General features: G+C 40.8%; 54 protein-coding genes and 2 pseudogenes (1 of these 56 running past the window's edge). 48 read left to right on the forward strand and 8 right to left on the reverse strand.

What is annotated here, in order from left to right; all coding sequences use genetic code 11:
• Positions 1-133 precede the first annotated feature (133 nt).
• From ACYQ21_RS02225 to ACYQ21_RS02450, 46 genes and pseudogenes are all read left to right on the forward strand, one after another.
• Positions 134-1,699, forward strand: a complete 1,566-nt coding sequence (locus tag ACYQ21_RS02225) for a 2-isopropylmalate synthase (protein ID WP_460054694.1) — start codon at positions 134-136, stop codon at positions 1,697-1,699.
• 48 nt (positions 1,700-1,747) lie between these two features.
• Positions 1,748-2,785, forward strand: a complete 1,038-nt coding sequence (leuB, locus tag ACYQ21_RS02230; RefSeq protein WP_460054695.1) for a 3-isopropylmalate dehydrogenase — start codon at positions 1,748-1,750, stop codon at positions 2,783-2,785.
• Positions 2,785-3,057: a DUF1294 domain-containing protein gene (locus ACYQ21_RS02235; RefSeq protein WP_460054821.1), complete on the forward strand. Its 273-nt coding sequence runs from the start codon at positions 2,785-2,787 to the stop codon at positions 3,055-3,057. The genes leuB and ACYQ21_RS02235 overlap by 1 nt, the downstream gene beginning before the upstream one ends.
• Before the next feature lie 149 nt (positions 3,058-3,206).
• Positions 3,207-3,407 carry a hypothetical protein gene (locus ACYQ21_RS02240; RefSeq protein ID WP_460054698.1) on the forward strand — a complete coding sequence of 67 codons (201 nt, stop codon included), beginning with the start codon at positions 3,207-3,209 and terminating at the stop codon, positions 3,405-3,407.
• 37 nt (positions 3,408-3,444) lie between these two features.
• Positions 3,445-4,818 carry a 3-isopropylmalate dehydratase large subunit gene (gene leuC / locus ACYQ21_RS02245; RefSeq protein WP_460054699.1) on the forward strand — a complete coding sequence of 458 codons (1,374 nt, stop codon included), beginning with the start codon at positions 3,445-3,447 and terminating at the stop codon, positions 4,816-4,818.
• Entirely contained in the window at positions 4,818-5,282 is a 465-nt protein-coding gene (locus tag ACYQ21_RS02250) for a hypothetical protein (RefSeq protein WP_460054701.1), read from the forward strand. Before leuC ends, ACYQ21_RS02250 begins: the two co-directional genes overlap by 1 nt.
• Before the next feature lie 45 nt (positions 5,283-5,327).
• Positions 5,328-5,918: a 3-isopropylmalate dehydratase small subunit gene (gene leuD, locus ACYQ21_RS02255; RefSeq protein ID WP_460054704.1), complete on the forward strand. Its 591-nt coding sequence runs from the start codon at positions 5,328-5,330 to the stop codon at positions 5,916-5,918.
• Between the two features lie 412 nt (positions 5,919-6,330).
• Entirely contained in the window at positions 6,331-6,846 is a 516-nt protein-coding gene (locus ACYQ21_RS02260; protein ID WP_460054705.1) for an NADH-quinone oxidoreductase subunit NuoE family protein, read from the forward strand.
• A 64-nt stretch (positions 6,847-6,910) separates the two neighbouring features.
• Positions 6,911-8,785: an NADH-ubiquinone oxidoreductase-F iron-sulfur binding region domain-containing protein gene (locus tag ACYQ21_RS02265; RefSeq protein WP_460054706.1), complete on the forward strand. Its 1,875-nt coding sequence runs from the start codon at positions 6,911-6,913 to the stop codon at positions 8,783-8,785.
• A 14-nt stretch (positions 8,786-8,799) separates the two neighbouring features.
• A complete protein-coding gene (locus ACYQ21_RS02270; protein ID WP_460054709.1) occupies positions 8,800-10,542 on the forward strand; it encodes an NADH-dependent [FeFe] hydrogenase, group A6 in 1,743 nt (580 codons plus the stop codon).
• Between the two features lie 155 nt (positions 10,543-10,697).
• Entirely contained in the window at positions 10,698-11,222 is a 525-nt protein-coding gene (locus ACYQ21_RS02275; protein WP_460054710.1) for a hypothetical protein, read from the forward strand.
• 91 nt (positions 11,223-11,313) lie between these two features.
• A complete protein-coding gene (locus tag ACYQ21_RS02280; RefSeq protein ID WP_460054713.1) occupies positions 11,314-11,448 on the forward strand; it encodes a hypothetical protein in 135 nt (44 codons plus the stop codon).
• 58 nt (positions 11,449-11,506) lie between these two features.
• Positions 11,507-11,581 (forward strand): annotated as a pseudogene (locus ACYQ21_RS02285) (hypothetical protein); the annotation flags it as partial.
• Positions 11,582-11,627: 46 nt separating this feature from the next.
• Positions 11,628-11,762 (forward strand): hypothetical protein, encoded by a 135-nt coding sequence (locus ACYQ21_RS02290; protein WP_460054715.1) that lies wholly within the window; start codon positions 11,628-11,630, stop codon positions 11,760-11,762.
• Positions 11,763-11,944: 182 nt separating this feature from the next.
• Positions 11,945-12,502 carry an ECF transporter S component gene (locus tag ACYQ21_RS02295; RefSeq protein ID WP_460054716.1) on the forward strand — a complete coding sequence of 186 codons (558 nt, stop codon included), beginning with the start codon at positions 11,945-11,947 and terminating at the stop codon, positions 12,500-12,502.
• Positions 12,503-12,554: 52 nt separating this feature from the next.
• Positions 12,555-12,995: a flavodoxin gene (locus ACYQ21_RS02300; protein ID WP_460054717.1), complete on the forward strand. Its 441-nt coding sequence runs from the start codon at positions 12,555-12,557 to the stop codon at positions 12,993-12,995.
• Between the two features lie 44 nt (positions 12,996-13,039).
• The gene (gene nifJ / locus ACYQ21_RS02305) at positions 13,040-16,588 is read left to right on the forward strand and encodes a pyruvate:ferredoxin (flavodoxin) oxidoreductase (protein WP_460054718.1); all 3,549 of its coding nucleotides are present in this window, start codon (positions 13,040-13,042) and stop codon (positions 16,586-16,588) included.
• 100 nt (positions 16,589-16,688) lie between these two features.
• A complete protein-coding gene (locus ACYQ21_RS02310) occupies positions 16,689-18,029 on the forward strand; it encodes a DEAD/DEAH box helicase (protein ID WP_460054721.1) in 1,341 nt (446 codons plus the stop codon).
• 88 nt (positions 18,030-18,117) lie between these two features.
• Entirely contained in the window at positions 18,118-18,930 is an 813-nt protein-coding gene (locus ACYQ21_RS02315) for an AAA family ATPase (RefSeq protein ID WP_460054722.1), read from the forward strand.
• 127 nt (positions 18,931-19,057) lie between these two features.
• The gene (locus ACYQ21_RS02320; RefSeq protein ID WP_460054725.1) at positions 19,058-20,188 is read left to right on the forward strand and encodes an ABC transporter ATP-binding protein; all 1,131 of its coding nucleotides are present in this window, start codon (positions 19,058-19,060) and stop codon (positions 20,186-20,188) included.
• Positions 20,189-20,278: 90 nt separating this feature from the next.
• Positions 20,279-20,647, forward strand: a complete 369-nt coding sequence (locus ACYQ21_RS02325; RefSeq protein ID WP_460054728.1) for a DUF4430 domain-containing protein — start codon at positions 20,279-20,281, stop codon at positions 20,645-20,647.
• Positions 20,648-20,705: 58 nt separating this feature from the next.
• Positions 20,706-21,392, forward strand: a complete 687-nt coding sequence (locus ACYQ21_RS02330) for an amino acid ABC transporter permease (RefSeq protein WP_460054729.1) — start codon at positions 20,706-20,708, stop codon at positions 21,390-21,392.
• The gene (locus tag ACYQ21_RS02335; protein ID WP_460054732.1) at positions 21,389-22,126 is read left to right on the forward strand and encodes an amino acid ABC transporter ATP-binding protein; all 738 of its coding nucleotides are present in this window, start codon (positions 21,389-21,391) and stop codon (positions 22,124-22,126) included. Before ACYQ21_RS02330 ends, ACYQ21_RS02335 begins: the two co-directional genes overlap by 4 nt.
• Before the next feature lie 87 nt (positions 22,127-22,213).
• Positions 22,214-22,915: an adaptor protein MecA gene (locus ACYQ21_RS02340; protein WP_460054735.1), complete on the forward strand. Its 702-nt coding sequence runs from the start codon at positions 22,214-22,216 to the stop codon at positions 22,913-22,915.
• A 211-nt stretch (positions 22,916-23,126) separates the two neighbouring features.
• Positions 23,127-24,299: an MraY family glycosyltransferase gene (locus ACYQ21_RS02345; protein WP_460054737.1), complete on the forward strand. Its 1,173-nt coding sequence runs from the start codon at positions 23,127-23,129 to the stop codon at positions 24,297-24,299.
• Between the two features lie 78 nt (positions 24,300-24,377).
• Positions 24,378-25,148, forward strand: a complete 771-nt coding sequence (gene sufC / locus ACYQ21_RS02350; protein WP_460054740.1) for a Fe-S cluster assembly ATPase SufC — start codon at positions 24,378-24,380, stop codon at positions 25,146-25,148.
• 13 nt (positions 25,149-25,161) lie between these two features.
• Entirely contained in the window at positions 25,162-26,424 is a 1,263-nt protein-coding gene (sufD, locus tag ACYQ21_RS02355) for a Fe-S cluster assembly protein SufD (RefSeq protein WP_460054742.1), read from the forward strand.
• A 48-nt stretch (positions 26,425-26,472) separates the two neighbouring features.
• Positions 26,473-27,696 carry a cysteine desulfurase gene (locus tag ACYQ21_RS02360; protein WP_460054745.1) on the forward strand — a complete coding sequence of 408 codons (1,224 nt, stop codon included), beginning with the start codon at positions 26,473-26,475 and terminating at the stop codon, positions 27,694-27,696.
• 63 nt (positions 27,697-27,759) lie between these two features.
• Positions 27,760-28,233, forward strand: a complete 474-nt coding sequence (gene sufU / locus ACYQ21_RS02365; RefSeq protein WP_460054747.1) for a Fe-S cluster assembly sulfur transfer protein SufU — start codon at positions 27,760-27,762, stop codon at positions 28,231-28,233.
• Positions 28,234-29,532, forward strand: coding sequence for a tRNA guanosine(34) transglycosylase Tgt (gene tgt, locus ACYQ21_RS02370; protein ID WP_460054749.1), 1,299 nt, complete (start codon positions 28,234-28,236; stop codon positions 29,530-29,532).
• 45 nt (positions 29,533-29,577) lie between these two features.
• On the forward strand, positions 29,578-30,996 hold the full coding sequence (sufB, locus tag ACYQ21_RS02375; RefSeq protein WP_460054751.1) for a Fe-S cluster assembly protein SufB: 1,419 nt from the start codon (positions 29,578-29,580) through the stop codon (positions 30,994-30,996).
• 700 nt (positions 30,997-31,696) lie between these two features.
• A complete protein-coding gene (locus tag ACYQ21_RS02380; protein WP_460054754.1) occupies positions 31,697-34,534 on the forward strand; it encodes a mucin-binding protein in 2,838 nt (945 codons plus the stop codon).
• A 234-nt stretch (positions 34,535-34,768) separates the two neighbouring features.
• Positions 34,769-35,299: a hypothetical protein gene (locus ACYQ21_RS02385; protein ID WP_460054756.1), complete on the forward strand. Its 531-nt coding sequence runs from the start codon at positions 34,769-34,771 to the stop codon at positions 35,297-35,299.
• 48 nt (positions 35,300-35,347) lie between these two features.
• Positions 35,348-35,953, forward strand: coding sequence for a hypothetical protein (locus ACYQ21_RS02390; protein ID WP_460054757.1), 606 nt, complete (start codon positions 35,348-35,350; stop codon positions 35,951-35,953).
• Positions 35,954-35,986: 33 nt separating this feature from the next.
• Positions 35,987-36,259 carry a hypothetical protein gene (locus ACYQ21_RS02395; protein ID WP_460054758.1) on the forward strand — a complete coding sequence of 91 codons (273 nt, stop codon included), beginning with the start codon at positions 35,987-35,989 and terminating at the stop codon, positions 36,257-36,259.
• A gap of 665 nt (positions 36,260-36,924) precedes the next feature.
• The gene (locus ACYQ21_RS02400) at positions 36,925-37,578 is read left to right on the forward strand and encodes a helix-turn-helix transcriptional regulator (RefSeq protein WP_460054760.1); all 654 of its coding nucleotides are present in this window, start codon (positions 36,925-36,927) and stop codon (positions 37,576-37,578) included.
• A gap of 292 nt (positions 37,579-37,870) precedes the next feature.
• Complete coding sequence (locus ACYQ21_RS02405; protein WP_460054761.1) at positions 37,871-39,037, forward strand: CHAP domain-containing protein; 1,167 nt, start codon at positions 37,871-37,873, stop codon at positions 39,035-39,037.
• A 223-nt stretch (positions 39,038-39,260) separates the two neighbouring features.
• Complete coding sequence (locus tag ACYQ21_RS02410) at positions 39,261-41,423, forward strand: Tex family protein (RefSeq protein WP_460054764.1); 2,163 nt, start codon at positions 39,261-39,263, stop codon at positions 41,421-41,423.
• Positions 41,407-41,871 (forward strand): SprT family protein, encoded by a 465-nt coding sequence (locus ACYQ21_RS02415; protein ID WP_460054765.1) that lies wholly within the window; start codon positions 41,407-41,409, stop codon positions 41,869-41,871. Before ACYQ21_RS02410 ends, ACYQ21_RS02415 begins: the two co-directional genes overlap by 17 nt.
• Positions 41,858-42,676 (forward strand): DNA/RNA non-specific endonuclease, encoded by an 819-nt coding sequence (locus ACYQ21_RS02420; protein ID WP_460054767.1) that lies wholly within the window; start codon positions 41,858-41,860, stop codon positions 42,674-42,676. The genes ACYQ21_RS02415 and ACYQ21_RS02420 overlap by 14 nt, the downstream gene beginning before the upstream one ends.
• Positions 42,677-42,696: 20 nt before the next feature.
• A pseudogene (add, locus tag ACYQ21_RS02425) lies at positions 42,697-43,697 on the forward strand (adenosine deaminase).
• Between the two features lie 288 nt (positions 43,698-43,985).
• Positions 43,986-44,621, forward strand: coding sequence for a uracil phosphoribosyltransferase (gene upp / locus ACYQ21_RS02430; protein ID WP_460054769.1), 636 nt, complete (start codon positions 43,986-43,988; stop codon positions 44,619-44,621).
• Positions 44,596-44,952: a hypothetical protein gene (locus tag ACYQ21_RS02435; protein WP_460054770.1), complete on the forward strand. Its 357-nt coding sequence runs from the start codon at positions 44,596-44,598 to the stop codon at positions 44,950-44,952. Before upp ends, ACYQ21_RS02435 begins: the two co-directional genes overlap by 26 nt.
• A 203-nt stretch (positions 44,953-45,155) precedes the next feature.
• Positions 45,156-47,000 carry an APC family permease gene (locus tag ACYQ21_RS02440; protein ID WP_460054772.1) on the forward strand — a complete coding sequence of 615 codons (1,845 nt, stop codon included), beginning with the start codon at positions 45,156-45,158 and terminating at the stop codon, positions 46,998-47,000.
• 73 nt (positions 47,001-47,073) lie between these two features.
• Positions 47,074-48,129 carry a hypothetical protein gene (locus ACYQ21_RS02445; RefSeq protein ID WP_460054773.1) on the forward strand — a complete coding sequence of 352 codons (1,056 nt, stop codon included), beginning with the start codon at positions 47,074-47,076 and terminating at the stop codon, positions 48,127-48,129.
• Positions 48,130-48,474: 345 nt separating this feature from the next.
• On the forward strand, positions 48,475-48,939 hold the full coding sequence (locus tag ACYQ21_RS02450; RefSeq protein ID WP_460054775.1) for a hypothetical protein: 465 nt from the start codon (positions 48,475-48,477) through the stop codon (positions 48,937-48,939).
• Positions 48,940-49,065: 126 nt separating this feature from the next.
• Here ACYQ21_RS02450 and zwf read toward each other — a convergent pair whose 3' ends face one another.
• Genes zwf through ACYQ21_RS02470 form a run of 4 tightly spaced genes read right to left on the reverse strand, consistent with a single transcriptional unit; the run spans position 49,066 to position 52,498 of the window.
• Positions 49,066-50,550 (reverse strand): glucose-6-phosphate dehydrogenase, encoded by a 1,485-nt coding sequence (gene zwf / locus ACYQ21_RS02455; RefSeq protein ID WP_460054777.1) that lies wholly within the window; start codon positions 50,548-50,550, stop codon positions 49,066-49,068.
• Positions 50,551-50,608: 58 nt separating this feature from the next.
• Positions 50,609-51,415 carry a TIGR03943 family putative permease subunit gene (locus ACYQ21_RS02460; RefSeq protein WP_460054780.1) on the reverse strand — a complete coding sequence of 269 codons (807 nt, stop codon included), beginning with the start codon at positions 51,413-51,415 and terminating at the stop codon, positions 50,609-50,611.
• Positions 51,412-52,311, reverse strand: coding sequence for a permease (locus ACYQ21_RS02465; protein WP_460054781.1), 900 nt, complete (start codon positions 52,309-52,311; stop codon positions 51,412-51,414). The genes ACYQ21_RS02460 and ACYQ21_RS02465 overlap by 4 nt, the downstream gene beginning before the upstream one ends.
• Complete coding sequence (locus ACYQ21_RS02470; protein ID WP_460054783.1) at positions 52,304-52,498, reverse strand: SPJ_0845 family protein; 195 nt, start codon at positions 52,496-52,498, stop codon at positions 52,304-52,306. Before ACYQ21_RS02470 ends, ACYQ21_RS02465 begins: the two co-directional genes overlap by 8 nt.
• A 214-nt stretch (positions 52,499-52,712) precedes the next feature.
• On the opposite strand from ACYQ21_RS02470, the gene tuf reads away from it, so the two are divergent.
• Positions 52,713-53,909, forward strand: a complete 1,197-nt coding sequence (gene tuf, locus ACYQ21_RS02475) for an elongation factor Tu (protein ID WP_460054785.1) — start codon at positions 52,713-52,715, stop codon at positions 53,907-53,909.
• Positions 53,910-54,063: 154 nt separating this feature from the next.
• On the opposite strand, the gene ACYQ21_RS02480 is transcribed toward tuf, so the two are convergent.
• The 4 genes from ACYQ21_RS02480 to ACYQ21_RS02495 form a co-directional block, all read right to left on the reverse strand.
• Positions 54,064-54,711, reverse strand: a complete 648-nt coding sequence (locus tag ACYQ21_RS02480; protein ID WP_460054787.1) for a LemA family protein — start codon at positions 54,709-54,711, stop codon at positions 54,064-54,066.
• An 18-nt stretch (positions 54,712-54,729) separates the two neighbouring features.
• Complete coding sequence (locus tag ACYQ21_RS02485; protein WP_460054789.1) at positions 54,730-55,071, reverse strand: DUF1831 domain-containing protein; 342 nt, start codon at positions 55,069-55,071, stop codon at positions 54,730-54,732.
• A 66-nt stretch (positions 55,072-55,137) separates the two neighbouring features.
• On the reverse strand, positions 55,138-56,259 hold the full coding sequence (locus ACYQ21_RS02490) for a cysteine desulfurase family protein (RefSeq protein ID WP_460054790.1): 1,122 nt from the start codon (positions 56,257-56,259) through the stop codon (positions 55,138-55,140).
• A 66-nt stretch (positions 56,260-56,325) separates the two neighbouring features.
• On the reverse strand, positions 56,326-57,291 hold the full coding sequence (locus tag ACYQ21_RS02495) for a ribose-phosphate diphosphokinase (RefSeq protein WP_460054793.1): 966 nt from the start codon (positions 57,289-57,291) through the stop codon (positions 56,326-56,328).
• A 378-nt stretch (positions 57,292-57,669) separates the two neighbouring features.
• Here ACYQ21_RS02495 and ACYQ21_RS02500 point away from each other — a divergent pair, with 378 nt between their 5' ends.
• On the forward strand, positions 57,670-57,671 hold a 2-nt sliver of the coding sequence (locus ACYQ21_RS02500; protein WP_460054795.1) for a hypothetical protein. The gene runs 1,123 nt beyond the window's last position; a 2-nt sliver of its 1,125-nt coding sequence is all that appears in the window; only part of the start codon is in view: it crosses the right edge, with 2 bases visible at positions 57,670-57,671; the stop codon falls past the right edge of the window.

Consider the following 57,671-nt stretch of genomic DNA (forward strand, 5'->3'; position numbering starts at 1 on the left):
GCAAAATCCGTGAGTCCATTCCAGAACTATTATCTCTGAGAAACGGCTCAGTAGTCAAGTGAAAATTAATATCAATTAGGTAAAAATCGTAGTGGTTAATCACTACTAGAATATATTATACGAGGAGATTATCATGCGTAAAATAGAATTTCTGGACACTAGCCTTCGGGATGGCGAACAGACACCAGGTGTCAATTTTTCAATCAAAGAAAAAGTTGCCATTGCCAAACAACTTGAAAAATGGGGAATTTCAGCCATTGAAGCAGGCTTTCCTGCGGCTAGTCCGGATTCATTTGAGGCGGTCAAACAGATTGCGGCAACTTTAACTCAAACTGCGGTCACAGGGCTTGCACGAGCTGTCAAATCAGATATTGATGCTGCTTATGAGGCGCTGAAAGATGCGGCATATCCACAGATTCATGTCTTTATCGCAACCAGTCCAGTCCACATGAAATACAAGCTCAAAAAGACACCAGATGAAGTCATCGCCTCAATTACTGAGCATGTGACCTATGCCAGAAGTTTATTTGATATTGTTGAATTTTCACCGGAAGATGCGACGCGGACAGAAAAAGATTTCTTGCTCAAAGCGGTTCAAGCAGCGGTGGATGCGGGGGCAACCTACATCAATATTCCTGATACGGTCGGTTTCACAACGCCGACTGAATATTATGAGATTTTCAATTTTTTGATCGATTATGTGACATCTGACCGAGACATCATCTTCAGCCCCCATTGTCATGATGACCTTGGGATGGCGACTGCCAATACATTAGCGGCGATTAAAGCTGGTGCGGGGCGTGTCGAAGGGACGGTTAATGGTATCGGTGAGCGAGCAGGTAATGTCGCACTAGAAGAAGTCGCAGTTGCCCTCAAAATTCGTGAGACTTACTATCAAGCCACATCAGATATTGTCCTCAATGAAACCTTTGCAACCTCTGAAATGGTCTCACGTTTCTCAGGCATTCCAGTTCCTAAAAACAAGGCAGTGATTGGTGGTAACGCCTTTGCGCATGAGTCTGGGATTCATCAGGATGGTGTGCTAAAAAATCCTGAAACTTATGAAATTATCACACCAGAACTGGTCGGCGTTAAGAAGAATTCTCTGCCACTTGGTAAACTATCGGGTCGCCACGCTTTTGTTACGAAACTCCAAGAACTTGGCTTTGATGAGGTGACAGATGCTGAGATTAAGGAACTCTTCTCTAAATTTAAGGTGCTGGCTAATAAGAAACACGATATCACAGATGCGGATGTTCGGGCGCTAGTCGCAGGTACAACGGTTGAAAATCCAGAAGGTTTCCAATTTGATAATCTTGCGATTACTTCTAATGACGATGGTACACAAACGGTTACGATTAGCTTGAAAAATGAAGGTCACGAGATTATCGAAACAACTGCCAATGGTAGTGGCTCGGTAGAAGCAACCTTTAATGCTATCGACCAGTTCTTCAATCAATCGGTTAAACTTGATAGCTATAACATTATCGCTATAACGGAAGGGATTGATGCACAGGCAGAAGTTCATGTTACAGTTGAAAATAATGATACAGGTAGCATTTTCAATGCTAATGGTCTTGACTTCGATGTCTTACGTGCCAGTGCGATTGCTTATGCCAATGCTAATACTTTGGTGCAACGTGAAAATGCAGGGATTATTACCAAGAAAATTTCAGAAAAAGCAAATCCAGAAGAATGAGATGATGTAAACCGAACAGGTAACTCAAAAGTAGAAGGAATAAAAAACATGATGAAAAAAATTGTAGCCTTAGCAGGTGATGGCATTGGTCCAGAAATTATGGCTGCGGGTCTTGAAGTTTTAGCAGCTGTTGCACCGAAAATTAATTTTGATTATACAATAGATGCGTACCCCTTTGGCGGAGCAGCTATTGATGCTGGAGGGCATCCACTACCAGAAGTGACATTAGCAGCCACTAAAAGTGCTGATGCGATTCTCTTGGCGGCTATCGGCGGTCCGCAATACAACGATGCTACTATTCGCCCAGAGCAGGGCTTGCTCGCCTTGCGTCAAGAACTAGGTCTGTTTGCCAATATCCGACCTGTGCAAATTTTTGATGCGCTCAAACACTTGTCACCTCTGAAACCAGAGATTATCGAAGGCGTTGACTTTGTGGTCGTTCGTGAATTGACAGGTGGTATCTATTTCGGCGAGCATACCTTGAAAGAACGCAGTGCGCGTGATATTAATGACTACACATATGAAGAAATTGAGCGGATTATCACAGTTGCCTTTGACATTGCGCGTGGTCGTGGCAAAAAAGTAACCTCGGTTGATAAGCAAAACGTGCTGGCAACCTCTAAACTTTGGCGCATCGTCGCTGAAGATGTTGCGAAAAATTATCCAGATGTGATTTTAGAGCATGCCCTTGTTGATAGCCTCGCTATGAAAATGATTACCAATCCGAGCGACTTTGATGTGATTGTCACCGAAAACCTCTTTGGCGATATCTTATCAGATGAATCAAGTGTCTTACCCGGTACTTTAGGTGTCATGCCTTCTGCCTCTCATGCGGCTGATGGTCCCAGTCTTTATGAACCAATCCACGGCTCAGCGCCTGATATAGCTGGGTTAGGCATTGCTAATCCAATCTCTATGATTTTGTCAGTGGCTATGATGTTACGTGAAAGCTTTGAAGCAATAGCTGGGGCTCAGTATATTGAAAATGCAGTCAATAAAACATTACTAGAAGGTATCCTGACAAAAGATTTGGGCGGCACAGCTAGTTTGTCAGAGATGACAGCAGCTATTGTTGCTAACTTATGATGATAAAAGATGTTTTAATTGGTTTGCTTATTCTTTGGAATCTGGTGGTTTTCGTACTCTATGCCGAAGACAAACGGCGTGCCAAACGTGGACTCTGGCGAATTAGCGAAAAGACTTTATTACTAACATCGCTTTTATTTGGCGGTGTCGGTGCGCTTGTTTCAGCACATATTTTTCACCATAAAACGAGAAAAATCGAATTTCAACTTAGCTGGTGGCTAGGCGCTGAGATAGACATTGTTACCATCTTTGTCATCTTAAAAAAGAATTGATAGGATAGATAGGAGCTAATGTGGTTAAAAAGAAGAAAGTCATCATTATCATTCTGTTATTGCTAACGAGCGTCAGTTTTTTGGTCTACAACTTTTTGTTGCCAAAAACGAATACGGGTGATACAATCATACCAGTTCTAACATCGACAATGACAGGAGAACTAGAAGAAGTTTCTAGTGGTTGGTTATGTTTGAGAAACAAAGACGGACTGTACGATTTGGGTATTGTTCAAGAAGAGATTGATAGTAAAAAATATGTTGCTGGAGAAAAGCTTAAAGTATACTACAGTGGTCTTATTCAGGAAACTTATCCATCTAGAATTTCAAAAATTTATAAAATAAAAAAATAAAATAATTTTTAAAGTATGAATATAGAAAGAAGTAAAAATGGGACAAACAATATTTGATAAACTGTGGGAACGCCACGTGATTATGGGTGAAGTTGGCGAGCCACAGCTCCTTTATGTGGATTTTCACATGATTCATGAGGTAACAAGCCCGCAAGCTTTTCAAGGTTTACGTGAAGTTGGACGGAAAGTTCGTCGCCCAGATTTGACTTTCGGGACGACTGACCACAATGTACCGACGGTTGATATTTTTAACATTTCAGATTTGATTTCGAAAAATCAGATTGATACCCTAGCGCGCAATGTTCAAGAATTCGGAATTGATGCGGCAACGCATGGCTCCGATCGTCAAGGGATTGTTCACATGGTGGGACCTGAGACAGGTCATTCACAGCCCGGTAAGGTTATCGTTTGTGGGGATTCTCATACGGCAACAAACGGCGCTTTTGGTGCGATTGCTTTTGGGATTGGCACAAGTGAAGTTGAACACGTTTTTGCGACACAAACACTTTGGCAAGTCAAACCTAAGCAAATGAAAGTTGAGTTTATTGGCAAGCCTGCTAAAGGGGTATATGCCAAAGACTTTATCCTAGCTCTTATTGCTAAATATGGCGTTGATGCGGGGGTGGGCTATGCGGTTGAATTTACAGGTGAAGCGATTGCGGCACTTGAGATGGAAGAACGCATGACGATTTGTAACATGGCTATTGAATTTGGCTCGAAAATGGGTCTCATGAACCCAGATCAAAAAACCTATGATTATGTGACGGGTCGTGAGTTTGCACCGAAAGATATGGCAGCAGCGATTGCGGATTGGGAAACCTTGCCGTCGGATGCTGATGCGACTTATGATAAAGTGATTACAATCGATGTGTCAAAACTTGCGCCGATGGTGACTTGGGGCACTAATCCAGAAATGGGGATTGAGTTTACAGAAAAATTCCCAGAAATCAAAGATTTCAATGACGAGCGAGCTTACCAATACATGGATTTAACACCGGGTGGTAAGCCAAGTGATATCGATCTAGGGTATGTTTTTATCGGGTCATGCACCAATGCGCGTTTAAGTGATTTACAGCTGGCAGCTGAGATTGTCAAAGGTCACAAAATTTCTGATAAACTGACGGCGATTGTTGTGCCGGGCAGTCGTCCAGTAAAAAAAGCAGCGGAAGCACTCGGTCTAGATAAAATCTTTACCGATGCTGGCTTTGAATGGCGTGAACCGGGTTGTTCCATGTGTCTCGGTATGAACCCTGACCATGTGCCTGAGGGAGTTCACTGCGCATCAACTTCCAACCGTAACTTTGAGGGACGTCAAGGTCATGGCGCGCGGACACACCTTTGTAGTCCAGTTATGGCGGCATTGGCAGCCATCAATGGCAAATTTGTAGATGCACGGGAGGTGCTGGTTTAATGCCGAAATATCATGGTGATGAGGAATATATTAATCGTTTTAAAAAATCTTTAGGGTATGCAAAAGATAGTAGAAATATTAGAATTAGTATAACAGGACGTAGTAGCGCAGGTATTTTTGGTTTAATTCCATTTGTGACTCTTATTTCAGAAATGAAGAACGCTTGCATCTTCAATCTTAGCCTTGAAGAGGATGGCTTTCTGATTATACAGGCTAAGAAGTTGAGTGGCGAACTTCTAAATCAAACATTGTTTATTGCACATCATGAGTTAGCTGAAACTAGAATTATCAAAGGTTCATTAGAACATCAGTTGATTTTTACTTTGAAAACTGGCGAAACTTTGAATTTTAATTTGGGTACTAAAATTATTGGTATTCCTTATCAAAATGAAAATGCTACTTATTTAATAGAGATGATTGAACAAAAAAATAAATCAAATCAAAAAAATGATATCTTCATCTGATTAGTCAGAACAATCGACACTTTGAAAAGATAAGGAAAATAAAATATGGAGAAATTGACAGTTTATAAAGGCACAACCGTGCCGCTGATGAATGATAATATTGATACCGACCAAATCATTCCCAAACAGTTTTTAAAAGCGACGGATAAAACAGGTTTTGGCAAAAATATGTTTTTTGAATGGCGCTATCTGAGCGACGGTGAGGCTGAAAATCCTGACTTTATCCTCAACCATCCAGAATATCGTCAAGCTACGATTTTGATTTCAGGGGACAATTTTGGCTCTGGATCGTCTCGTGAACATGCGGCTTGGGCAATTAAAGATTATGGCTTTCGTGCGGTGATTGCAGGGTCATTTTCAGATATTCACTACAATAATGAACTGAAAAATGGGATTCTACCCATTGTGCAACCCTTAGAAAATCGTGAAATTCTGGCAGCTTTATCGCCAGATGAAACGATTGAGATTGATTTACCTCATCAAGTTATCAAAACCTCAAAAGGCGACTTTACTTTTGAGATTGATGCAGAATGGAAACGTAAACTTGTGAATGGTCTTGACGATATCGGGATTACCTTGCAATATGAAGACCTCATCACGGCTTATGAAAAAAAACGGCCAACTTATTGGCAATAAGAATTAGTAAGTATGTAAGTATCGTTGATGAAAATGACTTAGATTTTGATGAGAGGGATAAAACTAAGGCAGTGAACGGGAATTGATTTTAAGGCATTTTTCTCAATGTCTGAGTGATGAACAAAACTACTGATTTGTCATCAGTAATCTTGATTAATTGTATTGAATAATAAATATCTAACGAATTAAAAAAAAATAGTCGATTTATTGGCTTAATTTTGTTTCAAAAAAATGAAAAATGTAAAACTTATTGGACAGAAACCTTGATTTAAAGCATCTCCGATAGAGTTATGCGTTTTTTTTGTAGACAAAAAATGTTATAATGAAACTGTAGTATTGTAAACGCTTACTTGGTGTTTTTAATGCTGAGATAAGCTATTTTTGATAAAGTAAAGTTGAGAGGAGTTAAATTGTGAGCGAAAAAAAGACGGTTCAGTTTGATTTTGTAGAAACAGAAAGTCAACGAAAAGAATTTGAACTAGCACTAGCACGATTGAAAATTCAGCGAGGTGCGCAGATGCCACTATTGCAAGAAACGCAACGTATTTATGGCTATCTACCAAAAGAATTGCTAGAACGAATAGCAAAAGCTTTAGATGTACCATTAGAAGAACTCTATAGTACGGCAACGTTTTATTCTCAATTCTCTTTTGTACCTAAAGGGGATTATACGATTAGTATCTGTATGGGGACGGCTTGCTATGTCAAAGGTGCAGGTGATATTCTGGACGGACTATCCACTTTGTTAGCAATCAAATCAGGTGAAACGACAGAGGATAAAAAATTTACTTTGGAATCTTGTCGTTGCATCGGTGCTTGTGGCTTAGCCCCTGTATTGAAGGTCAATGAAGAAGTCTATGGTCGGTTGAACAAAAAGAAAAGTGAAAAAGTTCTTGCGACCTACCAAAAAGAAGCATCGGGTGTTTAAAGTTCAGTTTCAGGTTAAGTTTCAAGATTTCACGAAGTGGAATCGCAGAAAGGAGTGAGTAGGTTTGATCAAAAATTGGAAGCAATTAACTGATTTACGAAATGTCAATCGGCAATCTGTCGCTATGCGGATGGAAGAAGCGGGTGAACACCCTTTTGATTTTGAAATCATGGTGTGTGCAGGGACGGGCTGTCTTTCTTCAAAAAGTGATGATTTTGTCACAGCTGTAAAAGAAGAGCTAGCTAAAAATGACATGATGGACAGGGTCAATGTTGTTCGAACGGGGTGTTTTGGACTCTGTGCGCAAGGGCCGATTGTTATCGTCTATCCAGATGGTGTCTTCTATCATCAAGTTAAACCAAAAGATGCGAAAAAAATTGTCAGTCAGCATTTGATAAAAGGCGAGTATGTTGAAAAACTCTTGTATCATGACCATAAAACAAAAGAAGTTGTCAATAAGCTAATGGATACGCCGTTTTATCATAAACAAAAACGGGTAGCGCTTGATAACTGTGGACGCATTGATCCAGAAAAAATTTCAGATTATATCGCCTTTGATGGCTATCAAGCCTTGGCTAAAGTTGTCAACGATTATACGGCAGACGATGTTATCAAAATTTTAGAAACTTCAGGATTGCGTGGCCGTGGTGGCGGTGGTTTTCCGACTTTTCGAAAATGGGCATTTGCTAAGGCAAGCATCTCAGATCAGAAATATGTTATTTGTAATGCTGACGAAGGCGATCCGGGAGCATTTATGGATCGTTCTGTCTTAGAAGGCAACCCGCATGCTGTTCTTGAAGCCATGGCGATTGCAGGCTACACGATAGGTGCCAATCAAGGCTATATCTATGTGCGTGCCGAATATCCCACCGCTGTTGAACGCTTAGAGATTGCAATTGAACAAGCTCGGGCATTAGGTCTACTTGGTCAAAATATATTTGGCTCAGGCTTTGATTTTGATATTGATTTGCGTTTAGGCGCAGGCGCCTTTGTCTGTGGTGAAGAAACAGCCCTTCTTGAAAGTATCGAAGGACGTCGCGGCGAACCTAGACCGAAGCCACCGTTTCCAGCGGTAAAAGGTTTGTTTGGTCAACCGACGATTGTCAATAATGTCGAAACTTATGCTAATATTCCAAAAATCATTCTTGAGGGTCCGGAATGGTTTGCAAGTATGGGGACTGAAAAATCCAAGGGAACCAAAGTTTTTGCACTGGGTGGCAAAATTGAAAATACAGGCTTGGTTGAAATTCCATTAGGTACCACACTAAGAGAAATTGTTGAAGATATCGGCGGCGGTATTCCAGATGAGAAGCAATTCAAGGCAGCACAAACAGGTGGTCCATCTGGTGGTTGTATTCCGATGCAACATTACGATATTCCAATTGACTATGATAATCTAATTGAAATCGGCTCGATGATGGGCTCAGGTGGTTTGATTGTCATGGATGAAGGCAACTGTATGGTTGATATCGCCAAATTCTTCCTTGAATTTACAGTTGAGGAAAGCTGTGGCAAATGTGTGCCTTGTCGTATTGGTACCAAACGCTTACTAGAAATACTTGACAAGATTACCATGGGGAAAGCGACGCTAGAAGATTTGGATAAAATGGAAGAGCTTTGTGACCATATCAAAGGTAATTCCTTGTGTGGTTTAGGACAAACCGCACCAAATCCAGTCCTGTCAACCCTCCGTTATTTCCGTGATGAGTATGTCGCACACGTTGTGGACAAAAGCTGTCCAGCTGGTGTCTGTAAAAATCTTATTCGCTATGAAATTCAGCCAGATAAATGTACAGGCTGTACAGCTTGCGCTAGAAATTGTCCGGTAGCGGCGATAAATGGCGAAGTCAAAAAAGTGCATGAAATTGACCAAGAAATCTGTATTAAATGTGGCGTATGTTATGACACGTGTCGCTTTGATGCGATTAACATTGTCTAGAAGGAGGTGTGTCAGTGAAAGAAGTAACGATTAAAATCAATGGTAAAACTTACACGGCGCCAGAAGGCTCAACGATTCTTGAGGCTGCGCGCCTGAATAATATTGATATCCCGACACTCTGTTTTTTAAAGGAAATCAATGAAATCGGAGCTTGTCGAATCTGTCTAACAGAAGTTGAAGGGGTGAACAACCTCGTGACCTCTTGTGTGTATCCGATTACTGAGGGGATGTCGATTAAGACCAACTCTGATCGTGTTTTCAAATCAAGAAAAACAAATCTTGAACTCATCTTATCGACACATGAACGTAAGTGTTTATCATGTATCCGAAATGGCAACTGTGAACTTCAAAAACTCTGTAAAGAGTTCAACGTTGATGACGAAGACTTTTACAATGGCGAAAATTGTGAATATGAATTTGATGATAGCTCAGTTCATATGTATCGAAATAACAATAAATGTATTTTATGTCGCCGTTGTGTCTCTGTTTGTAAAAAATTACAAGCAGTTGGCGTCATCGGTGCTAATGATCGTGGGTTCAACACGCATATCGGTAGTGCTTATGAGCAAGACCTAGGCGATGTCGATTGTATCTCTTGCGGACAGTGTATTGTCGTCTGTCCGACGGGGGCGATTGCTGAAAAAGATCAGACCCAAGAAGTCTGGGCAGCGCTGCAAGACCCAACTAAACACGTCGTCGTTCAAACCGCACCGAGTGTGCGTGTGACCCTAGGTGAAGCCTTCCAATTGCCTGTTGGCACAAATGTCGAAGGAAAAATGGTTGCAGCTTTGCGTCGCATTGGTTTTGATAGAGTCTTTGACACCAACGTTGCGGCCGACTTCACCATTATGGAAGAAGCAACAGAATTCTTGCAACGTGTCGAAAATAACGGCCCATTTCCAATGTTTACATCCTGCTCACCCGGTTGGGTCAAATACTGTGAAGCCTACCATCCAGAGCTTATTCCCAACCTATCAAGCTGTAAATCACCGCAACAAATGTTTGGTGCTTTGATTAAAACATGGTATGCGCAAAAAAATAATATCGATCCTAAAGATATTTTTGTCGTTGGTATCATGCCATGTACTGCGAAGAAATTTGAAGTCACACGTAAAAACCAAGCGACAGTAGGCTTCACAGATGTGGATATCGCCTTGACAACCCGAGAATTGGCACGGATGATTGATAAAGTCGGTATTCGATTTAATGACCTGCCAGATGAAACATTTGACCAGCCACTAGGCGATGCGACAGGTGCCGGTTATATCTTTGGCGCCACTGGTGGCGTGATGGAAGCAGCCTTGCGGACAGCTAGTGAAACGCTAGCAGGTCATGCGCTTGAAGCCGTTGATTTTACAGAAGTACGTGGCACACAAGGCATCAAAGAAGCCACCTATGAGATGAGCGGACAAACCGTCAAAGTTGCCGTCGCATCTGGTATCAATAATGCGAAACGCTTGATTGAACAAATCGAAAAAGGCGAAGCCTTCTATCACTTTGTTGAAATCATGGCCTGTCCTGGTGGTTGTGTCAATGGTGGTGGACAACCGGTGCAGCCGGGTTCTGTTCGAAACTTCGTGGATTTGAAATCTAAGCGTGCACAAGCACTCTATGCTGAGGATCGTGGCAAAGGCTTGCGGCGTTCGCACGAAAACCCAGTGCTCCAACATATTTATCAAGAATTTCTTGAAGCACCGGGTAGTCACAAAGCCCATCATATCTTGCATACGAGCTTTCAAAATCCTATAGAGGAGTAAAGCAGGTAAGACAATGATGATTTAATGAATGGAGGAAAACACAAGATGAAAAAAGAATAATTTACCAGTATTGATAGTTGTGACAAGTTTACTGGGTGTTGGAGGAGCAACAGTAATTCAATTTGTCATTAAAAGTGTATGCTTATGGTAATAAAATGAAAGCGACAACACCTACTTCAAAAGATAAAGAAGGCGCTAAAATTGGTATTAATAAAAGAATCTTATTGCCTCTTATTTTCTCTTTCTTGCTTTTGGTATCATGTAGCAATCGGGATAATCAAAATTCTGAAGTATTCATTTCATTAAACGAGGCAATCAAATCTTCTAATTTGATTGTTGAAACTAAGTTAAATCATGATAAAAAATTATCTGAAACAAAGTTTCTTGTCGGAAATAAACTCCCAAGTAAATTGAAAATTCCGAATAATATACTATTGCCAACAGGTCAAAGTAAATATATTTTATTGATTGAAAAAAATAGAGTTTTGAAAGCATTCATGATTAGTGAAGATAAGTTTGCAATTTCGTTGACAGCTGGAGAAGAATTTAAATCTAATGTGACAAAAATTGATTCGAAAACAGATGATTTAATTCAAAAAATTAGCGAAGCAAGAGGGATTGAGAAGCGTAATTTCCAGATTTTGACTTTACAAGAATTAAAGACAAAAATATTGAAATGAAATCAAGAAGTGCAATAAAATTCATTAAAAAAAGAGAAAGGTTTTATGTTGGTGGGAATTGCTCGCTAATATAAATGTTATAAGAAAAAATATGTCAGATTTTGAAAAAACACTAGCTTTAATCAAAAACGGAGAATTGACAAAAGTAGAATTGCAGGAATTAAGCATGGCAATTCAGTCAAGAATCTTAAGCAAACCATCTGTGCAAGCAGATATTAGTGTCTAAGCATTACCAAATAAAAAGAGGCAAATGGTAGTTTCGGTAACACATAAGCTAACAAGAATTTCTTGAAAAACTAGGTAGCAACAAAGTTCATCATATCTTGCATACGAGCTTTCAAAGTCCTATAGAGGAGTAACGCAAGCGTGTCAGACAATGATGATTTAATAAATGGAGGAAAACACATGTCAGATTTTGAAAAAACACTAGCTTTAATCAAAAACGGAGAATTGACAAAAGTAGAATTGCAGGAATTAAGCACGGCAATTCAGTCAAGAATTTTAAGCAAACCATCTGTGCAAGCAGATATTAGTGTCTAATTCTATTTTTAAGTACACGGTTGAGCTTCGACTTCCTAGGTCTAGGAAAATAGATAAAGAGTTCGCAGATAATATGCTGTCTTTACACCTTTTCCTATTTTTCTACCTACCAAAGCGTTGCCTCAACATCTCAAAAAGGAGGTAAATGGTAGTTTCCACGGCACGTGAGCTATCAAGCATTTATGAGCAAAAAAGCCTTAACGCTTACCCAAACAGCCGTTTTATTAGCTCTGATTGCCGTCATTGAATATTTAATGGTTGGCCCTCAGTATATCCTAATTAAAGGGTCAATTGTCAATTTGATTTTAGTGGTTGCAACCCTTTTGGTGGGTTTGCCGGCGGGGATCGTGATTAGTATTTTTACCCCGCTTTTGGCAGTCGTAACGGGACATTTGGCCATGCCAGTCTTAGCGCCTGTTGTGGCAGTTGGTAATCTTGTTTTTGTCTTCATATGGTGGCTTATTGTGCGCTATGTCAAGGAAACAAAATCTGTGATGAGCTATATTATTGCGACGGTCATTTCGTCACTTGTGAAATTTGCCGTTCTCTATTTGGCAGTAGCTTGGTATATCTTACCAGTCGTGCTAAAAGGGATTGTCGCAAAAAAAACACCACTCAAAGTGGCCTTACTGGCACAATTTGGTATGCCTCAGTTAATCACAGCAGTGATTGGTGGTGTGATTGCCATGCTCATCTTACCACGTTTAGCTAAGGCTATCCAATCAATAGCAAAAAATTAGTCAAGTTTAAATTTAAAACATATATTGTAAGAAAAGAAAGGTCGTAAAACACATGACAGTAGTAAAAATCGTATTTTCAAGCACAACAGGGAACACAGAGGGAATTTCAGAAATTTTAGAAGAAGAGTTCGTGGCACTAGGCGCTGATGTTGAGGTCATTGATGCTGATGATGATGTTGACGAGGATGTCTTTGAAGAGGCTGAGGTTTGTGTCATCGCAACTTATACTGATGGAGATGGGGAAATCCCATTCAACCTGCAAGAATTTTATGAAGAACTGCCAGAGATTGATTTATCAGGTAAAGTATTTGGCGTTGTAGGTAGCGGTGATAGTGAACTTTACCCAGAGGCTTTCTGTCAAGCAGCGATTGATTTTGAGACGGCTTTTGCGGCAACAGGTGCTAAAAAAGGAGCAGATACAGTTAAGATAGAAAATGCTGCTGAGGATGATGATATTGTGGCATTAAAAGCATTTGTTGCGGCTTTGCTCTAAACGATTAAGTTGAATAACTCAGCGCTTAAAAGAGGTGAAAATAAATGAAGAAAACCAAAACAATGGATGGGAATGCTGCAGCGGCGTATATTTCTTATGCGTTTACAGAAGTTGCAGCGATTTATCCGATTACGCCAAGCTCGACAATGGCGGAATATGTGGATGAATGGGCTGAACAAGGTCAAAAAAATATCTTTGGGGAAACCGTTCGCGTTGTTGAGATGCAAAGTGAGGGTGGTGCAGCCGGAACCGTTCACGGGTCATTGAAAACGGGTGCTTTGACAACAACCTACACGGCAAGTCAAGGGCTACTCTTGATGATTCCCAATATGTTTAAAATTGCAGGGGAGTTATTGCCGAGCGTTTTTCATGTGGCAGCGCGTGCGGTGACGACCAATGCCCTCAGTATTTTCGGTGACCATAGTGATGTCATGGCAGCGCGCCAAACAGGCTTTTGTATGTTGGCGGAGGCTAGCGTTCAGGAAGTTATGGATTTATCAGCTGTGGCACATTTGGCTAGTATTGAAGGCAAATTGCCTTTCATGAATTTCTTTGATGGCTTTAGAACCAGTCATGAGTTGCAAAAAATCGAAGTCTTAGACTACGATGATTTGAAAGCTATGGTTGACTGGGAGGCACTCGCAGATTTCCGAGCGCAAGGGATGAATCCCAACCATCCAAATGTTTCAGGGACGGCACAAAATCCAGATATCTATTTCCAACAACGTGAAACGGTCAATCAGTTCTATGATCGGATGCCTGCCATCGTCCAAAAATACATGCAAGAAATCAATGCTTTGCGTGGCACATCCTATGACTTAACGGACTATTATGGTGACCCAGAAGCGACAGAAGTTATCATTTCGATGGGTTCAGTGTCGCCGACGATTCAACAAACGGTTGATTATTTGAATAAGCAAGGTCGCAAGGTTGGGCATATTAATATCCATTTGTATCGCCCATTCCCTGCTGAAAACTTGTTGGACAAATTACCCAAAACTGTTAAAACTGTTGCTGTTTTGGATCGGACGAAAGAACCGGGGTCAGATGGCGAGCCACTCTTGCTAGATGTACAAAGTGTTCTTTACCGTCATGAGAACCGTCCGACGGTTATTGGTGGTCGTTACGGTATCGCCTCGAAAGAAATCACACCAGATCAAATTGTGGCTGTTTATGACCATATGCTTGTGCCAGCGGATCAAATGAAAGGTCGCTTCACGGTAGGGATTATAGATGATGTGACAAATCTGTCATTGCCAATGGGAGAAGTGCTTGACTTAACACCAGATAGCACTTTCCAAGCAAAATTCTGGGGATTAGGCTCAGATGGTACCGTTGGTGCCAATAAACAAGCCATTAAAATCATCGGCAATCACACGGATTACTATGCCCAAGCTTATTTTGCTTATGATTCTAAAAAATCAGGTGGCTTGACCATTTCTCATATTCGCTTTGGTCAGGAACCGATTTTATCAACTTATAATGTCGATCGAAGTGACTTTATCGGCTGTCATAATAGTGCCTATCTGCATAAATATGATTTGATTAAAGGGTTGAAAGATGGGGGAACTTTCCTCTTAAATACCATTTGGGATGAAGAAAAGGTTAAACAACATCTGCCGAAACGTCTCAAACGTTATTTGGCAGAGCACAATATCAAGTTTTATACGATCAATGCCGCAGGGATTGCACAAAGATTAGGTTTACATGGTCGGATTAATACGATTATGTCAGCAGCTTTCTTTGAACTGTCGACGATTATGGACAGAGAGACTTTCTTGCCACTGATGCGAGATGAAATCAAGGCTGCTTACGGCAAAAAATCAATGAAAATTGTTGAGATTAACTGGCAAGCCATTGATGCAACATTTGATGCCCTGACTCAGGTTGAAGTACCCGCTGAATGGGCGACACTTGAGGTAGCAGAAGAAAAATGTCACTGTGAAACAGCAGGTAAGCCGAGCTATATCACGAATATCTTGGAGCCAATTAACCGTCAAGAAGGTAACGATTTATCGGTTGGTGATTTGATTGACAACGGTATGTTAGGTGGCTTTATGCCAATGGGAACTGCTGCTTATGAAAAACGTGGTGTTGCCTTAGAAGTCCCTGAATGGTCAGTTGATAAATGTACTATGTGTAACGAATGTGCCTTTATCTGTCCCCATGCAGCGATTCGACCTTTCTTGGCTGATGATGAAGAGCTTAAGGAAGCACCAGAAGGCTTTATCACACGTGAAATGCGTGGTGCGGATGGCTTGCAATATCGGATTCAGGTGTCACTTGAGGACTGTACAGGTTGTGGACTCTGTGTTGAAGTGTGTCCAGCTAAAGAAAAAGCCTTAGCCTTGAAGCCTTACGATGCGCAAAAAGAAGAAGCTGTCAATTGGGCTTTCGCCATGACCTTAAGTCAAAAAGTCAATCCTGTCAAGAAATATTCGGTTAAGGGGTCTCAGTTTGAAAAGCCTTTACTTGAATTCTCAGGAGCTTGTAGTGGCTGTGGGGAAACGCCTTATGTTAAGCTCTTGACACAACTTTATGGGGATCGGATGATGATCGCTAATACCACAGGTTGTTCATCAATTTGGGGTGGTTCTTCACCAGCGACACCTTATACGACTAATGATGCAGGTCAAGGACCGGCTTGGAGTAATTCGCTCTTTGAAGATAACGCAGAATACGGCTTAGGCATGCATATTGCCAATCAAATGAAGCGGGATCGCTTGGTCAATAAAGTGACAGCAGCCCTTGCAGCTGAGGTAGGTTCTGATGATACCAAAGCCTTGTTAGTGGATTGGTTAGCTAACAAAGATGAGGGTGAAGGTAGCCGTCAACGTGCCACTAAAGTTGCGGCAGCCTTGCAAACTGAAACAAATGAGGACTTGCAAGCTATTTTAGCTGATGAAGATATGTTGGTGAAACCAAGTCAATGGATTATCGGTGGTGATGGTTGGGCCTATGACATTGGGTATGCAGGGATTGACCATTTGCTTGCGACGAATGAAGATGTCAATATCCTAGTCATGGATAACGAACTTTATGCCAATACTGGTGGTCAAATGTCTAAAGCGACACCAACATCAGCGATTGCTAAGTTTGCGGCTGGTGGTAAGAAGACTAAGAAAAAAGATTTGGGCATGATGGCGATTGCTTACAATGATGTTTATGTGGCGCAAATAGCCATTGAAGCGAATCCAACGCAAGCCATCAAAGCTATTCAGGAAGCAGAAAACTATCCTGGTCCATCTTTGATTATCGGCTACACACCTTGTATCAATCACGGTTTGCGTGGTGGTATGAGTCAAACCATCAAGGAATCAAAAGAAGCGGTTGAGTCTGGCTACTGGCAACTCTATCGTTATGATCCACGTCTTGCTGCTAAAGGTAAAGATCCGATGCGGATTGATTATAAGAAAGCTGACTTTAGTAAAATGGCAGACTTCCTTGAAAAACAAACCCGTTTCTCTGCCCTTCGTAGCGTTAAGAAAGATGAGCAAGAAGTTCAAGATATGTTGCATCATACAGTAGAAGTGATGACAGAACGCAGTGAAAATTATAATCGCTTAGCGACTTATAAAAAGAATAAAGACTGATACCTGTCAATCGTTTAATGATTGATAATCGAAAATCGCCGAATTTGGCGATTTTTTTGTGGTATAATAAAAGCACGACTACTAGAAAAACGAGAAAAATATGGAATTCACAGATTTTAATTTTAAACCCTTTATTAACGACACTTTAGAAAGCATTCGCTTCAAAACGGCGACACCAGTCCAAGAAAAGTTGATGCCGATTGCGCTTGAAGGCCGTGATATCGTTGGCGAATCTAAAACAGGTTCTGGTAAAACCCATACTTTTTTACTACCGATTTTCCAAAAACTAGACACTGCCATTGATGGCGTTCAAGCTGTGATTACTACACCGTCACGCGAACTTGCGACGCAGATTTATAACGCTGCGCAAGAGTTTACCAAGTTTGATGATAGTATCCGTATCTCAAATTTTGTCGGCGGGACGGATAAAAAACGTCAGATTGAAAAACTATCTGGTAATCAGCCTCATATCGTCATCGGGACACCCGGTCGTATCTTAGACTTGATTAATGCCCAAGCCTTGAAAACTTATACGGCCAATATTTTCGTTATCGATGAAGCAGACATGACTTTGGACATGGGATTTTTAAACGAAGTGGATCAAATCGCAGGTACCTTTGACAAAAAGGTGCAGATGCTGGTGTTCTCAGCAACCATTCCGCAAAAACTCCAACCTTTCCTCAAGAAATATCTCAACAATCCCGTCATGGAGAAAATCGCGACGAAAACGGTCATTAGCGATACTATTGACAACTGGTTGATTTCGACCAAGGGTCGCGGGAATAACAGCGCCATTCTGGAAGTGCTGCAGACGCTTAATCCGTATCTAGCTATGATTTTTGCCAATACGAAAGACAGAGCCGATGAGATTCACAGCTTTTTGGCGAATAATGGCTTTAAAGTCGCTAAGATTCATGGGGGGGTGCCACCACGTGAGCGTAAGCGGATTATGAAGGTCGTGCAAAACCTCGACTATCAATATGTCGTGGCGACAGACTTGGCGGCGCGTGGGATTGACATTGAAGGTGTAAGCCATATTATCAACGACGGAATTCCTCGTGATTTAGAATTCTTCGTCCATCGTGTCGGTCGGACGGGTCGAAATGGGATGACTGGGACAGCGATTACGCTCTATCAACCGTCTGATGATGCTGTCATTCATGAACTTGAGAAAACAGGTATCAAATTCACACCAAAAGTCATTAAAAATGGTGAAATCACAGATTCTTATGATCGCGACCGTCGTGAAAAACGTGAGAAATCAAAAGAAGCACTTGATATCACCATGATTGGGCTTGTGAAGAAGAAAAAGAAAAAAATCAAACCTGCCTACAAGAAAAAAATCGGCTGGGAAATTGATAAGCAAAAGAAAGCTACGAAACGAATTGAAGGTCGTGCGCAAGGCCGTGCGGAACGGAAATCTAAGCGGCAGAGTTTTTAAGGAAGCCTTCATGAACTAGATTTGTCATTCTTGATAAGTCTATTTTTGTATCAGATTAATCCGTTTATTTGGAAAGGAAGGAGTAGACATGCGCTATATCAGAAATTTACAATTATCTGGACATCGTTATCCCAATACTAATATCTATCCTTACCGTATTTTACACAAAAAAGCAGGTGCTTTGCTCACATTTGATCGCATCACGATTTTTTATGGCGATAATGGGAGTGGTAAGTCTACTTTGCTAAATATTATCGCAAATCTGTTACAGATTTCTGGCGGTGAGCCACCGACTAAATGGGGGATAAAAGATTATTACAGCGAGTATTTGTCGGAATGTCACTTAGTTTTAGAAGATGATGATGAGGGGCGGATTCGACGTAGAATCCCTGACAATAGTCGTTATCTTAAGAGTGAGGATATCTTGTATGAAATCAAGAAAATTCAGCAAGAAAGTGTTTTAGAAGAAGGTTATATTTATGAACGGCGTCAACTTGGGATGACGAAAGAAGAAATTGCCATGAAAAAAGGGTCTTATAAGTGGCAACAACAGCTTGAACGCCTGCAATTTGCGCAAGAAAAATATTCTAATGGTGAGACGGCAATGCAGATTTTTGAAGACTATCTAAAACCAGATGCCTTGTATCTTCTTGATGAACCAGAAGCCTCTTTGTCGCCAGAAAATCAGTTAAAACTTGCGACGACGATTAATGATTTAGCACACTATCTTGATTGCCAGTTTGTGATTGCAACGCATTCTCCCATCTTGCTAGGAATGCTTGAAGCGACAATTTATAATCTTGATTTGTCTGATTTTCAAACACAAAAATGGTCAGAACTTGAAAATGTTAGGCAGTTTGCAAAATTTTTCTTTGACCGCCAAGGTGATTTCAAACTTTAGATTGTTTTTATTGTTTAGGTGGGATTTTATGAGCGTTTTGTACATAAATAATAGGCAGTTTGTCAACTACAATATGTAAACGTTTACGCTATAATAAGTTTATCAAATAAAAAATGAGGTAGACATAATGACAACCCTTAAATTAGAACACGTAGACAAAGTTTATCCTAACGCGAAAATCAAATCCGTAGAAGATTTCAACTTGGATGTGAAAGATAAAGAATTTATCGTTTTCGTAGGGCCTTCAGGTTGTGGTAAATCAACAACACTCCGCATGATTGCAGGTCTTGAAGATATTACAAGTGGTGAATTCACGATTGACGGTGTACGGATGAATGATGTGGCACCTAAAGACCGTGATATTGCCATGGTTTTCCAAAACTACGCTCTCTATCCACACATGACAGTGTTTGACAACATGGCATTTGGTCTGAAATTGCGCAAATACAAAAAAGATGAAATCAAAAAACGTGTTGAAGAAGCGGCTGCTATTCTTGGTTTGACTGAGCTTCTAGACCGTAGACCAGCTGATATGTCTGGTGGTCAACGCCAACGTGTGGCCATGGGACGTGCCATTGTCCGTGATGCTAAAGTCTTCCTGATGGATGAACCTTTGTCAAACTTGGATGCTAAACTTCGGGTGTCAATGCGTGCAGAAATTGCCAAAATTCACCGTCGTATCGGAGCAACAACTATCTATGTTACCCATGACCAAACAGAAGCGATGACACTTGCGGACCGAATTGTTATCATGAGTGCGTCTAAAAGTGCGGATGGCACAACTGGTCGTATTGAACAAATCGGTGCACCAAAAGATCTTTATAATGAACCTGCTAATAAATTCGTAGCCGGATTTATCGGTAGCCCAGCTATGAACTTTTTTGAAGTAACGGTTGATGGGACTTGCATGACAAATGGTGCAGGTCTTGATATCGCCATTCCTGAAGGCCAACAAAAAGTTCTTAAAAATGCCGGCTATGACAAGAAAAAAGTTTGGTTTGGTATTCGTCCAGAAGATATCTCAGCTGATGGGATTGTGCAAGAAGTCTTCCCTAACCAAAATGTTAAAGCTGAAGTTGTGGTTTCTGAGTTGCTCGGTGCTGAAACAATGCTTTATTCTAAAATCGGTGACACTGAATTTGTCTCAAAAGTGGACGCACGTGACTTCCGTCAACCAGGTGATGAAGTTGACTTGACATTCAATGTCAATAAAGGTCATTTCTTTGACTTTGATACTGAGCAACGCATTGTCGGTTAAATCTAACTATTGAAAACGTCATTGACGTTTTTTTTAGGCTATGATTTCTATCGTTGGCAGTCAACCCTATTTTTTTGATAAAATGGACTTATGAAAAAAATTTTAGTCAGTTTCTTTTGTATCCTATCCGTTATTGTCCTATCGTCTTGTCACAAAGCTAGTAGATCTGAACAGCATGGTACAGCAACCTTAATCATCAAATTTGACAACTCAACCGTCAAAACCTATCAAAATGTGCCAATCAGAATTGATGAAACTGTCTTAGATTTGCTAGAATCCAAGACAAAAGTAACGCTAAAATCAGGTATCATCACGGGAATTGACGACATTTCTCAAATTGAGTCAAGCAATCTCTACTGGCTTTTTAAGGTTGATGGTAGACTTGCGGATAAGGGGGTGACAGAAACTAAGGTGAAAACAGGCAATCAAATTGAATTTTATCTGGGAGAATTTAGATAAAGGACTAGTAGTTTGTGATATAATAAGAGATATTACGATTTTCAGAAAGTAGAGTTTTATGAGTTTTAATTTTATCGATAAATTCCTGCCTTATTTTAATGACGGCTTGATTGTTACCTTGATGATTTCAGCCTTTGTCGTGGCAATCGGTACGCTGCTTGGGACGATGATTGCCCTAGCTAAATTATCAAAAGTCCGTGTTTTGCGTTGGCTGGCCAATGTGTACATTGAAATTTTTCGTGGCACACCGATGTTAGTACAGATTATGATTGGTTTTCAAATTCTTGGCAAAATGCCTTTACCAGAATTTCAACTCGGTATCCTGACAGAAGATTTATCGCGCTTGGTGCCAGGGATTATTGTTTTGTCGATGAACTCAGGTGCTTATGTCGCCGAAATCGTTCGGAGTGGGATTAATGCTGTGCCTAAAGGACAGACTGAGGCTGCCTACTCACTCGGTATCCGACCTCATCAAACGATGATAAAAGTTATCCTACCGCAAGCAATTCGCAATATCTTGCCTGCTTTAGGTAATGAGTTTGTGACCATTATCAAAGACAGTTCGCTATTGGCAACGATTGGCGTTATGGAGCTTTATAACGGTGCTCAGACGACCAGTTCAACGACCTATCAAAGTTTATCGCCTTGGCTACTCGTCGCTGTTTATTATTTCGTGGTGACCTTTATCACAAGTCGACTCATCAATCTCCTTGAGAAAAAACTTGGGAAAGGCTATGCAAAATGACCACAGAAAATTTGATTGACATTAAAGGTTTACATAAATATTTTGGCAAAAATGAAGTGTTGAAAGGTTTGGATATCCAGATTAAACGTGGCGAAGTTGTGGTCATGATTGGTCCTTCTGGGTCTGGTAAATCAACTTTTCTCCGGACTATGAATTTACTTGAAACGCCAACTAAGGGTGATGTTTATTTTGAAGGCACAAATATTGCAGACAAGTCAGTGGATGTCTTTAAACATCGCGAAAAAATGGGCATGGTTTTCCAGCAGTTTAACCTTTTTCCAAATATGACGGTGCTTGATAATCTGACTTTGGCACCGATGACAACTGGTAAACTCTCAAAAGAAGAGGCGGTTGAAGTTGCGATTGAGTTATTAGCTAAAGTTGGTTTGTCTGAAAAAGCTGAGGCCTATCCACAAAGTTTATCAGGTGGCCAACAACAACGTGTCGCCATTGCCAGAGCGCTTGCGATGAATCCTGATGTCATGCTGTTTGATGAGCCGACATCTGCTCTTGATCCTGAAATGGTTGGTGATGTTCTAAATGTCATGCAAAATTTAGCAAAAGATGGGATGACCATGGTCATCGTGACGCATGAGATGGGCTTTGCTAAGGAAGTGGCGGATCGCGTGATCTTTATGGCGGATGGCAAAATCGTCGAGAGTGGCACACCAAATGAACTGTTTGATCATCCTAAAGAACAACGGACGCAAGATTTCCTTGCTCAAGTTTTATAAGAGTCAAATGAGCATTGCAATCATTCAAAAGTGCTAATTTTAGCGCTTTTATGATATAATAAGAGTTCAAGGGGGTCTCTGAGATAGATGAGATACTCTGAAACGAAACGTGAGGTTAGTACGATGGAATATAAGCAAATCAATGATAAAACGATAAAAATTTCCCTAACATTTGAAGATTTGAAAGCGCATGACATTAAGATGCGTGACTTTTTGGTCAATCAAAGTATGGTTGAAAAACTCTTCTATGAGTTGGTCAGTGAGCTAGAAATTGAAGATAAGTTTGCCAATACTGGCATGATGACTTTTCAAGTTCGGCCGCATCCACAAGGTGTTGACCTGCTGGTAACGGAGGAGTTAAACATGGATAACATGCAATTTCCTGAAGGCCCAGAAGGCTTGCAGGAAATGATGGATGAAGCTATGGAACAGATGGGTGATATGGCTAGTTTCATGGATAATCTATCAGGAAAAACCAACTTTGATGTGATGGACGAACAGGCAGATTTTGTTTATTTTATTCTCAAATTTGGTAAAATTTCTGAAGCTGTCAAGTTGAGTCAGGCTGTGAGAGATGATGTGGAAGAATCTGAACTTTTCCAATTTCAAGACAACTTTTATCTCACAATCCTAGATAATCAGAAACGTAAAGGTGCAAAAGAAGTCAGTCTTTTACGCGCACGGATGTTAGAGTATGGAGAACCGTCTGATTTTTCACGTGAAGCTTTACTAGAACATGCTAAAACGATTTTCCGAGAAGAAGCACTTGAGAGTTTGCAACAGATTTAAAGTTGATAGCAACAGTTAAATAGCGAGATATCGCTATTTTTTATGGAAAAAATCTGTCTATCTGGTTGAGAGTGTATTTTGAAAGAATAGCTCTAGCACGATATAATCGTTAAATGGTAGCTAGGATAATAGAGGCATTAATGTATTTTTATGCAACCAGAGCATAGCATATTACCTATAAAAACAGAAGAATATGGTATAATAATGGTATATGCATAACTTATCTGAATTTCCTTTTACGGTTAAATATATCATTATTTTATTAGTGACGGCAATGATTGCCTTGATTTTAACACCGATTATGGTGTTAGTGTCTCGAAAAATCGGAGCCGTTGATAATCCAAACGCCCGTCGCATTAATGTGAAACCAATGCCGTCAGCTGGTGGTGTCGCTATTTTTGTGGCGTTTTCAGTTATTACCTTATTGGTCTTGCCACACTTTGTTGCTTTGCCAAATTATCCAGGTGTCACGGAATCCTATCTTAGCTATGTTTGGCCTTTTGTTTTAGGTGGCGGCCTTGTGGCTATAACAGGTTTGGTTGACGATATGATTGAGCTTGGTGCTAAGGGTAAATTAGTAGGCCAAATTGCAGGAGCTTGTATCATCTGGTTTTTCACGACCAGTCATTTTGATAATTTTAAAATTCCCTTTGGCGGACCACTTTTGACATTTCCAGATTGGTTGTCTTTTTTAGCCACGATTTTCTGGATTTTAGCGATTACCAATGCAGTCAATCTCATTGATGGTTTAGACGGTTTAGCTAGTGGTGTGTCGATTATCAGTCTGACAACCATGGGCTTGGTCGCCTATTTCTTCTTGGGGACGACCAATGTCTATCTGCCGATTACGATTTTTGTCTTGGTATTTGCCATTTCTGGCTTTTTCCCCTATAATTTCCCGCCTGCCATTATTTATCTGGGTGACACCGGTGCCTTGTTTTTAGGCTTCATGATTTCAGTCTTATCTTTACAAGGCTTGAAAAATGCGACAGCTGTGGCTGTCGTCACACCGATGTTGATTTTAGGGGTGCCATTGACCGATACTGTCGTAGCCATGATTCGCCGCAAGCTCAACGGTGGTAGTATGGTCGAGGCGGATCGGATGCACTTGCACCATCGTCTTTTGAGTCTTGGTCTGACACAGCATGCGGCCGTTTTAGTGATTTATGGGATTGCAGGGATATTTTCATTTATCGCTTTGATTCTTAATGTGTCGTCACGTTGGGGCGGTACCTTTTTGCTTGTCTTTAGTTTGATAGGGTTAGAAGTGTTGATTGAACTGATTGGCGTGTTAGGTGAAAATCGGACACCGCTTTTAAACATCGTTAAATTCATTGGCAATAGTGATTATCGTCAAGAAGTTAAGAAAAAGCGCAAAATGTAACACTTTTCAGACAAAATGATGTTATTTTGTCTTTTTTTTTGTTAAAATGATGGGAAGAAGATTATTTTGGAGGAAGCTATGTCTACATTAGAAATTAAAGATTTATACGTCCGCGTTGAGGAAAAAGAAATCCTTAAAGGTGTGAACCTGACAATCAATACAAATGAGATTCATGTCATCATGGGACCAAACGGCACAGGGAAATCAACACTTTCTGCTGCCATTATGGGTAACCCTAATTTTGAAGTCACCCAAGGCGAAATTTTGCTTGACGGTATTAATGTCTTAGAACTTGAAGTAGACGAACGTGCGCGTTTAGGTCTTTTCTTGGCCATGCAATATCCAAGTGAAATTGCTGGTATCACAAATGCTGAATTCATGCGTGCTGCCATGAATGCTGGCCGTGAAGAAGATGATAAAATTGGGGTCATGGATTTCTTGAAGAAATTAGACAGCAAAATGGCCTTGCTTAATATGGACGAAGCTATGGCTGAACGCTATCTTAACGAAGGCTTTTCAGGAGGTGAGAAAAAACGTAACGAAATTTTACAGTTACTCATGCTTGAACCTAAATTTGCTATCCTAGATGAAATCGACTCAGGTCTAGATATTGATGCCTTGAAAGTCGTTTCTAAGGGTGTCAATGCCATCCGTGGTGAAAACTTCGGTGCCTTGATCATCACGCACTATCAACGTCTCTTGAACTACATCACACCAGATGTGGTTCACGTGATGATGGAAGGTCGCGTTGTCATGACAGGTGGCCCTGAATTAGCAGCACGCTTGGAAACTGAAGGTTACCATGGCATCGCTAAAGATCTTGGTATCGAGTACAAAGAAGAAGCTTAAGAAGGAGCATAATATGGCGAAAGAAAATATTATTGCTTTTTCACAGGCACATGCGGAGCCAGAATGGTTGCAAGTGCGCCGTCAAACGGCATTTGATAAAATCAGAGACTTGAAACTCCCAGTGATTCAGCGTGTCAAGCTTGACCGTTGGCACTTTGGCAACAACGACATCACTGAATCTCTTGACAGTTCAAACGTGCCAGATTTTACAAACTTAGGTGAAAATCCTAAATTGATTCAAGTCGGCACGACAACTGTTTTCCAACAGTTATCGCCAGATTTGGCGAATCAAGGTGTGATTTTCACAGATTTTTATTCAGCATTAGAAGAAATGCCAGAAATCATCGAACAGTATTTTGGCACAGCCCTACCTTTTGACGAAGACAAATTAACCGCTTACCATACCGCTTACTTTAACTCAGCGGCAGTCTTATATGTGCCAGATAATGTTGAAGTGACTGTACCAATCGAAGGACTTTTCTATCAAAATTCTGACGAAGCCGTGCCTTTCAATAAACACGTGTTGATTATCGCTGGTAAACACTCAAAATTATCTTACTTGGAACGTTTTGAAAGCCTTGGCAAAGATAGCGTTAAAAACACAGCTAATATTGCAGTGGAAGTAATCGCACTTGAAGGCGCACAAGTTAAGTTTTCAGCCATTGACCGTTTAGGTAGCAATTTGACAACCTTCATCAGTCGTCGTGGTCGCTTAAATAAAAATGCATTGATTGACTGGAACCTTGGCGTGATGAACGAAGGTAATGTCGTTGCTGATTTTGATAGCGATTTGGTCGGTGAAGGCAGTCATGCAGAACTGAAAGCGGTGGCAATTTCTTCAGGCAAACAAATTCAAGGTATCGATACACGTGTTACCAACTATGCGCCACATTCGATTGGGCATATTTTGCAACACGGTGTCATTTTAGAAGCCGGAACCTTGACGTTCAACGGCATTGGCCACATTATCCGTGGCGCCAAAGGTGCAGATGCGCAACAAGAATCACGTGTCTTGATGTTGTCTGATAAGGCACGTTCGGATGCTAATCCGATTCTTTTGATCGATGAAAATGATGTGACTGCAGGTCACGCGGCGTCAATCGGTCAAGTTGACCCAGAAGATATGTACTACCTCATGAGTCGTGGTCTTGACCAAGATACTGCTGAGCGCTTGGTCGTTCGTGGGTTCTTGGGTGCTGTTATCGGTGAAATTCCGATTAAGGCCGTGCGTCAAGAAATGATTGATGTGATTGAAAGTAAACTAGATAAACGTTAAGTCTCACAAGTGGTAGAGATGAACAGTTTAATGTAGGAGTGAGACTAGATGACCTTAGAAATCTCAAAAATTCGGAGTGATTTTAAAATTCTGGATCAAATCGTCAACGATGAGCCTTTGGTTTATCTGGATAGTGCGGCAACAACGCAGAAACCTCAACAAGTTTTAGATGCTATTCGGGCTTATTATGAGCGCAATAATGCCAATGTGCACCGTGGGGTGCATACCTTGGCGGAGCGTGCAACGGCTGACTATGAAGCTAGTCGTGATAAGGTGCGTGCTTTTATCAATGCCAGCTCGCGTAAGGAAGTACTGTTCACGCGTGGGACAACGACTGCCTTAAACTGGGTGGCAAAATTTGCTGAGCAGATTTTACAACCTGAAGATGAAATCGTCATCTCAATCATGGAGCACCACTCTAATATTATCCCTTGGCAACAAGCGGCAGCTAAAACAGGTGCAATCCTGAAATTCGTTTACCTTAAAGACGGTGAACTGGATATGGCTGACTTGCGGGATAAGGTCACAAATCAGACAAAATTTGTCAGCATCACACATGTCTCAAATGTCTTAGGTGTGATTAACCCTGTCAAGGAAATTGCTCAAATTGCTCATGAGCATGACGCAATTATGGTTGTAGATGGTGCCCAATCAACACCCCATATGATCGTAGATGTGCAAGACTTAGATTGTGATTTCTTCGCACTTTCTGGTCATAAAATGGCGGGACCTACGGGTATCGGTGTGTTATACGGAAAAGAAGCCTTACTTAATCAGATGCATCCGATTGAGTTTGGTGGCGAAATGATTGACTTTGTCTATGAACAAAGCGCAACCTGGAAAGAATTACCTTGGAAATTTGAAGCGGGAACGCCAAATATCGCAGGTTCTATCGGACTTGGTGCAGCGGTTGATTATCTGACTGAGGTTGGCCTTGACAATATCCATCAACATGAGCAAGACTTGCTGAACTATGTCATGCCTCAGTTGCGTGAGATAGAAGGCTTGACCATTTATGGGCCAGAAGATAATCAACGCCGTGGAGGTGTGATTGCCTTTAATCTAGACGGTCTTCACCCCCATGACGTTGCGACTGCACTTGACATGGAAGGTGTAGCTGTCCGTGCCGGTCATCACTGTGCGCAACCTTTAATTGATTATCTAGGCTTGCCTGCAACGGCTCGCGCTAGCTTTTACATCTATAACACTTTTGCTGACTGTGATAAGTTAGTCGAAGCCATTAAATTAACCAAGGCGTTTTTTGGCGTTTAAGTGTGCAACACTTAAACAGACTATACCAAACAACTTCGCCAGCCTATTATCAAAGGAGTAACCATGGCGCTTTCTAAATTAGATAACCTCTATCGTCAGGTGATTCTTGATCATTCAAGTCACCCGCATCATCACGGTCAGTTACAGGACGGTGAAACGGTAGATTTGAATAACCCTACTTGTGGCGATGTGATGAAACTCTCGCTGAAATTGGATGGGGATACTATTTCAGACATCGCCTTTGATGGCTCAGGCTGTAGCATTTCAACAGCCTCAGCCTCAATGATGACCGATGCTGTCATTGGCAAAAAATCAGATGAAGCTTTTGAGTTGGCTGACATTTTTTCTGAAATGGTTCAAGGCAAAACTGATGATCGTCAGGAAAAATTAGGTGACGGCGCTTTGTTATCTGGCGTTGCCAAGTTTCCGCAACGGATTAAATGCGCAACTTTAGCTTGGAATGCTTTGAAAAAAGCCTTGGAAAATAATATCGGCAGCTCTGAAGTTGCCAACTTATCAGGACACTGTGAGATTTAAATGACGCAAAATAAAGAACCCTTAACGTTTGACATCAAACGTCAAATTCCCAATACCTTGGCGCGTAGTGGCACGATTTCAACGCCACACGGCGACATTCAAACGCCAGCTTATATCGGTGCTGCAACAGCCGCAACCATGAAAACTTTGACAAATGCTGAGATTAATGCCCTTGGGGCGCAGTCAATTTTGTCAAATACCTATCACTTGATGTTACGACCGGGCGCTGATTTACTGGCTAAGGCGGGTGGTATTCACAACTTTATGAACTACCACAAACCCATGTACACCGACTCAGGTGGCTTTCAGGTTTATTCACTCGGCATGGCCTTTAAAAAAGGCTTGGATGCGACTAGTCACACGACCAAGGGGGCAGCTGAGAATGCCGTGATGAGTGCTGACCAACTGACCAAAGTTGAAAAAGAAGGCGTCTGGTTTAAGAGCCATCTCAATGGCGATAAGATTTTCATGACACCGGAATACTCCATGGAGCTCCAACACCAGATCGCCGCCGATATCCACATGGCATTTGATGAGCTAACCTCTCCTTTGGCGGGTCGTGAGCAAATCAAATCTGCGCTTGATACAACCCATGCATGGGCAGAACGTTCCTTGCGCCGCCATGCGGAGCTCAATGTTAGTCACGCTGAAAAAGGAGAATTACAACAAGCCCTCTTTGGTGTCGTCCAAGGTGCTCGTGAAGAAGACTATCGTCGCGAAAGTGCTGGTTTCCTAGGGAATCTCACGCTTGAAAATGGTGAGCAGTTTGACGGTTTCGGGATTGGCGGGACGTTTCAACCAGAGGAATTGCCAGATGTGCTAACTTGGATAAATGAGACCTTACCAGAAGGTAAACCCAGACATTTATTGGGCATGGGGGCACAGCCTGCTGATTTATTCCTCGGTGTTGAATATGGCTGTGACACCTTTGACTGTGTTGCACCAACCCGTCAAGCCAGAAATGGTGCTATCTTTACCTATGATGGTCGGATTAACATCAAGAACAAGAAATTTGAAGACGATTTCACCCCACTTGATAGCGATTGTGATTGCTATACCTGTGAGAACCATACCAAAGCTTATCTCCGCCATTTGTTTAAGGCAAATGAGGTGACAGGCATGGTCCTTGCAAGTATTCACAATGAACGTTTTGTCGTGAGAACAGTAGAAGAGATTCGTCAGAAATTAAACGACTCTGAACATGCCTTCTGGGCTTATAAACGTGACTTTTTAGTTCGTTATTATGGTGAGGAGCGCGCCCGCGATTTCCTTTATACCAGTCCAGCAGAATGGCAATAAATAGACGGTTTACCGTTAATTAAAAAAGGAAAGGCACCAAAAAATATGGCAGAAGATATTATCAAACCCAACATTGAAGAAGTCGACTTAGGTGACTATCAATTTGGTTTTCACGATGACGTAACACCGATTTACTCGACAGGTCGAGGCTTGACTGAAGCAGTCGTTCGTGAAATTTCAGCTGAAAAAGAAGAACCACAATGGATGCTTGATTTCCGTTTGAAAGCGCTAGAAGCTTACCACAAATTACCACTCCCTAAATGGGGGCCAGATTTGTCAGGTGTCAATTTTGATGATATCATTTATTATCAAAAAGCATCAGATAAACCTGCTCGTTCATGGGATGATGTTCCTGAAAAAATCAAAGAAACCTTTGAACGTATCGGGATTCCAGAAGCGGAACGTGCTTATTTGGCAGGGGCTTCAGCTCAGTATGAGTCAGAAGTCGTTTACCATAACATGAAAGATGAATTCAGGAAACTCGGTATCGTCTTTACCGATACGGACTCAGCCTTGAAAGAATATCCTGAAATTTTCAAGAAATACTTTGCAAAATTGGTGCCGCCAACGGATAATAAATTGGCAGCTCTTAACTCAGCAGTTTGGTCAGGTGGCACTTTCATCTATGTCCCCAAAGGCGTTAAAGTTGATATTCCTTTGCAGACTTATTTTCGGATTAACAACGAAAATACTGGTCAGTTTGAACGGACACTCATTGTTGTTGACGAAGGTGCCAGCGTGCATTATGTCGAAGGTTGTACCGCACCGACTTACAACAGTAACTCACTTCACGCAGCAGTTGTAGAAATCTTCGCCCTTGAAGGCGCTTATGTGCGCTATTCAACCATCCAAAACTGGTCAGATAACGTCTACAACTTGGTCACCAAACGTGCGCGTGCTTTGAGTAATGCGACTGTTGAATGGATTGACGGTAACTTGGGTGCAGCGTTGACCATGAAATATCCAGCCGTTTATTTGGACGGCCCCGGCGCACGCGGTACGATGTTATCTATCGCCTTTGCCAATCGGTCACAAATCCAAGATACTGGGGCTAAAATGATTCACAATGCGCCAAATACATCAAGCTCGATTGTGTCTAAGTCCATTGCCAAAGGGGGTGGTGAGGTCAACTACCGTGGTCAGGTGACTTTCAATCCAGCCAGTAAGAAATCAGTCAGCCATATCGAATGTGATACCATCATCATGGATGATATGTCGAAATCTGACACGATTCCCTTTAATGAGATTCACAATTCGCAAGTCGCCCTTGAGCACGAAGCGAAAGTGTCTAAAATCTCTGAAGAACAGCTCTACTACCTTATGAGCCGTGGCTTGACAGAGTCCGAAGCGACAGAAATGATTGTCATGGGATTCGTTGAACCGTTCACGAAAGAATTACCGATGGAATATGCGGTTGAATTGAACCGCTTGATTAGTTATGAGATGGAAGGGTCTGTGGGTTAAGACCGATAAAGTCATGCAAACATCACGTTTGCATGGCTTTTTTTTGCCCTAAAATTTAAAGAAAGAGCAGAAACGAAAAGTTGAAAAGACCAATTTAAACATCAGATGATTCATAGTTTATTGCTAGCTTTCTGAGTGACGGGTATTTTGCTGTCGATTTGATACGTATTTTCTGCGATAGCTTGTGGCCGTGCTGTTATCATGCTTGAAAAAAATTGGGCAAGGATGGTGCGATAGAAGTCTAAAAAAGAGTTAAGGTCAAAAAGGGAAAATAAAAATAAAAAAAACAGATATTTCTAATAAATGTTTTTAATAGAATAAGGGATATAAGGAATTAATAGCTCAGAACTTAAGCAATCATGGAAATGAAGTTGGAAGCATTGTTGAATAAATTAGCTTTTATAATTTTTCTTTTAATTAAAAAAGAACCAAAGTTGTCCTAAAAGTACAAAGTGGATGTCCTAAAAGTACCTGTTTTAAATGACGGATGTTTGTTAAAATTTATTAAGACAAGTGGATGAGATGACCTGTACATCATCGCTTATCTCGCAAATAACCATGGCAGTAAATATGTGGGCAATCCTGTATCGCCAATTGTAGAAAGACGATATATTTTACTCGGATTATCTTAATCATCGATTTAGAAATTAAGCTGAGATAAAATATGATTAACGTTTTAGAATAGGAGGAGTTAGCAATCTTGAATGATTATCAACCTGATACAAAGAAAACCAATCATCGGACATGGAAGTCAGGAAAAAAATGGCTTTATGGAAGTGCTACTTTGATGGCGATAGCGGGTGGTGTTGTACTAGAGTCAACAGGTATTACACCTAAAATTCTGTCTCATATTCAAAAAGGTTTATCCACGGATATTGTTTCAGCGATGTCAACGTCAGCAACGATTTTGTTGCGAGGTGCTGTCTTACAGCCAGATTTTTATGCGAGTGTTGCAGATTTTAGAGTGCCTACAACAGTCGGACAAGATTTTGCTAATAATGCGACAATTGCAGTTAAGGGTGCGATTAATCCTTACTTTAAGGGTTCGGAATTTGTGATTCCTTCTAATGTCGATTCAAATGCGATTGCTGCCTTCAATCAGCCGTTGGATCCTACTAAAAATTTCTCAATATCTGCTGAAATTACGGTACCTGATGCGAGAATTGCTGCAGCAGGTCTCTATATTTCAGATATACCACCAGAGGATATCGTGTCGAAGTTAGGTGTTGACGCGGGGAACTGGCAAGGTTCTTCTGGATCTCTTAAAAATGAGAAACAAGCTTATGATGGGCATTACATGCTTTTCTCAGGTTTTCATAATGACGGTGGATATGCGGCGATCCTAGCGAGTGGTACTGACTATACTCGTGTGACTGGTGGTGGTGGTCCAGATGGTCCTTCGCGATACATGGATGATGACTATGTTGGTTTTTGGTGGGAGAACAAGAATGTTAAAATCTGGGCAACCATTGATTATAGTGCGACGACAGGTATTGCCACGGTTATGTTCCGTCATAATTCAGCCACCACAGCAGCTGCGACAGAAAATATTTATAATGGCTATACGCCACAAAATAAAACAGCAGTGGTGCAATTTAGGATTGATCAATCTTCACCAGTTTACTTAGGTGTCCTCGGAAATGGTGATAAGGGAGATAATAATGGCGATTATACTAGTCGCTCTATCGTGACCTCTGTGACAGGCAGCTATCTCGCGAAAGAAAGACTTGTCGATTTTAAAGATGATGGTGGTAATACCATAGGCTTACAATCTAAAGTGTTGATGCCACTAGGTGGACGTCTGGGGATTGGGAACGGCGATATGACGGCGTCTTACTACTATGAAAAACCAGATATGCCACAAGGTTATACCTATCTTGCGAGCCAAAATCCGAGTGTTGGTAGTGATAAAAATGTTGTTGTCACATATCAACGTGATGTGCAAACAGGTTATGTGGAGCGAATTAATAAATTAACTGGTCAGAAAATCGACCCCAGTCGAAATCATGTGTTTCAAGGCTTGACTAAAAAAGACATGACAGTTAAGGTGCCGGGACTGTCAGGGTATTATTATCTTAATGACATCACAGGTGAAGCGAAACATCCAAGTTATGCTAGTGATGGTTCAACCGTTGACTTTAATATCATGATGGATGACACGGCAAACGGGACAAGTAGAACTGATAGTCAAGAACAGATTATTCAGACTTATATGAAGCCTTCTGTTCAGGAGCGTATCCTAACAGTCATTAAGCCTGACGGCAAAATCTCAGAAGAGAAGCAGATAACAACGACTGACACGGATTTCTCTGCAATTGCTGGTCAGTATGCGCTTCCGGGGTATCGTGCGGTCATTGATGGGACAGCAGTTACTGATGCTGAAGCGAATCAAGGCATCCCTGGAGAGCCAACGGATAGGACAAATAACTTAAAATCTGCTACAGATAGTGTGCCCCAAAAGCACCTGATTACCTATCAAGCTGAGCCACAAAAGGCGAATATTGTTTATAAAGATGCAACGACTGGCACAATTCTTAAAACAGATGTCGTCACGGGTCTGCCTAATAGCTATATCCCGTATGATGTGATGACATGTATTTCGTACTACCTCAAACAAGGCTATATCCTAAAATCAAATAATTATCCTCAGGCTTCTGTGAAATTTGACACAGATTCGAAGGTAGATCAAAATTTTCTGGTTGAATTAGTTCGAGACTCGAAAAGTCAATCTGAAACAAAAGATATCACGCATCAGGTGATTTATCGTGTCAAAAACAATCTAGTTCCTGCGCCTCAAAATGAAGTGACAAAGGCAAAGATTACGCACACCTATTTTGTCGATCAAGTGACAGGAAGTAAAATTACAAGTCAGTTCAGTGATTACGCTGTCAATGGTGTCATCAACGACAGTCCCAAAGCGCCTAAATATACATCTGACCATCCGAAAGTAGGTGTAGATTCGAGTGGCGTTGTGACATTTCCCCCGCCAGTGCCACACAAAGTTCAAGACCATGTGCCAACGATAACGGAAAATAGCACGATTAATTATCACATTGCCAATCCAGTTCATACACTAACAAGTACTGTTTTGTACGTACTAGATGATGCGATTAATGTGACGATACCAACGGATACAATTTTTTATAATAAAACAACAGATGTGATTATAAGAGCACCAGCTTATACGATTAAAAATAATTCAGGTGTTCCTGTAAAAGTAAGCGTTGACGGCTTTACGCCGAGTGTGAAGAATCCAGCGGTGCCAGCGGACTTTGCTTTAAATCTTAATGTTACAGGGAAAAAAGTGACGACACCAAGCACAAAATTGATTGAAAAAGGTTTGAGTCAGACAGCATCTAATGAACTGCTGATTTTGGCAAACTGCCTAGATCAATATGGACAACTTGATCCGACAGTCGTAAGAGGATCGGCAGTTAATAACGTTGCTAAGTTTACCTTTGGTGGCTCAGCGACGGCACTAGGTGTTCGGAAATTAGACTATACGTTAAGCTTGAGATTTGACAAGACACCATTTTAAGGCAGAATTTCTCAAACATCACTTTAGGTTAATGATGCGAGGCATTTGACCTTAGGAGTGAAGAGACAGGATCACAACGATTGTTGTGGTTAGGAACTTACAAAAAAACGATCCCCCCTCGAAAATATATTGTAGTTCTACTCTACGGTGGTCCTGTTTCTTCACTCCTAAGGCTAGATAAATTGCGCATAGGAAGTGACACATCAAATAATTGACTAAAATTAGGAGTTACAGATGACACACGAGAATCGTGAAAAAAACAAATTAAAAAGGATTATAATCCCACTGCTTTGTCTTTTATTAATAGGGTGTGGTTATGGCGCTTATCACTTCTTTTGGCATAAACCAGAAGAAAAAGTATCTGTCATTAGTGGCGATTTTCTGCCAGACGGAAAAGACGCCAAAAAAATGTCTGATAAGGCAATTGCTGATGCGGCTCAAAAAAAAGCTGATGCCAGTCAATTTAACATGGTCATCGGTTCAAAAGCCGAGATTGATGGTCAGACAAAAAAAGGCAGATTGAGTATTAAAAATCCCCAGACAAATGCCTATCCAGTTAATGTTGTCATCACAGATGACGAGACTGGTGATGTGATTTATACGTCTGGTAAGATAGAACCGGGAGAGGAGGTGATAGATGTACAGCTAGAAAAATCATTATCTAAAGGAACCTACCAAGCAACAGCTCGTTTTAGCTTATATGATCCGAAAACTAAGTCTAAAAAAGGCGAAGTTGCTGCGGGGGTCAGTATTATTGTCAGCTAATATCTTTTGATGTTAGTGCGTAACTTATTACCTATATTGGAGGAAACCATGAAAAAATTACTATCTACTTTACTTATCTCAACAGCAGTATTTGCTGGCGCTCAAGCTGTTTCAGCTGACCAAGACATCGTACAACAAACAACTGGAGATATCTCAGTAAACGGGACATTGGGTGTTGATAATACAGACCCAGGCGCGACAATTCCCGAAGGAGATAAAGACTGGATTAACATTACAGTACCAACTGATGCCATCTTCTACAACAAAAATACTGAAAATCAAATCAAATCACCAGTTTATAACATGACAAACAAATCAGGTCGTCCTGTTAAGATTAGTATTGATAAATGGACACCAAATACATTGCAACAACCATTGCCAGCAAACCTTGATTTGAATCTTGAAGTAGCAGGTGGTAAAGTTACAACAGCAAGCACACCACTCTTTATCGGTGCCCAAATTCAAGCACCTACAAATGAATTGTTGACATTGGCAAATGAATTCGACCAATTTGCCAAAACTGATGCACCGGCTGCAGCAGGTACTGCCGTGAATAACCAAGGGACATTCAAGTTCACTGGTAACGCAAATGCTAATACTCTTGTGAAATTGAACTACACATTGGGCTTGAAATTTGAAGCAGTCAAATTCTAATAGCTGATATCTAATCATCAGGGAGGTGATTTCATGAATAATGAAAATTTCATAACTAGTGAAATAACCGTCTCAGGTCAATTAGGAATGGCAGATACAAAGGCACCGATTGAAAAACCGGACCTACCTCGTACAAGTGGTGATCAACCTCGTTATACTGTTCAGCAACAAAGCACCCCTACAGGTTTGTTGCCAACAACAGGAGAATTGCAACGAGTAGGAGGTTTCATGCTTGGTTTGCTTTGTCTGATTCTAGTACTCATGTTCATATCTAGATCAAAATCTAACATTTCAGCTCAAGTTTGAGGAAATTCGCAATCTATTCCTTTGTCAGCTGGGATAGCAGTATAAAAAAGGAGCCTTTCTCTATCGTTATAATAGGGGAGGCTCTTTTTTGAAACTGTGTGTGATGAGATATTGATCGCTTTCTAAAATTATCATATTATTTGTTGATTGCGATAATAATGTGTTAGAATTTTTAATGGAACAGAAGCCATCACGAATAGTCGTATCAAGAAAGATTTAACCAGTTGTCATCGCATGATTCATGGAGAAATCATTTCTAATCGTATAACTTCAAGCTGCTATTACAGATGTATAGAGCTTTTCGAGGCTTTTATTGTAATTTTCATTACGCTAAGCGCAACACATCGGTATCGCTTTTTCAATGATAGAGAGCTATTTGTAGAGTAATTTACAATATCTTGTCAAGTCTTAGGATTGACGGATGAATGAACAGTCAAAAAATGTCTTAAAAATACAAGGAAAAAGTCCTAAAATTATCTGTTTAGTAAGGAATTTAATTGGTAAACTAGGGTAGTCTGGAAAAATCAGATATAAATAACTAGAGTTCGTTATTTTGTTATGTTCAAGCGTAATCTCTGAAGGGAGCCTAAGTATAAATAGGTGAAAACCTTCAAAATAAGAGTTGAGAATTATGAAGCTTAGTATATATTCAGGGAGGTTGGATTTTGAAAGTAGAGGATATTATCAAAAATCTTGAGATACACAATTTAGAATTTTCAGTCGTACACTTTAACAAAAAAGTATTACGTGATAATTTTGATGAGAAAATTAAAAATTGCACCGTTAAATATCTGGAATCAAAAGGCTACAATGTCTATTCAAATAATGAACTACATAAATTAATTTTCTTAAATAACGACCAGCATCGTTTACTACTCATTACTAAAAAAGACAGTGATTCTGATACCATCATTGTCTCAAATGAAGATCTAACACCGCATATGCAGATGGTTAGAATACAAAGCATTCCGAATTGCTATAGAGAAATTCTAGAAAAATTTAAAGATACAGAGCTTTATAGTTGTGTGGAAAGAATTTTATATCACATAGAAAAAAATTACACCTTGTCAGACTTGTCAGCAGAATCTTGTATGACAAGTAGAAATTTTACAAGACAGTTTAAAGCAATCTGTGGTATGTCATTTCTAGAATTTTACAGACCATTTAAAATGGATTTGGCAAAATATATGCTGATTTCGGGGATGAAGGTTAGCGATGTAGCCGAGAAACTAGGATTCAATGAGACAAGTTACTTTAATCGAGTTTTCAAAAAAATAATAGGGATGACGCCGAGCACCTATAAAGAGATTATGAAATAGAATGCTATATGTATTGCTGTACTCTTCTTTGATGGTTGAGCAGTAGCAAAAGAAGAACAGTATTTGTGAAGACAAAAGCACAATTCTGAGTGATGAATTGTGCTTTTGGTGGTGTGCCATCTCAACTCTCATCTGTCAAAAGTATCCTGCCAGATAGCTGAGAATGAAACACTTGAACATGAAAGTCTTCGAATTGAGAGGACAGTTAGAGCAGCAACTTTTGACAAAATGAGCAGAGAGAGAGCTAACTTTAGCAGTACACCGTACTGGCAATAGGTAGAGGGGTGAAGGAGTGACAAACATAAAAAATAGCGTTAGTTTTAGAGGCTTATTTTATTGGCTATTCACCATTGGTTTAGGGATTAAAGTACTTGATATCTATTTAACAGCAAAAGATATGTTTTATCTTGAGCATGTTTTGCAGGGATTTGTCTTAACCATCTTGATGCCGACATTTTTGGTAATCACAATCATGGGGTTTGCATCATTTATTGAAATTAACTGGTTTAGCTATACGGTGACATTTGTCATTGCTTTTGTAGGAAGTAGCTTACTTTTCTTTTCCTCGCTTTGCTATCGGATTGAGAAACACTTTAACTTTTTTCCAGACAAAACGCCCACCGTTAGCGATACCAATTCAGTTAATTTGAATTTGTTCAATCAAATTCAAATTAGAGATATTATTTTTGTTTTTGATTTTATTATTATCGTGCTTATTTTACTCAGTGTCCTTGCTTTAAAGCGCAGGATAAGCATAGGCACTGAAACAAAAAAGCCATTAGATGATGGACAAGAGAGGTTATCATCATTGCAGCCCTCAGTAGAGTTGTGCGAGGAAAACTCAGTGGTGCAAGAGACGTTTCTGATGGCCCCAAAAGATAAGGAGGCACAGTTGACAATTCATAATTCAGTCTTAGCACATGAACCGCTTGCCACCCCAACTGTGACTCATGTCGTTAAAGCTAGGGACACATTATGGGATAATGCCCCTGCGCAAGAAGTTGCCGTTGAAGCTAGTGTCAAACACTCAAAAAAACACAGTTCTGGTGACATCTATGAGGGTCAAGAGTTAACCTTTAAACCGCCTATCAATGCGGGTGTTTTGAGCATATCAGCAGAAACATTAGCCTGCGAAGCGAATTTATGCCTAGAAAATGCGCAAACCGCTATTGATATTGTCACTCTTTTGATGACACAAGAAGATTTCGCACTTGAAGGAGCAGGAGGCGCTAGTCGTGAAGGGTTCAGAGTGGATGACCAACCCATTGCCAAGTCAACAATCGCAGTCTTTATACCAGATAGTGCAGATACTGATGCTACCTACAGGCACATTGCTGTTGTGATTGATGTTTCTGGTGATACTGTTACCGTCAAAGAAATGAACACCGCAGCGGGTCTAGGAAAAACAAGGACACGTGTCATATCTCGATGTAGTGCTTCTTATATCCATATGGCTTAATCAAATGTAACCCGTCATATGGCGCACATCGCCATTATAAGAAGCAAGTCAGCTTTCAGTAGAGCTGTTGAAAGCTGATTTGACAAATTGGCGTAAGACAAAAAGAATTTTAAGGCCATCGGCTTGAAATTCTTTTTGTTTTTAATGGCTTGGGATTAAAGTTTTGTCTATGTTTTTGAGACAGACTCGGGACACAAGGCGCTATTTTTGGTATAATAGACAAATGAAAACTAATGAACAAATCGAGAAAATTTCAACGCTACTTTCAATTTCACCTAAGCAAATCCAGCAGGTTTTAGACCTGACGAGCGAGGGCAATACCATTCCCTTTATCGCCCGTTATCGGAAAGAAGCAACGGGTGACTTGGATGAAGTACAAATCAAGGCAATCGTGGACGAAAACGACCGTGCTATCAAACTAGATGAGCGAAAAACGGCAGTTCTTACGAAAATCGAAGAACTGGGCAAGCTGTCAGATGACCTCAAGAAAAATATCTTGGCAGCTGAAAAATTATCAGAAGTCGAAGAATTTTATTTGCCTTATAAAACTAAACGTCGGACGAAGGCGATGATTGCTAAGGAGCGTGGTTTGTTTGGCTTGGCCAAGGTCATCATGCAAAATGGTGATGTCGCAACAAGTGCTGAGGGCTATCTAAATGAAGAGGTGCCGTCAACTGACGATGCCATTTCAGGTGCCCTTGACATTTTATCTGAGGCCATTTCTGAAGATGTGAAGATGCGGGCTTGGGTGCTGGGTGAAATCAAGCAAAACTCTCGCTTGACGACGACTGAAAAAGATGCCAGTCTGGATGAGAAAAATGTCTTTCAGATTTACTATGATTTTTCGGATAAACTGTCTGAAATTCCGAATTATCGAGTTTTGGCGCTTAATCGAGGTGAAAAACTTGGCATTTTGACGGTCAAGTTTGAGCATAATGTCGATAAGATGACGCTTATGTTTGAGAGCCGTTACAATGCCAAGACCAATGCCTATCTGAAAACAGCTATCAACGAAGCCCTTAAATCGAAGATTATTCCTGCCATGGAGCGTAATGTTCGAGCTGAGCTGAAAGAACGTGCGGAAGACGGTGCGATTGAAACCTTTGGTAAAAACCTGCGGAATCTCCTGCTTGTGGCACCACTGAAAGGAAAGGTCGTCCTTGGTTTTGATCCAGCTTTTAGAACTGGGGCTAAGATTGCCATTGTTGATAAAACTGGCAAAATGCTGATGACGACAGTAATTTATCCTGTCAAACCAGCCTCTGCTAAACAAATCGAACAGGCGAAAGTTGAACTTACCAAGCTGATTAAAGATTATGACGTGGAAATGATTGCCATCGGCAATGGGACAGCATCGCGAGAAAGTGAGCAGTTTGTCGCAGATGTCATCAAAGACAATCACTTATCTGCCAAATACGTCATCGTGTCGGAAAGTGGGGCGTCTGTTTATTCAGCCAGTCCACTCGCGCGAGAAGAATTTCCTGACTTGACTGTTGAAAAACGCTCAGCCATTTCAATCGCCCGTCGCCTACAAGACCCGCTAGCTGAATTAGTGAAAATAGAACCCAAAGCTATCGGTGTTGGTCAGTATCAACATGATGTGTCTGAGAAAAAATTGACAGAAAATCTAGATTTCGTTGTTGAAACAGTGGTCAACCAAGTGGGTGTGAATGTGAATACGGCGAGTGCTAGCTTGCTCTCACACGTTGCAGGTTTGAACGCTACTATTGCTAAAAATATCGTGGCTTACCGAGAAGAAAACGGTGTCATCAAGTCACGTAAGGAAATCAATCAAGTACCACGATTAGGCGCCAAGGCTTTTGAACAGGCAGCAGGTTTCCTCCGCATTCCAAACAGTGCTAATATCCTTGATAATACAGGTGTTCATCCAGAGTCTTATAAGGTTGTCGACCAATTATTCGCAGAATTTGGCATTCAGGAGCTGGATGATGCGGCACGTGCCAAATTAGAAAAAGCTGACCTTAATCAATTAGCCGATAAACTTGAAGTTGGTAAAGCGACATTGAAAGACATCATTTCAGACTTGCTGAAACCAGGTCGTGATTTGCGAGATGATTTTGATGCGCCAATCTTACGCTCAGATGTTTTATCTGTCAAGGATTTGCATGTCGGCCAAAAACTGGAAGGTGTTGTCCGTAACGTGGTCGATTTTGGCGCTTTTGTTGATATCGGTATCAAAGAAGATGGTCTAGTCCATGTTTCACGCATGGCTAAAAAATTCGTGAAAGATCCGTCAAGTGTCGTGGCTGTCGGCCAAATCGTAACCGTGTGGGTCTACCAAATCGACCAAAGTCGTGGTAGCAAAGTCGGCTTGTCAATGGTTGAACCAAAAGATTTACCTGAAACAAATGACAAACAAAAATGATGCGTTACTCGCCTTTGTGAAATGGGTCTCGCTAACGGATTTTGGTAAGCCTTTTGAGCATGAAGTTAAGTTTAATCGTCGTTTGAAATCAACAGGTGGCCGGTTTTTTCCGAAAGATTTGCACCTAGACTTCAATGAAAAGATGTACGATACTTTTTCAGAGGCTATTTTTCGGAAAATCGTCCAGCATGAACTGGTGCATTATCATCTTTACCGTGAAGGTCGTGGCTACAAACATGGCAATCGAGATTTCAAAGCTTTACTAGCACAAGTCGGTGGTCTACGCTTTGCACCGCCCCTACCAGATGTTCAAAGTTTAAGCTATCGCTGTGTGAGCTGTGGTCAAATCTACCTAAGAAAACGACGGATAAACCTGAAAAAATATCTCTGTGGCAAATGTCGCGGGAAATTACAGCTAGAGAGTGGAGAAAGCATTGAAAAAATCTGACCAGAGAAAATTAATCAAATCAGGCGAGAAAGTGTTCAATCGTCTGACGAAAATGCAACAACTCATCGTTTTAGTTGTGCTAGTCATTGGTGCTGCGGGCTACTTTATCTTCACACAGTCAGGCGTTCACACCCCGTTTTCACAAGAAAAAATCATCAAGGCAGGCAATGCGGATGAGTTGCTCAAACTCAAATGGGACGGCTCTGATAACTATTTTGTGAAGTTAAATGGTGGACACTCAACTTTTTCAGCTGAGGAACTGTCACAGGATTCAAATCAGGATGACTGGCTAAAATTTTCTCCTCTTGATAGTTTAGGCAGAGCTAATCAAGCCAATGCACGCCTGAGTTATGATCGATATATGCAAGTCAAAACCATGGTTCGCCCAAGGATTCCCAATAATCCTGCGGGCTGGGCTTACAATGGTCGGTCAAATAATCAGCAGATTGATTTTAATAATGGCAAGTTCACGCTCTATAATCGCAGTCATTTGGTGGCTTGGATGTTTTCGGGCGATGCGGGCAGTCGGGAGAACTTGGTGACAGGCACGCGGGCGATGAATTCACCGGGCATGCAAGACTTCGAGATGCAGATTTCGGATGTTTTACACGACAAGAAATTGCATGTGCGCTATCAGGTCACGCCGATTTATCAGGGCAAAGAGTTGCTACCGCGTGGTGTGCAGATGATGGCGAAATCAATCGAAGATGGCGGCAAAGCCTGTGATATCAATGTCTATGTTTTCAATGTTCAGCCAGATTATCAGATTGATTATCTGACGGGTGTTGGGCAAAAAACGAAGTAAATGAGAGGAGAGCTGCAAGTATGCGGATAACACGACTAGAAATTGAGCAGTTACCTAAAGTGGAATTGCACTGTCATTTGGACGGATCGATTGGCATGTCAACAATTCGGCGCCTAGCGCAACAGGTGGGGATTGAGTTTCCTGTTTCAGATACTGCCTTGCGCCAAAAAATCACAGCGCCCCAAGATGCTGAAAACCTGATGGCGTATCTAGCACCCTTTGATTTCGTCTTGCCCCTGTTGCAAACTGAAACAGCGCTTGAACTGGCGCCTATGACATTCTCGAGCAAGCGCAGAAAGATAATATCCGCTACATGGAAATCCGCTTTGCGCCAACCTTGCACACGGCGGGTGGCTTAACTCTAGCGCAAATCGTTACGGCGGTCACACGAGGTCTAGCTGCGGGCGAACGCGATTTCCAAGTTAAAGCCAACGCCCTACTCTGTGGTATGCGTCATGAGTCAGTCGACAGTATTCTAACAGTCGTCGATTTATTTGCAGACGGTGGCTTGACGCATCTGGCAGGATTTGATTTGGCGGGAGTAGAGGTGGATGGCTTTTCGGAAATCTTCGCACCAGTCCTTGAAAAAGTCAAAGCAAATCACATTCCGCTGACGCTACACGCTGGCGAATGTGGCTGTGCCCAAAACGTTTTAGGGGCTATCAAGGCAGGGGCGAGTCGAATTGGTCATGGTGTGGCGCTAAAAGACGTCCCTGAAAGCTGGTCAGACTTGGTCACAAACAAGATTGCGATAGAAATGGCACCGACCTCTAATTTTCAGACTAAGGCGGTTGATACCTTGGCCAACTATCCCTTTAAAAAACTATTTGATGCCGGTGTCAGGGTAACGATTAATACCGATAACCGCACCGTCTCAGGCACAACCTTGAATGATGAGTACGAAAAAATTGCAGACTGGTATGACTTGAGTGAGGCGGAGTTTCGGAAAATCGGTCGTTATGCCTTTGAGGCAAGTTTTATGTCTCCTGAACAGCGTGAAGCTCTAGCGAAAGAATTTTGAAAAAAAGACTCTGAATAAAAAATCAAAAATCATTAGATTTTAACAGAGTCAAAATAGAAAAACTGTATGAAAGCAACGTTTTCAAACGTTTTTTTTGTATGTACTTGTATGACAGCTTACTTTTCCTTAAGTATCAAACTATTTTTGAAAATCTATTGTCGACTGTTGCTTCAAAAGGAGCGTTGAGTTTGAAATGAAGCGTTGAAAATCTAAAAGCAGCATAGCAAATACGATAGATTTTTGATATAATGTGTAGGAAAGAAACTATCAGAAAGTTGGTTTATAATAATGGGAAAATTTCAAGTCGTAACACATCCGCTGATTCAGCATAAACTCACTATTTTACGTCAAACCTCGACCGGGACAAAAGACTTCCGTGAACTTGTGAATGAAATTGCCATGCTTTTAGGCTATGAAATTTCACGTGAATTGCCACTGGAAGATGTTGAAATTGAAACACCAATCACGAAAACAATCCAAAAAACATTATCAGGTAAAAAATTGGCCATCGTGCCGATTTTGCGTGCAGGTATTGGGATGGTTGATGGTATCTTGTCATTAGTACCAGCCGCAAAAGTTGGGCATATCGGCATGTATCGCGATGAAAAAACGTTACAACCAGTAGAATACCTCGTTAAATTACCAGAAGATATCGACCAACGTCAAATTTTTGTGGTAGATCCCATGTTAGCGACAGGTGGCTCTGCTATTTTGGCGATTGACTCACTTAAAAAACGTGGTGCAGGTGCAGCTAATATTAAATTTGTCTGTCTTGTTGCTGCACCAGAAGGTGTCAAAGCTTTACAAGCAGCACATCCAGATATTGATGTCTTTACCGCAGCCTTGGATGAAAAATTAAACGACCATGGTTACATCGTTCCGGGCTTGGGAGATGCGGGTGACCGTTTATTCGGAACAAAATAATCAGATGACCCAACTTGACTTTATCCTAGCAAATTTTAGTGAGAGCAGAGAATATCTCGAGGATGGCTATTATCGTGTTCAGGACTTTGGTGACGATAGTTATGAGCTTGAATTTTCGACTGCCGGTTATTGTGGGACTTTTGATAGTCATCCAGCTATTAAATTTCAGATGGATGCTGAAACTAAAACTATCACCTTCCTACTTTATCGAGATATGGTCGTGAGCCCGATAAAGTTTTTCAAGCCAGAATCGGAAAAAGAACAAGCCTTCGTTCAAGAGCATTTTGAACAACTGGTAGCAAAATTTTATCAAGCTAAAAAATTAAATTAACACCGCCATTTGGCAGTGTTTTTTTGATAAAAATTAGCAAAAAATACTTTGAATTCCTATCTTTTGGTGTTATAATAATGAGACGAGTCAGCACGATTAAAAGCAACGTGAAATTTAACCTAAACATCAGCTGTCCTAGCTTGATAGTGATAAAAATTTTAGAAGGGCTTTTAAAATATAGGACAGACTCAAATGGAGTAATTTTGAAAAAAGTAAATGTGAAACAGATTTTGGTTGGGAAGCCATTAAAATCAACGGATGATGACAGTCATCTGCTCACAAAATTCCAAGCTTTAGCCATGTTATCTAGTGACGCACTTTCGTCAATTGCTTACGGGACGGAGCAAATTGTCACAGTGCTTTTGACTTTGTCTGCAGCAGCCATCTGGTATAGCTTACCGATTGCGGCACTGGTTCTTGTCTTGCTGGTTGCCCTGACGCTGAGTTATTGTCAGATTATCCACGCCTATCCGCATGGTGGCGGCGCTTATGTCGTATCAACCGAAAACTTGGGAGCCAATGCTGGATTGATTGCAGGCGGTAGCCTACTTGTTGACTATATGCTAACGGTTTCAGTTTCAGTTTCAGCGGGTGCTGATGCGATCACCTCAGCACTCCCAACTCTGCATTCTTATAACCTAGAGATTTCGATGATCTTAGTCTTTTTGTTAATGCTGTTGAACCTCCGTGGTCTTCGTGAATCGGCAGGCTTCTTGTTAGTGCCAGTCTATACTTTTGTGGCGGCGACCGTTTTGCTGTTAATCGTTGGCTTGTTCAAAGTGGTGACGGGTGATTTGACTTATCATGCGACCAGTCATATCGGAGCAACTGTGCCGGGGATTTCGCTTATTCTCTTACTCAAAGCCTTCTCTAGCGGTTCAGCCAGTCTGACAGGTGTCGAAGCGATTTCAAATGCCGTTCCATTTTTCAAAAAACCTAAGGCACGTAATGCGGCAGGAACTTTGGTCTTGATGGCGATGATTCTTGGTTTATTTTTCACAGGTATTACCTTCCTAAACTATTATCTAGGTGTGGTACCTAATGCGCATTCAACCGTACTATCGCAAGTTGCCCATACAATTTTTGATTTTAATGGCATCGGTCGTATTTTCTATTATGTTTTTCAGTTTTCGACTGCGATGATTTTAGCAGTCGCTGCAAATACAGGTTTTTCGGCCTTCCCGATGCTCAGTTACAACCTAGCCAAAAATAAATATATGCCTCACATGTACATGGAAAAAGGCGATAGACTAGGCTACTCAAATGGTATTATTAGTCTTGCTGCAGGTGCTGTGGTGTTACTCATGATTTTTAACGGATCGACTGAGCGTTTGATTCCGCTGTATTCGATTGGCGTTTTTGTGCCCTTTGCGCTTTCGCAAACTGGGATGGTCGTCAAATGGCGTCGGGAATTGGGCAGTAAGTTCTGGCACCATGCCCTATCGAATATCATCGGTGCTGCGATTTCAGCGATTATTGTTCTGATTTTACTGGTTTTCCGTTTAGCGGATATCTGGCCTTTCTTTATCGTCATGCCGATTTTGATTGGAATTTTCTATGCCATAAAACGTCATTACACAGAAGTCGCGCATCAACTCCGTCTTGAAGATAAGGTCGTCGACCATGTCTATTCAGGTAATGTCGTCATTGTCCTTGTCGGTAATGTGACTAATGTTGCTGTCGGTGCCATGAGCTATGCTCAATCCATCGGAACGGAAATCTTAGCGGTTCATGTCTCAACTAAAGAAACTTATCAGAAAGATGAAGAAGTTGAGACTGAGTTTAAGGCTTTGTACCCGAATGTCCGATTTTCGATAGTGGAATCAAGCTATCGCGATATCGTGAAACCGGTTGTTCGCTACGTTGATTTAGTATCAAAATCAGCAGAGAAGAAGAATCATACGGTAACGGTCATCGTCCCTCAGTTTGTGCCCAAACATTCTTGGCAAAACGTGCTCCACAATCAAATGTCAGTCCGTATGCGTTACTATCTCAGCTGGCGTGATAATGTGGTGGTGTCAAGTTATTCTTATCATTTGAAGAAATAAGTGAAAACGTAGATTTTGGGTTCGGCGTTTAAGCCTCTCTTGACTGAAATATTGAAAATTTGTATAATTAAAAATGGAGTTCAAAAGAAAGTTGGATAGGGATGAACGGGAAAATTTTTTACGTCAGTTAAGTCATAAAACTAAGATACTGATTGCGACAGCGATTGTCTTGGTTGGCGGTGGTATCGGAACAGCAGCAACGATTTCAGATCATCAGGAACAAGTCAAGACAGTTAGAAGCGCTCTGCACCAACAAATCGATGATTTGTCAGATTTTCAAAGTAGTGAGTATTTACCACTTACCTATGCTAAGGCGATTGATGCACAAGTTGAAGAATCTGGGAAAAAACATGATACTCTTAAAAAATATTCTGATATAGCGCAGATTAAGTCAGAGACAAAACGTGTCAAGAAAGAAAGTGATAAAGCTAGGGCACTGATTGCGAAAAATGAATCTAATCAGACCTTGCTGGAAAGTAGTTTAGCAACAGCAGAAGCGTATATTCAGGATAAAGATATCTCTTCAGAAAACAAAGAAAAATTATCTGAGTTATTAAAGGTGTGTCGAAAGAATATTACTGATAAAACTTTTGAGACTTTTGAGGCGCAAAATGACTCGTTAAAAACAGCAAGTGAGCAGGTCAAAGTCCAAATTGATCTGACAGGCGCTGATAGTGTTAGAAATTCTCAAGAGATACTTGAGCTTACGAAAACTGCTCAGGATCTTTTGGAAAGTACGTTTACCTCAGAAACAGATAAACAATCCCTCAATTCTGATCTGGCAAACATGACAGCTGCAAAAACAGAAAAAACTGTTAATTCAGCTGTCGTTGCTTTGAAAAAAACGATTACAGCGACTCAAAAACATAATAAACCTGCCGAAGATAAGGCAAAAGCAGCCGCAGAAAAGAAAGCTGCTGAAGAAGCGAAAGTCGCAGCTACAATAGCTGAAGCTGAAAGAAAAGCCGCAGAGGCGGCTCAGGCTACTGAAACAGCAAATGTTAATCAAACAGCCGCTAATAAGTGGGCGATTGAAGATGGCTATACTTGGCAAACGCGTAAAGGTCATAGCACAGTCGTTCCTCCTGGTGGTAGTTTGCCTCCTAATTACCACTGGCAAGTTCCTTAATAAGTACTTAAATTTAAAATATAATAAGGCAGAAAAGTCTTAAAAAGAGATAAACCGCCTGAAATTCGTTTTTTAAAACGTTGATTTCATGTGGTTTATCTCTTTTATCATTACCTAAATTATGCTAATTCTCGATTTGTGTCCTAGCCTCTTTTAAATCATCTCTTGACTATAGACGATAACACCTAGCATAAAACTGCCTACTCACAGTTGTAGTAGCTACTTAGCTCTCACTCCTCAGATAAATGAGATAGTCTTAGCGTTAGGTTGGATATTCTGAACGTTAGGTAAAAAGTGGAAGTGGATTATTTTTTCTGTGTTAGAATAAAATTGGAGGAAATTTTTATGAAAATCAATGTTTTTAAAAAAGTAGGTATGGTAATGTTTGTCGCAACAGTGTTTGTGTCAACAGTTTTTATATCACCTAAAAAAACCGATGCTGCAATTAATATCGGAGCATCTACTCTCAATGTTCGTGTACAGCCGTCTTATTTTGGCTTGAGTGACAGAACCGAGAAGATTGCTGAGATATGTGTGTCAAGAAAAAATTCATTTAAGGACGTGGGGACATTTTCTTTTAGTTCTAAAGGTTGGACAAAAAGAGCAGAAACACCGATAGCTGTTTCCCTTAGAGCAGGTGTAAGAAAGATAACTTTGCCAGTAGTAGTGACAGTTAAATTTGTTTCAGGTCAAACAAAGAGTTTTGAAGACACTTTGTTTTATGAATCTAATCCCAGTCTAAATAAATCTCTTTACTTTGCTATGGAGGGAGTAGGGGAGCTTTTTATCTTAAATGATGGGTTGAGATAAAAGTCTCAAAAATAGAAGAACCGCATGATATTCGTTTTCAAAAACAAATGTCATACGGTTCTTTTATTTTATAATTAGTTAAATTGTGCTAATTTAAGATACGCGTTTGTCAAACCTTAAGGTTCTTTATTGCAATAAGCCACGCTCACGATACCAGTGGTCTGGTTGCCAAACCCAGCTCGTCCCATATTTTTCAAGCAAGTCGAAACTTTCTTGAGGCCCCATTGAGCCAGCTTGATAGGGATAAAGTGGGGATTTATCTGCTTGCCAAGTGCTGACAATTTTATCAATCAAAGTCCAAGAGGCTTTTACTTCTTGCCAATGGCTGAAATTCGTCGCATCGCCATTTAAGACATCGTACATGAGTTTCTCATAGGCTTCAGGCGAGTTACCAAGCGCTGCCGCATCATGCCGAAAGTCCAATTTAACTGGTTCGACTGAAAAACTCTTACCAACTTCTTTTCCGTTCACTTGAAGTGAGAATCCTTCTGTCGGCTGAATGTAGATGGTCAAAATATTTTGCTCAATATCTTGATTGAAAATGTTTGGATCGTTTTTAAAGACGATATTGACCCGCGTGCCTTTTTCTGTCAAACGTTTACCAGTTCTAAAGAAGAAAGGCACATCTTTAAAGCGATCCGTCTCGATGAAAAAGACACCACTGGCAAATGTCTCAGTTTTTGAAGTAGGATCTACAGATGGTTCAGCGACATAGGACGGATAATCCTGTTGATTGATACGGCCTGCTTGATATTGACCGCGAATGAAATTTTTAGCAATCGTTGCTTCATCGGGAATACACAAGTTTTCAAGTACTTTGATTTTTTCAGGCAAGACGTCTGCACTAGAGAAAGAAGCAGGTTTGTCCATGGCCAAGATAGAAAGAACTTGTAGAATATGGTTTTGCACCATATCTTTCAAGGCACCAGACTTATCATAGTAGCCGCCCCGATCCTCGACCCCGATAGATTCCGAGAAGGTAATCTGAATATTGTCAATGAACTCACGATTCCAGACGTGCTCAAATAGCACATTCGCGAATCGGACGGCAAAAATATTTTGAATCATTTCCTTACCTAAGTAATGATCAATCCGGAAGATTTGATTTTCGTTAAAGGTCTCAGATAAAGCTTGATTCAGATTTTTAGCCGTTTCCAAGCTCGTCCCAAAAGGTTTTTCAATGATAAGTCGCTCGAATCCAAGGTCATCAACAATCCCTTCAGATTTGAGGTGGCTGGCAATCGTGCCAAAGAACTCAGGCGCCATAGCTAGGAAAAAGACTTTATTATGCCCCGTCTCATATTTAGCGCACAAATCATCTTGTAGGTTCTTTAAAGTGATATAGTGCCCAGCATCTTCAACATCATGGCTTTGGTAATAGAAATGAGATGCAAATTTTTCAGCTTCTGTTTTAGATGTCGTCAAATCAGAAATGGCATCCAAAACCACACCTTCAAAATAAGCTTTAGTCCAAGCGCGGCGTGCTGTACCGATGACAGCAAAGTGCTCCGATAAGACACCGGATTTATATAAGCGGAACAGAGACGGATAGAGTTTTCGTTTAGCTAAGTCGCCACTCGCACCAAAAATTGTAAATATTACTTGAGTCATATTGTTAGTTCTCCCAAAATTTCATTTGTCGATTATTCTAATTATATCAGAAAAAACCTCAGAAGTTCCGATAAACGTATGGATTTGTCGGTTTTTCGACCTTGTCAATGTGGTCAGGTTTGATAATCGGCAATTCACGTTTAAAAGGTGTGTAATAAGCCGTCTGAATTTGTCCGGTGATGTTTACCCAAGTATTGTCAGGATAAGTGATACCATCCGTTAAAGTCCTCAGGCCGAATACACCAGAATCTGCGATGCAGTGAATAATCCCAAATCGAAAGAGGAACTGAGCGTTGGCATCAGTCGGGTCATGATACACAAAACCAGTGTAGGTGATGGTTTTACCCCCAAAAGTACCAGGAAAATTATAAATCAGCTCCATAATTTCCATGTAATTGTCATCTGTCACCGTAATCTTTGCCAGATTGTCGTATTTGGCTAATTCCTTTTTCATCAGCTTGTCGTAAGCTGATTTAGTAAAATAAATACTGGTATTAGGTTGCAGATATTGGATTTGCGTGCCATCAGAGTTATCGCCAGACCCTTCTGCTAGAGGGAAATTAAATCCTTTAGCAGAAACAATAGTCGCATCCAATGATTTAGACGGAATAAAAACAATCGCCATAAGTGGTGTGGCAAGTAGAACTAGTGCAAACGCTCTCGAAAATTTAGTTTGTAAATGATGTTTGTGTTCCGCATGTCGAATCCAATTGACTAACTGAACGATGGCAAAACCTAGTGAAAGAATGGCAGATAGTACAGCCAAATAGCTATAGTGGGTATTGATATATTGATTGAGCTTACCCGTCAGCTGCAAATACATCATCAGCTCAAAATACCCCGATAAGATAAGAAATCGAATCATAGGAAACTCACCCCCAGACTAATGGATAGAACTAGAACAGAAATGATGACGACATATTGCACGATAAATTTCGGTTTAAAATAAGCACTCATCATCAGCAAATTCTTCATATCAATAACAGGACCGTATAAAAGGAAAGCCAAAATTGGTGCTGGTCCAAAAAGACTGAGCAAGCTAGCTCCGATAAAGGCATCCGCCTCGCTACACAGCGAGAGTAAGAATGCGAAAACCATCATCACGATAATCCCCAAAAATGGTGAATGGGTAACAGTCGTCAGCAGTTTCGTTGGCACGAAAACTTGGATAGATGAGGCGACTAAACTCCCGAAAATGAGGTAACGGCCAGTATCGAAGAATTCATCCACGGCGTGAGAGAGTGCAGACCAGAACTTTTGTCCCCGAGATAGCTTTGTCACGGGGTGACCGTGTTCATCTCTTCCTATTTTGTCAAGTAGGATAGGGTCATCTAATCTATAAGCAAGTAGGAGACCGACGACTAAAGCCATCACCATAGCGCCGCCAAGGCGCAAAAGGGCAAACTTAAACGAATTACCGAAGGCGATAAAGGTCGCCAGTAAAACGACGGGGTTAATCATCGGTGCTGCGATAAGAAAAGGAATCCCCGTATAAGCTGGGACTTTCTTTTCTAGGAAACGGTTGACGATTGGTACGATGCCACACTCGCAGGAGGGAAAAAAGAAACCAGCTACAATGCCTATAATGACACGCAAAAAACGGTTTTTAGGTAGAAATTTGTTGACCAGTTCAGGAGACAGGTAGGTTTCGATGATACCAGAGATGAGACAGCCAAAGAGGACGAAGGGCAGGGCTTCGATAATGATTGATAGAAAGATTGCTGCGAGCTGTGACAGAGCATCTGGTAGATGACTAATCATGGGACGACTTGTCTTTTTTAGCTTGTGAAGCTTCAAATTTTCTCAAAAAATCTTCTGGCGACTTGATTTTTTTATCGGATGTTTTCTCGATTTTATCTGGATCAGTGAATTCGACTTGCGGTGGCAGTGCTGCCAGCTCGTCTAGTACTTTATCTAAGTCATCGCGTTTTTTAAAAGTTAAGGCCATTTTGTTTTTTCTCTTTTCTATTAAGAAGTGATACTTCCATTTTACACCATTTTTCATGAAAATATCTGTTCGTAAACAAAAAACATCTTTTTTACAGTGAAATACTTGCTTTTTTTCAAAAAAGCTTTATAATTAGATAGTAATGATAGATTGTCGTATTGCGCAGTCTGTCTAAAAAAATATATTTTTTATTCTAAAGGAGACATTTTTAAAAATGGCTAAAGAAAAATACGATCGTTCGAAACCACACGTTAATATCGGTACTATCGGACACGTTGACCATGGTAAAACTACACTTACTGCTGCAATCACGACTGTCTTGTCACGTCGTCTGCCTTCATCAGTAAATACACCTAAAGACTACGCTTCAATCGATGCAGCGCCAGAAGAACGCGAACGTGGTATTACAATCAATACTGCTCACGTTGAGTACGAAACTGCAGCACGTCACTATGCCCATATCGATGCTCCAGGTCACGCGGACTACGTTAAAAACATGATCACTGGTGCTGCTCAAATGGATGGCGCTATCTTGGTAGTAGCTGCAACTGACGGTCCTATGCCACAAACTCGGGAGCACATCTTGCTTTCACGTCAGGTTGGTGTTGGTAAATTGATCGTCTTCCTTAACAAAAAAGACCTTGTTGATGATGAAGAATTGATCGAACTCGTTGAAATGGAAGTTCGTGACCTCTTGTCAGAATACGACTTCCCAGGCGATGACACACCAGTTATCGTTGGTTCAGCACTTAAAGCCCTTGAAGGCGATGCTGAATACGAAGATATCATCATGGAATTGATGGATACAGTTGATTCATATATCCCAACGCCAGAACGTGACACTGACAAACCTTTGCTTTTGCCAGTCGAAGATGTCTTCTCAATCACTGGTCGTGGTACTGTTGCTTCAGGTCGTATCGACCGTGGTACAGTTCACGTCAATGATGAAATCTCTATCGTTGGTATCAAAGAAGAAATTTCTAACGCTATCGTAACTGGTGTTGAAATGTTCCGTAAACAACTTGACGAAGGTCTTGCTGGTGATAACGTTGGTGTTCTTCTTCGTGGTGTGCAACGTGACGAAATCGAACGTGGTCAAGTTATTGCTAAACCAGGTTCAATCACACCTCACAAAAAATTCAAAGGCGAAGTTTATATCTTGTCTAAAGACGAAGGTGGTCGTCATACGCCATTCTTCGACAACTACCGTCCACAGTTCTACTTCCGTACAACTGACGTAACTGGTTCAATCAAACTCCCAGCTGGTACTGAAATGGTAATGCCTGGTGATAACGTTTCTATCGACGTTGAATTGATCCACCCAATCGCGGTTGAACAAGGGACTACTTTCTCTATTCGTGAAGGTGGCCGTACTGTTGGTTCAGGTATCGTTGCAGAAATCGAAGCTTAATTCATTTAGACTTCCAAATCTATTTATTGGTCGGACAATAAATAGAAAAGCACTTCAGAGCAATCTGGGTGTTTTTTCTTTCCTATTTTTTATACAAATAAAAATCCTATACATTAATAAAGGATTTTTTGATAATATGAAGTTGAGGAGCGATTTATATCCCTAATGCTTCATCAGAAATTTCTGCATCTGAAGCATCTTGATAGTAAGTCTCGTCGTTTAAGTTTAATTTTTTACGGAACAGATTAGCAGGGAAACTAGTGATGAGGCTATTATAAATCTCGACTTCTGAGTTATAATTGATTTTAAAATTAGCAATCGTATTTTCGGTTTCTCTAATTTGTTCTAAAAGGACTAAAATGTTTTCATTTGCTTTTAAATCTGGATAGGCCAAGAGTAAATTAGAAAATTGCTCTGAATTTTTCACAAGAAAGGATTTTTTGGTTGCTGACTTGCTAGGACTAGCAGCGCTAAACACTTCTTTTTCATGTGTCATGTATTTATCAACGACTCGACTAGCCTTGTCTAACAGGGAAAGTTGGCGTTTGTTAGCAATCCCGATATTACTCTTACTTGCTTGGATTCGCTGTTTACGTGATTTTATTTGGTTAAAAGAAAGCCCCAAATAAACACCTAAAGACATAAGTGTACCGATTATCAGGCTTAGTTTAGCATAGATATCAGGTATATCACCGGAATCATTTGCTGTAAAAATGGAAAATACGATAATCCAAAAAAGCCAGCTGAGAATCATAATGCCTAATAATTTTAAAAGATTGACGGCAACGCTTTGTTTTTTCATAAAATAATCTCCTAGAATCTAGTCTTTTATAAACACACCACGGTCAACGAGTGCATTCATTTGGAAATAGAATTTTTCTTGGATCATTTTATTGTCTTCAGATTTGAAGATATTCATGTTTTTCAGACCTGATTTATCCGTGATTGAAAGTTTGAAGCCTGACAAATCAGAGTTGACGATGATTTTAAGCAAAGGGCCATCACCAGAGTTAGGCACATTTTCTAAAATACGTGTGAGCTCATAGTTACCCAGTCTATTTTTGATAAAAGTTGTATCCATGAGGGTGTATTTTTTGATGCTGGGTGAGAGTTTATAAGTAACTTGACTATCATCTAAGTGTTTTTCAGTGACAAATGCCATGGTTAGAATTTTGAAAGCTTTAGCTGATTGGCTAAAACTATCAAATCTCCTTTCTATAATTTACAATTATTTTTGCGTGAGGATTGATTTTAAAATACGGACAAATTCAGTGATTTCTTCAGAGGTGGTTAGGTCGGACAAAGAAACTCTGACGGATTCTTTAAGTTTGCTTGATGTCTTGCCAAAGACAGCTTCGAGGACATGTGATGATTCAATTGCCCCAGCGGTACAAGCTGAACCAGTTGAGATGGCAACGCCTTGCAAGTCTAATTTCATCAGTAAGAGGTCTTGGTTAAAATTAGGGAAACCGAGATTAAGGACATGCGGCATGGTCTTGCCAAAGGCATTAACGTAGTAGTCAAGACCGTCTAGCTCTGATAGCAACTGTGACTTAAGTGCTGAGACTTTGTCATCATTACTTTCAAGCTGTTCAGCTGCTATCTCGAGTGCTTTCGCCATACCGACGATATTATGTATACTTTCAGTACCCGCACGTCGACCGTTTTCCTGCTCACCACCATGAATGAGATTATCAAATTTCAAGTTACCATGGTAGAGGAAACCAACGCCTTTTGGTCCATGAAATTTATGGGCGGAAGCAGATAGGAAATCAATCCCCAGTGCTATCGGATGAACAGGAAGCTTACCCATGACTTGGACGGCATCAACATGGTAGACAGCTTGATGCGTTTTGAGTCGGTCAGCAATTTCAGCGACTGGTAGGACTTGGCCGGTTTCGTTATTGGCATACATGGTGGAGACCATGATCGTGTCATCTCGAAGGGCAGATCTGATTAAATCTGCCGTATAGCGACCGTCAGGATTTGGTTTAACGAAAGTGATCTCAAATCCATGGCGTTCCTGTAAATATTGCAAGGTATGTAAGACGGCATGATGCTCAATAGCTGTCGTGACGATATGGTTGCCCTTATCTCGGTTGGCAAGCGCATAGCCGATGAGAGCTTGGTTGTTGGCTTCAGAACCACCAGAGGTAAAGATGAGGTTTCTAGTGGGCACATCTAGGATGGTTGCGATTGTTTTACGGGCTTCGCGAATCATTTTACCGGCAAAACGACCGTAGCTATGAATACTAGAGGGATTACCAAAGCTTGTGTTGAGTGCGTCTAGCATGGCTTGTGCCACCTCAGGGAGCACCGGTGTGGTGGCAGCATTATCAAGATAGATCATGAGATTACCTATTGCATCAGAGTTTAGGGAGGAACCTGTGAACTTTGACTGTCATTTCTATGTCAGTTAATCCACTGCTTTATTGAATTGAAAGAGGGGGCTGACAGGTTTATTTTCGTGGATGCGGATAATGGCGTGAGCGAGTAAAGGCGCCGCACTAAGGTATTTAATCGCATCAGGTTTAGGCGTTTCAGTTTTGACAGAGTCTGTAACAAGAACTTCTGAAATTGGCGCAGCGTTTAAACGGTTGGCAGCACCCGGTGTGAATAAGCCGTGAGAAGCAACGGCGTAGACATCCATAGCCCCAGCATCTTTCGCAATGACTGCTGCGCTTGAGAAGGTTTTACCTGTGTTCAAAATATCATCAATCAAAATGACGTTTTTGTTTTTGACATCACCGATAATATAGCCATTTTCACGTTTTTGATCATCATCAGCATAATCGACGATTGCAAGTGGGCTTTCCAGATAGTCTGCTAGTGAACGCGCACGTTTAATCCCAGAGTTTTTAGGGGCAACGACGACAACATCGTCACCAATCAAACCTTGTGACTGATAATATTCAGCAAACAAAGGCACAGTATAGAGGTTATCAGCAGGGATATCAAAGAAACCTTGGACTTGAACGGCGTGCAAATCAAGCGTTAAAATGCGGTCAGCGCCCGCAGTTGTTAGCATATTAGCAACGAGTTTAGCCGTGATCGGTTCGCGCGGAGATGCTGTTCTATCTTGACGTGCATAGCCATAGTAAGGCATGACGACATTGACCGTGTTGGCACTAGCACGTTTACAAGCATCAATCATGATGAGTAATTCCCATAAATGTGTGTTGACAGGGTAAGACGTTGATTGCACGATAAAGATGTCGTAACCACGGACACTTTCTTCGATATTGATTTGAATTTCGCCATCAGAAAACTGTTTAGATTCGATTTTGCCAAGGGGGATACCAGAACATTCAGAAATTTTTTGCGCCAACTCTAAATTAGAGTTAAGTGAGAAGAGTTTGATGTGCTTGTCTTTGTAAGTCATTTTCGTCCATTTCTACAAATAAATTTACTGACTCTATTTTACCAAAAAAAAGACAAAAAGAGTAGCCTTACCTCATTGAGAGAAGTTTAAACAAATGACAGTCTATAAAATACCAATTTGTATTTGATAAAATGGTAAGGGAGTTGTCAGATAGAAAGAGATATCAGAGGATAGAAGGTTTGAATTATCAGGTATGACGGGGAGACAAACGAGTTTGGGATACGATTTGACTTTAAAATTGAGAAGTGCTAAAATAACAAATGTAAATGATTTCAGAAAAATATGAGTTTTTTCTGAAAGTTTGTCTATACCAAATTAAATTTAGGACGAGTATCACCGCCAATATTGAGCGGTGAACTAAAAAAGGAGGCCTATCCCAT

Source organism: Pseudolactococcus yaeyamensis, from assembly GCF_054658615.1.

Bases quoted from the DNA above. Each gene is read 5' to 3' on its own strand.
- ACYQ21_RS02225 (WP_460054694.1), top strand. From the start codon at position 134: ATGCGTAAAATAGAATTTCTGGACACTAGCCTTCGGGATGGCGAACAG.
- leuB (WP_460054695.1), top strand. From the start codon at position 1,748: ATGATGAAAAAAATTGTAGCCTTAGCAGGTGATGGCATTGGTCCAGAA.
- ACYQ21_RS02235 (WP_460054821.1), top strand. From the start codon at position 2,785: ATGATAAAAGATGTTTTAATTGGTTTGCTTATTCTTTGGAATCTGGTG.
- ACYQ21_RS02240 (WP_460054698.1), top strand. From the start codon at position 3,207: ATGACAGGAGAACTAGAAGAAGTTTCTAGTGGTTGGTTATGTTTGAGA.
- leuC (WP_460054699.1), top strand. From the start codon at position 3,445: ATGGGACAAACAATATTTGATAAACTGTGGGAACGCCACGTGATTATG.
- ACYQ21_RS02250 (WP_460054701.1), top strand. From the start codon at position 4,818: ATGCCGAAATATCATGGTGATGAGGAATATATTAATCGTTTTAAAAAA.
- leuD (WP_460054704.1), top strand. From the start codon at position 5,328: ATGGAGAAATTGACAGTTTATAAAGGCACAACCGTGCCGCTGATGAAT.
- ACYQ21_RS02275 (WP_460054710.1), top strand. From the start codon at position 10,698: ATGAAAGCGACAACACCTACTTCAAAAGATAAAGAAGGCGCTAAAATT.
- ACYQ21_RS02280 (WP_460054713.1), top strand. From the start codon at position 11,314: ATGTCAGATTTTGAAAAAACACTAGCTTTAATCAAAAACGGAGAATTG.
- ACYQ21_RS02290 (WP_460054715.1), top strand. From the start codon at position 11,628: ATGTCAGATTTTGAAAAAACACTAGCTTTAATCAAAAACGGAGAATTG.
- ACYQ21_RS02295 (WP_460054716.1), top strand. From the start codon at position 11,945: ATGAGCAAAAAAGCCTTAACGCTTACCCAAACAGCCGTTTTATTAGCT.
- ACYQ21_RS02300 (WP_460054717.1), top strand. From the start codon at position 12,555: ATGACAGTAGTAAAAATCGTATTTTCAAGCACAACAGGGAACACAGAG.
- nifJ (WP_460054718.1), top strand. From the start codon at position 13,040: ATGAAGAAAACCAAAACAATGGATGGGAATGCTGCAGCGGCGTATATT.
- ACYQ21_RS02310 (WP_460054721.1), top strand. From the start codon at position 16,689: ATGGAATTCACAGATTTTAATTTTAAACCCTTTATTAACGACACTTTA.
- ACYQ21_RS02315 (WP_460054722.1), top strand. From the start codon at position 18,118: ATGCGCTATATCAGAAATTTACAATTATCTGGACATCGTTATCCCAAT.
- ACYQ21_RS02320 (WP_460054725.1), top strand. From the start codon at position 19,058: ATGACAACCCTTAAATTAGAACACGTAGACAAAGTTTATCCTAACGCG.
- ACYQ21_RS02325 (WP_460054728.1), top strand. From the start codon at position 20,279: ATGAAAAAAATTTTAGTCAGTTTCTTTTGTATCCTATCCGTTATTGTC.
- ACYQ21_RS02330 (WP_460054729.1), top strand. From the start codon at position 20,706: ATGAGTTTTAATTTTATCGATAAATTCCTGCCTTATTTTAATGACGGC.
- ACYQ21_RS02335 (WP_460054732.1), top strand. From the start codon at position 21,389: ATGACCACAGAAAATTTGATTGACATTAAAGGTTTACATAAATATTTT.
- ACYQ21_RS02340 (WP_460054735.1), top strand. From the start codon at position 22,214: ATGAGATACTCTGAAACGAAACGTGAGGTTAGTACGATGGAATATAAG.
- ACYQ21_RS02345 (WP_460054737.1), top strand. From the start codon at position 23,127: ATGCATAACTTATCTGAATTTCCTTTTACGGTTAAATATATCATTATT.
- sufC (WP_460054740.1), top strand. From the start codon at position 24,378: ATGTCTACATTAGAAATTAAAGATTTATACGTCCGCGTTGAGGAAAAA.
- sufD (WP_460054742.1), top strand. From the start codon at position 25,162: ATGGCGAAAGAAAATATTATTGCTTTTTCACAGGCACATGCGGAGCCA.
- ACYQ21_RS02360 (WP_460054745.1), top strand. From the start codon at position 26,473: ATGACCTTAGAAATCTCAAAAATTCGGAGTGATTTTAAAATTCTGGAT.
- sufU (WP_460054747.1), top strand. From the start codon at position 27,760: ATGGCGCTTTCTAAATTAGATAACCTCTATCGTCAGGTGATTCTTGAT.
- tgt (WP_460054749.1), top strand. From the start codon at position 28,234: ATGACGCAAAATAAAGAACCCTTAACGTTTGACATCAAACGTCAAATT.
- sufB (WP_460054751.1), top strand. From the start codon at position 29,578: ATGGCAGAAGATATTATCAAACCCAACATTGAAGAAGTCGACTTAGGT.
- ACYQ21_RS02385 (WP_460054756.1), top strand. From the start codon at position 34,769: ATGACACACGAGAATCGTGAAAAAAACAAATTAAAAAGGATTATAATC.
- ACYQ21_RS02390 (WP_460054757.1), top strand. From the start codon at position 35,348: ATGAAAAAATTACTATCTACTTTACTTATCTCAACAGCAGTATTTGCT.
- ACYQ21_RS02395 (WP_460054758.1), top strand. From the start codon at position 35,987: ATGAATAATGAAAATTTCATAACTAGTGAAATAACCGTCTCAGGTCAA.
- ACYQ21_RS02410 (WP_460054764.1), top strand. From the start codon at position 39,261: ATGAAAACTAATGAACAAATCGAGAAAATTTCAACGCTACTTTCAATT.
- ACYQ21_RS02415 (WP_460054765.1), top strand. From the start codon at position 41,407: ATGACAAACAAAAATGATGCGTTACTCGCCTTTGTGAAATGGGTCTCG.
- upp (WP_460054769.1), top strand. From the start codon at position 43,986: ATGGGAAAATTTCAAGTCGTAACACATCCGCTGATTCAGCATAAACTC.
- ACYQ21_RS02445 (WP_460054773.1), top strand. From the start codon at position 47,074: ATGGAGTTCAAAAGAAAGTTGGATAGGGATGAACGGGAAAATTTTTTA.
- ACYQ21_RS02450 (WP_460054775.1), top strand. From the start codon at position 48,475: ATGAAAATCAATGTTTTTAAAAAAGTAGGTATGGTAATGTTTGTCGCA.
- zwf (WP_460054777.1), bottom strand. From the start codon at position 50,550: ATGACTCAAGTAATATTTACAATTTTTGGTGCGAGTGGCGACTTAGCT.
- ACYQ21_RS02460 (WP_460054780.1), bottom strand. From the start codon at position 51,415: ATGATTCGATTTCTTATCTTATCGGGGTATTTTGAGCTGATGATGTAT.
- ACYQ21_RS02465 (WP_460054781.1), bottom strand. From the start codon at position 52,311: ATGATTAGTCATCTACCAGATGCTCTGTCACAGCTCGCAGCAATCTTT.
- ACYQ21_RS02470 (WP_460054783.1), bottom strand. From the start codon at position 52,498: ATGGCCTTAACTTTTAAAAAACGCGATGACTTAGATAAAGTACTAGAC.
- tuf (WP_460054785.1), top strand. From the start codon at position 52,713: ATGGCTAAAGAAAAATACGATCGTTCGAAACCACACGTTAATATCGGT.
- ACYQ21_RS02480 (WP_460054787.1), bottom strand. From the start codon at position 54,711: ATGAAAAAACAAAGCGTTGCCGTCAATCTTTTAAAATTATTAGGCATT.
- ACYQ21_RS02485 (WP_460054789.1), bottom strand. From the start codon at position 55,071: ATGGCATTTGTCACTGAAAAACACTTAGATGATAGTCAAGTTACTTAT.
- ACYQ21_RS02490 (WP_460054790.1), bottom strand. From the start codon at position 56,259: ATGATCTATCTTGATAATGCTGCCACCACACCGGTGCTCCCTGAGGTG.
- ACYQ21_RS02495 (WP_460054793.1), bottom strand. From the start codon at position 57,291: ATGACTTACAAAGACAAGCACATCAAACTCTTCTCACTTAACTCTAAT.